The 54,280-nt window shown below is 65.5% G+C and carries 57 protein-coding genes and 2 pseudogenes (1 of these 59 cut by a window edge); 32 read left to right on the forward strand and 27 right to left on the reverse strand.

Going from position 1 to position 54,280, the window contains the following annotated elements; translation table 11 throughout:
• Window positions 1-205: hypothetical protein (locus K2Y56_RS15235; RefSeq protein ID WP_292509318.1), on the reverse strand; the 205-nt coding region annotated here is incomplete at its 3' end.
• Window positions 130-305 (reverse strand): annotated as a pseudogene (locus K2Y56_RS15240) (transposase); the annotation flags it as partial. The gene K2Y56_RS15235 and the pseudogene K2Y56_RS15240, both read right to left, overlap by 76 nt.
• A gap of 664 nt (window positions 306-969) precedes the next feature.
• On the opposite strand from K2Y56_RS15240, the gene K2Y56_RS15245 reads away from it, so the two are divergent.
• Genes K2Y56_RS15245 through K2Y56_RS15255 form a run of 3 tightly spaced genes read left to right on the forward strand, consistent with a single transcriptional unit; the run spans window position 970 to window position 1,680 of the window.
• The gene (locus K2Y56_RS15245; protein WP_292509093.1) at window positions 970-1,212 is read left to right on the forward strand and encodes a hypothetical protein; all 243 of its coding nucleotides are present in this window, start codon (window positions 970-972) and stop codon (window positions 1,210-1,212) included.
• 31 nt (window positions 1,213-1,243) lie between these two features.
• The gene (locus tag K2Y56_RS15250) at window positions 1,244-1,459 is read left to right on the forward strand and encodes a hypothetical protein (RefSeq protein ID WP_292509096.1); all 216 of its coding nucleotides are present in this window, start codon (window positions 1,244-1,246) and stop codon (window positions 1,457-1,459) included.
• Window positions 1,456-1,680 carry an alkylphosphonate utilization protein gene (locus K2Y56_RS15255; RefSeq protein WP_292509100.1) on the forward strand — a complete coding sequence of 75 codons (225 nt, stop codon included), beginning with the start codon at window positions 1,456-1,458 and terminating at the stop codon, window positions 1,678-1,680. Before K2Y56_RS15250 ends, K2Y56_RS15255 begins: the two co-directional genes overlap by 4 nt.
• A 27-nt stretch (window positions 1,681-1,707) precedes the next feature.
• Here K2Y56_RS15255 and K2Y56_RS15260 read toward each other — a convergent pair whose 3' ends face one another.
• On the reverse strand, window positions 1,708-1,962 hold the full coding sequence (locus K2Y56_RS15260; RefSeq protein ID WP_292509103.1) for a hypothetical protein: 255 nt from the start codon (window positions 1,960-1,962) through the stop codon (window positions 1,708-1,710).
• Between the two features lie 274 nt (window positions 1,963-2,236).
• Here K2Y56_RS15260 and K2Y56_RS15265 point away from each other — a divergent pair, with 274 nt between their 5' ends.
• From K2Y56_RS15265 to K2Y56_RS15275, 3 genes are all read left to right on the forward strand, one after another.
• Window positions 2,237-4,045 carry an adenine deaminase C-terminal domain-containing protein gene (locus K2Y56_RS15265; protein WP_292509105.1) on the forward strand — a complete coding sequence of 603 codons (1,809 nt, stop codon included), beginning with the start codon at window positions 2,237-2,239 and terminating at the stop codon, window positions 4,043-4,045.
• 160 nt (window positions 4,046-4,205) lie between these two features.
• Window positions 4,206-4,391, forward strand: coding sequence for a hypothetical protein (locus tag K2Y56_RS15270; RefSeq protein ID WP_292509109.1), 186 nt, complete (start codon window positions 4,206-4,208; stop codon window positions 4,389-4,391).
• 30 nt (window positions 4,392-4,421) lie between these two features.
• A complete protein-coding gene (locus K2Y56_RS15275) occupies window positions 4,422-4,697 on the forward strand; it encodes a hypothetical protein (protein ID WP_292509112.1) in 276 nt (91 codons plus the stop codon).
• A 7-nt stretch (window positions 4,698-4,704) separates the two neighbouring features.
• Here K2Y56_RS15275 and K2Y56_RS15280 read toward each other — a convergent pair whose 3' ends face one another.
• The 3 genes from K2Y56_RS15280 to K2Y56_RS15290 are packed head-to-tail and all read right to left on the reverse strand — an operon-like array spanning window position 4,705 to window position 7,215.
• Window positions 4,705-5,463 carry an ABC transporter ATP-binding protein gene (locus tag K2Y56_RS15280; RefSeq protein WP_292509115.1) on the reverse strand — a complete coding sequence of 253 codons (759 nt, stop codon included), beginning with the start codon at window positions 5,461-5,463 and terminating at the stop codon, window positions 4,705-4,707.
• Complete coding sequence (locus tag K2Y56_RS15285) at window positions 5,463-6,215, reverse strand: ABC transporter permease subunit (RefSeq protein ID WP_292509118.1); 753 nt, start codon at window positions 6,213-6,215, stop codon at window positions 5,463-5,465. Before K2Y56_RS15285 ends, K2Y56_RS15280 begins: the two co-directional genes overlap by 1 nt.
• Window positions 6,216-6,234: 19 nt before the next feature.
• On the reverse strand, window positions 6,235-7,215 hold the full coding sequence (locus tag K2Y56_RS15290; RefSeq protein ID WP_292509295.1) for an ABC transporter substrate-binding protein: 981 nt from the start codon (window positions 7,213-7,215) through the stop codon (window positions 6,235-6,237).
• 232 nt (window positions 7,216-7,447) lie between these two features.
• Between K2Y56_RS15290 and K2Y56_RS15295 the strand changes: the two genes are divergently transcribed.
• Window positions 7,448-7,849 (forward strand): DUF3597 domain-containing protein, encoded by a 402-nt coding sequence (locus tag K2Y56_RS15295; protein ID WP_292509121.1) that lies wholly within the window; start codon window positions 7,448-7,450, stop codon window positions 7,847-7,849.
• A 378-nt stretch (window positions 7,850-8,227) separates the two neighbouring features.
• Window positions 8,228-10,441 carry an ATP-binding protein gene (locus K2Y56_RS15300; RefSeq protein WP_292509125.1) on the forward strand — a complete coding sequence of 738 codons (2,214 nt, stop codon included), beginning with the start codon at window positions 8,228-8,230 and terminating at the stop codon, window positions 10,439-10,441.
• Between the two features lie 8 nt (window positions 10,442-10,449).
• Here the strand turns inward: K2Y56_RS15300 and K2Y56_RS15305 are convergent, their stop codons facing one another.
• The gene (locus tag K2Y56_RS15305) at window positions 10,450-11,541 is read right to left on the reverse strand and encodes a polyamine ABC transporter substrate-binding protein (protein WP_292509128.1); all 1,092 of its coding nucleotides are present in this window, start codon (window positions 11,539-11,541) and stop codon (window positions 10,450-10,452) included.
• Window positions 11,542-11,544: 3 nt separating this feature from the next.
• On the reverse strand, window positions 11,545-11,898 hold the full coding sequence (locus tag K2Y56_RS15310; RefSeq protein ID WP_292509131.1) for a RidA family protein: 354 nt from the start codon (window positions 11,896-11,898) through the stop codon (window positions 11,545-11,547).
• Window positions 11,899-12,089: 191 nt separating this feature from the next.
• Here K2Y56_RS15310 and K2Y56_RS15315 point away from each other — a divergent pair, with 191 nt between their 5' ends.
• The gene (locus tag K2Y56_RS15315; protein WP_292509297.1) at window positions 12,090-12,353 is read left to right on the forward strand and encodes a GlsB/YeaQ/YmgE family stress response membrane protein; all 264 of its coding nucleotides are present in this window, start codon (window positions 12,090-12,092) and stop codon (window positions 12,351-12,353) included.
• A gap of 73 nt (window positions 12,354-12,426) precedes the next feature.
• Here K2Y56_RS15315 and K2Y56_RS15320 read toward each other — a convergent pair whose 3' ends face one another.
• The gene (locus K2Y56_RS15320) at window positions 12,427-12,648 is read right to left on the reverse strand and encodes a DUF2892 domain-containing protein (protein WP_292509134.1); all 222 of its coding nucleotides are present in this window, start codon (window positions 12,646-12,648) and stop codon (window positions 12,427-12,429) included.
• Between the two features lie 167 nt (window positions 12,649-12,815).
• Between K2Y56_RS15320 and K2Y56_RS15325 the strand changes: the two are divergent.
• Window positions 12,816-13,638 (forward strand): annotated as a pseudogene (locus K2Y56_RS15325) (protocatechuate 3,4-dioxygenase).
• Between the two features lie 16 nt (window positions 13,639-13,654).
• On the opposite strand, the gene K2Y56_RS15330 reads toward K2Y56_RS15325, so the two are convergent.
• The 5 genes from K2Y56_RS15330 to rpsO form a co-directional block, all read right to left on the reverse strand.
• Window positions 13,655-14,302: a glutathione S-transferase family protein gene (locus tag K2Y56_RS15330; RefSeq protein WP_292509137.1), complete on the reverse strand. Its 648-nt coding sequence runs from the start codon at window positions 14,300-14,302 to the stop codon at window positions 13,655-13,657.
• A 150-nt stretch (window positions 14,303-14,452) separates the two neighbouring features.
• Window positions 14,453-14,755, reverse strand: a complete 303-nt coding sequence (locus K2Y56_RS15335; RefSeq protein WP_292509140.1) for a helix-turn-helix domain-containing protein — start codon at window positions 14,753-14,755, stop codon at window positions 14,453-14,455.
• 12 nt (window positions 14,756-14,767) lie between these two features.
• Window positions 14,768-15,094 (reverse strand): type II toxin-antitoxin system RelE/ParE family toxin, encoded by a 327-nt coding sequence (locus K2Y56_RS15340; protein WP_292509143.1) that lies wholly within the window; start codon window positions 15,092-15,094, stop codon window positions 14,768-14,770.
• Between the two features lie 202 nt (window positions 15,095-15,296).
• Window positions 15,297-17,504, reverse strand: a complete 2,208-nt coding sequence (pnp, locus tag K2Y56_RS15345; protein WP_292509146.1) for a polyribonucleotide nucleotidyltransferase — start codon at window positions 17,502-17,504, stop codon at window positions 15,297-15,299.
• A gap of 219 nt (window positions 17,505-17,723) precedes the next feature.
• On the reverse strand, window positions 17,724-17,993 hold the full coding sequence (gene rpsO / locus K2Y56_RS15350; RefSeq protein ID WP_292509149.1) for a 30S ribosomal protein S15: 270 nt from the start codon (window positions 17,991-17,993) through the stop codon (window positions 17,724-17,726).
• A 276-nt stretch (window positions 17,994-18,269) separates the two neighbouring features.
• Between rpsO and K2Y56_RS15355 the strand changes: the two genes are divergently transcribed.
• The 4 genes from K2Y56_RS15355 to K2Y56_RS15370 all read left to right on the forward strand — a co-directional run bounded on the left by K2Y56_RS15355 (window position 18,270) and on the right by K2Y56_RS15370 (window position 24,923).
• Complete coding sequence (locus tag K2Y56_RS15355) at window positions 18,270-19,481, forward strand: glycerophosphodiester phosphodiesterase family protein (protein ID WP_292509300.1); 1,212 nt, start codon at window positions 18,270-18,272, stop codon at window positions 19,479-19,481.
• 122 nt (window positions 19,482-19,603) lie between these two features.
• On the forward strand, window positions 19,604-20,980 hold the full coding sequence (locus K2Y56_RS15360) for an amino acid permease (RefSeq protein WP_292509152.1): 1,377 nt from the start codon (window positions 19,604-19,606) through the stop codon (window positions 20,978-20,980).
• Window positions 20,981-21,138: 158 nt separating this feature from the next.
• Window positions 21,139-22,338: an N-acetylmuramoyl-L-alanine amidase gene (locus tag K2Y56_RS15365; protein ID WP_292509303.1), complete on the forward strand. Its 1,200-nt coding sequence runs from the start codon at window positions 21,139-21,141 to the stop codon at window positions 22,336-22,338.
• Window positions 22,339-22,502: 164 nt separating this feature from the next.
• On the forward strand, window positions 22,503-24,923 hold the full coding sequence (locus K2Y56_RS15370) for a penicillin-binding protein 1A (RefSeq protein ID WP_292509154.1): 2,421 nt from the start codon (window positions 22,503-22,505) through the stop codon (window positions 24,921-24,923).
• A gap of 55 nt (window positions 24,924-24,978) precedes the next feature.
• Here K2Y56_RS15370 and K2Y56_RS15375 read toward each other — a convergent pair whose 3' ends face one another.
• The 3 genes from K2Y56_RS15375 to K2Y56_RS15385 all read right to left on the reverse strand — a co-directional run bounded on the left by K2Y56_RS15375 (window position 24,979) and on the right by K2Y56_RS15385 (window position 27,523).
• Window positions 24,979-26,037 carry a putative zinc-binding peptidase gene (locus K2Y56_RS15375; protein WP_292509157.1) on the reverse strand — a complete coding sequence of 353 codons (1,059 nt, stop codon included), beginning with the start codon at window positions 26,035-26,037 and terminating at the stop codon, window positions 24,979-24,981.
• 207 nt (window positions 26,038-26,244) lie between these two features.
• On the reverse strand, window positions 26,245-27,162 hold the full coding sequence (locus K2Y56_RS15380; protein ID WP_292509160.1) for a metallophosphoesterase: 918 nt from the start codon (window positions 27,160-27,162) through the stop codon (window positions 26,245-26,247).
• A gap of 148 nt (window positions 27,163-27,310) precedes the next feature.
• Window positions 27,311-27,523, reverse strand: a complete 213-nt coding sequence (locus K2Y56_RS15385) for a hypothetical protein (RefSeq protein ID WP_292509163.1) — start codon at window positions 27,521-27,523, stop codon at window positions 27,311-27,313.
• A 417-nt stretch (window positions 27,524-27,940) separates the two neighbouring features.
• Between K2Y56_RS15385 and K2Y56_RS15390 the strand changes: the two genes are divergently transcribed.
• On the forward strand, window positions 27,941-29,005 hold the full coding sequence (locus K2Y56_RS15390) for an SDR family oxidoreductase (protein WP_292509165.1): 1,065 nt from the start codon (window positions 27,941-27,943) through the stop codon (window positions 29,003-29,005).
• Window positions 29,006-29,014: 9 nt separating this feature from the next.
• Here the strand turns inward: K2Y56_RS15390 and K2Y56_RS15395 are convergent, their stop codons facing one another.
• Window positions 29,015-30,403 carry an aminotransferase gene (locus K2Y56_RS15395; protein ID WP_292509169.1) on the reverse strand — a complete coding sequence of 463 codons (1,389 nt, stop codon included), beginning with the start codon at window positions 30,401-30,403 and terminating at the stop codon, window positions 29,015-29,017.
• 116 nt (window positions 30,404-30,519) lie between these two features.
• On the opposite strand from K2Y56_RS15395, the gene K2Y56_RS15400 reads away from it, so the two are divergent.
• Together K2Y56_RS15400 and K2Y56_RS15405 are read left to right on the forward strand one after the other, a co-directional pair.
• The gene (locus K2Y56_RS15400; RefSeq protein ID WP_292509172.1) at window positions 30,520-31,065 is read left to right on the forward strand and encodes a hypothetical protein; all 546 of its coding nucleotides are present in this window, start codon (window positions 30,520-30,522) and stop codon (window positions 31,063-31,065) included.
• On the forward strand, window positions 31,062-31,793 hold the full coding sequence (locus tag K2Y56_RS15405) for an HAD family hydrolase (RefSeq protein WP_292509175.1): 732 nt from the start codon (window positions 31,062-31,064) through the stop codon (window positions 31,791-31,793). The genes K2Y56_RS15400 and K2Y56_RS15405 overlap by 4 nt, the downstream gene beginning before the upstream one ends.
• 2 nt (window positions 31,794-31,795) lie before the next feature.
• Here K2Y56_RS15405 and K2Y56_RS15410 read toward each other — a convergent pair whose 3' ends face one another.
• Window positions 31,796-32,287, reverse strand: a complete 492-nt coding sequence (locus tag K2Y56_RS15410) for a MarR family transcriptional regulator (RefSeq protein WP_292509178.1) — start codon at window positions 32,285-32,287, stop codon at window positions 31,796-31,798.
• A gap of 172 nt (window positions 32,288-32,459) precedes the next feature.
• On the opposite strand from K2Y56_RS15410, the gene K2Y56_RS15415 reads away from it, so the two are divergent.
• Complete coding sequence (locus tag K2Y56_RS15415; RefSeq protein WP_292509181.1) at window positions 32,460-33,239, forward strand: DUF1499 domain-containing protein; 780 nt, start codon at window positions 32,460-32,462, stop codon at window positions 33,237-33,239.
• 7 nt (window positions 33,240-33,246) lie between these two features.
• On the opposite strand, the gene K2Y56_RS15420 is transcribed toward K2Y56_RS15415, so the two are convergent.
• The gene (locus tag K2Y56_RS15420; protein WP_292509183.1) at window positions 33,247-34,191 is read right to left on the reverse strand and encodes an MBL fold metallo-hydrolase; all 945 of its coding nucleotides are present in this window, start codon (window positions 34,189-34,191) and stop codon (window positions 33,247-33,249) included.
• A gap of 77 nt (window positions 34,192-34,268) precedes the next feature.
• Window positions 34,269-35,201 carry a DUF2865 domain-containing protein gene (locus K2Y56_RS15425; protein ID WP_292509186.1) on the reverse strand — a complete coding sequence of 311 codons (933 nt, stop codon included), beginning with the start codon at window positions 35,199-35,201 and terminating at the stop codon, window positions 34,269-34,271.
• Between the two features lie 1,102 nt (window positions 35,202-36,303).
• On the opposite strand from K2Y56_RS15425, the gene K2Y56_RS15430 reads away from it, so the two are divergent.
• The 4 genes from K2Y56_RS15430 to K2Y56_RS15445 all read left to right on the forward strand — a co-directional run bounded on the left by K2Y56_RS15430 (window position 36,304) and on the right by K2Y56_RS15445 (window position 40,374).
• On the forward strand, window positions 36,304-36,651 hold the full coding sequence (locus K2Y56_RS15430) for a methyl-accepting chemotaxis protein (RefSeq protein ID WP_292509189.1): 348 nt from the start codon (window positions 36,304-36,306) through the stop codon (window positions 36,649-36,651).
• A 143-nt stretch (window positions 36,652-36,794) separates the two neighbouring features.
• The gene (locus tag K2Y56_RS15435; protein ID WP_292509192.1) at window positions 36,795-38,144 is read left to right on the forward strand and encodes an Nramp family divalent metal transporter; all 1,350 of its coding nucleotides are present in this window, start codon (window positions 36,795-36,797) and stop codon (window positions 38,142-38,144) included.
• A 171-nt stretch (window positions 38,145-38,315) separates the two neighbouring features.
• Window positions 38,316-39,716 (forward strand): carbohydrate porin, encoded by a 1,401-nt coding sequence (locus K2Y56_RS15440; protein WP_292509195.1) that lies wholly within the window; start codon window positions 38,316-38,318, stop codon window positions 39,714-39,716.
• A gap of 481 nt (window positions 39,717-40,197) precedes the next feature.
• Window positions 40,198-40,374: a DUF1328 domain-containing protein gene (locus K2Y56_RS15445; protein WP_082494335.1), complete on the forward strand. Its 177-nt coding sequence runs from the start codon at window positions 40,198-40,200 to the stop codon at window positions 40,372-40,374.
• A gap of 125 nt (window positions 40,375-40,499) precedes the next feature.
• Here K2Y56_RS15445 and K2Y56_RS15450 read toward each other — a convergent pair whose 3' ends face one another.
• On the reverse strand, window positions 40,500-40,709 hold the full coding sequence (locus K2Y56_RS15450) for a NepR family anti-sigma factor (RefSeq protein WP_292509200.1): 210 nt from the start codon (window positions 40,707-40,709) through the stop codon (window positions 40,500-40,502).
• Window positions 40,710-41,074: 365 nt separating this feature from the next.
• On the opposite strand from K2Y56_RS15450, the gene K2Y56_RS15455 reads away from it, so the two are divergent.
• The gene (locus tag K2Y56_RS15455) at window positions 41,075-41,878 is read left to right on the forward strand and encodes a response regulator (protein ID WP_292509306.1); all 804 of its coding nucleotides are present in this window, start codon (window positions 41,075-41,077) and stop codon (window positions 41,876-41,878) included.
• A gap of 870 nt (window positions 41,879-42,748) precedes the next feature.
• Here K2Y56_RS15455 and K2Y56_RS15460 read toward each other — a convergent pair.
• A complete protein-coding gene (locus K2Y56_RS15460; RefSeq protein ID WP_292509203.1) occupies window positions 42,749-42,943 on the reverse strand; it encodes a KGG domain-containing protein in 195 nt (64 codons plus the stop codon).
• Window positions 42,944-43,209: 266 nt separating this feature from the next.
• On the opposite strand from K2Y56_RS15460, the gene K2Y56_RS15465 reads away from it, so the two are divergent.
• Complete coding sequence (locus K2Y56_RS15465) at window positions 43,210-43,653, forward strand: Crp/Fnr family transcriptional regulator (RefSeq protein WP_292509206.1); 444 nt, start codon at window positions 43,210-43,212, stop codon at window positions 43,651-43,653.
• Window positions 43,654-43,669: 16 nt separating this feature from the next.
• Here the strand turns inward: K2Y56_RS15465 and K2Y56_RS15470 are convergent, their stop codons facing one another.
• Window positions 43,670-44,116, reverse strand: coding sequence for a VOC family protein (locus K2Y56_RS15470; protein ID WP_292509209.1), 447 nt, complete (start codon window positions 44,114-44,116; stop codon window positions 43,670-43,672).
• Window positions 44,117-44,322: 206 nt separating this feature from the next.
• Between K2Y56_RS15470 and K2Y56_RS15475 the strand changes: the two genes are divergently transcribed.
• Entirely contained in the window at window positions 44,323-44,976 is a 654-nt protein-coding gene (locus tag K2Y56_RS15475) for a L,D-transpeptidase (RefSeq protein ID WP_292509309.1), read from the forward strand.
• Between the two features lie 78 nt (window positions 44,977-45,054).
• Here K2Y56_RS15475 and K2Y56_RS15480 read toward each other — a convergent pair whose 3' ends face one another.
• A complete protein-coding gene (locus tag K2Y56_RS15480) occupies window positions 45,055-45,564 on the reverse strand; it encodes a DUF892 family protein (RefSeq protein ID WP_292509212.1) in 510 nt (169 codons plus the stop codon).
• Window positions 45,565-45,786: 222 nt separating this feature from the next.
• On the opposite strand from K2Y56_RS15480, the gene K2Y56_RS15485 reads away from it, so the two are divergent.
• Both K2Y56_RS15485 and ppdK read left to right on the forward strand, forming a co-directional pair.
• Window positions 45,787-45,939, forward strand: coding sequence for a DUF3096 domain-containing protein (locus K2Y56_RS15485; RefSeq protein WP_292509215.1), 153 nt, complete (start codon window positions 45,787-45,789; stop codon window positions 45,937-45,939).
• A gap of 202 nt (window positions 45,940-46,141) precedes the next feature.
• The gene (gene ppdK, locus K2Y56_RS15490; protein ID WP_292509218.1) at window positions 46,142-48,808 is read left to right on the forward strand and encodes a pyruvate, phosphate dikinase; all 2,667 of its coding nucleotides are present in this window, start codon (window positions 46,142-46,144) and stop codon (window positions 48,806-48,808) included.
• Window positions 48,809-48,825: 17 nt separating this feature from the next.
• Here ppdK and K2Y56_RS15495 read toward each other — a convergent pair whose 3' ends face one another.
• Together K2Y56_RS15495 and K2Y56_RS15500 are read right to left on the reverse strand one after the other, a co-directional pair.
• The gene (locus K2Y56_RS15495) at window positions 48,826-49,194 is read right to left on the reverse strand and encodes an EAL domain-containing protein (RefSeq protein ID WP_292509222.1); all 369 of its coding nucleotides are present in this window, start codon (window positions 49,192-49,194) and stop codon (window positions 48,826-48,828) included.
• Window positions 49,191-49,631: an EAL domain-containing protein gene (locus tag K2Y56_RS15500; RefSeq protein WP_292509312.1), complete on the reverse strand. Its 441-nt coding sequence runs from the start codon at window positions 49,629-49,631 to the stop codon at window positions 49,191-49,193. The genes K2Y56_RS15495 and K2Y56_RS15500 overlap by 4 nt, the downstream gene beginning before the upstream one ends.
• Window positions 49,632-50,222: 591 nt before the next feature.
• Here K2Y56_RS15500 and K2Y56_RS15505 point away from each other — a divergent pair.
• The 5 genes from K2Y56_RS15505 to greA all read left to right on the forward strand — a co-directional run.
• On the forward strand, window positions 50,223-50,474 hold the full coding sequence (locus K2Y56_RS15505; RefSeq protein ID WP_292509225.1) for a hypothetical protein: 252 nt from the start codon (window positions 50,223-50,225) through the stop codon (window positions 50,472-50,474).
• Between the two features lie 226 nt (window positions 50,475-50,700).
• The gene (locus K2Y56_RS15510; protein ID WP_292509229.1) at window positions 50,701-51,792 is read left to right on the forward strand and encodes a cell wall hydrolase; all 1,092 of its coding nucleotides are present in this window, start codon (window positions 50,701-50,703) and stop codon (window positions 51,790-51,792) included.
• Window positions 51,793-52,271: 479 nt separating this feature from the next.
• Window positions 52,272-53,006, forward strand: coding sequence for a hypothetical protein (locus K2Y56_RS15515; protein WP_292509315.1), 735 nt, complete (start codon window positions 52,272-52,274; stop codon window positions 53,004-53,006).
• A gap of 101 nt (window positions 53,007-53,107) precedes the next feature.
• Window positions 53,108-54,097, forward strand: coding sequence for an MDR family oxidoreductase (locus K2Y56_RS15520; RefSeq protein ID WP_292509231.1), 990 nt, complete (start codon window positions 53,108-53,110; stop codon window positions 54,095-54,097).
• Between the two features lie 40 nt (window positions 54,098-54,137).
• A protein-coding gene (gene greA, locus K2Y56_RS15525; RefSeq protein ID WP_292509234.1) for a transcription elongation factor GreA crosses the window boundary here: on the forward strand, window positions 54,138-54,280 show its 5' portion. Its footprint extends 319 nt past the window's final position; the window shows 143 of its 462 coding nt (coding positions 1-143); the start codon lies at window positions 54,138-54,140; its stop codon lies beyond the right edge, outside the window.

Here is a 54,280-nt window from a genome sequence, read left to right on the forward strand (position 1 = left end):
CCTTGCAGAGCTCCGTGTCGTCGCTGCGGGGCGCCTTGCGGTTGCGCCGTGGCGGGATGACGACCTGGCTTGCCTGGGCGACGAGCTTTTCCTCGAGGGGGCCGGCGATCGACCGGATCGGATTGCCGAGCGCCGCGTGACCGCCTGATCGTTCCCCAGCCCCTCCGGAAGATCCCGCCAGCGCCCTCCCGGGCGCGCCATTCACAACAGCGCGTCCAGGAACCGCCGATTGGCGCACGCGGCTCGCGCTTGCCCTTCGTCCAGCCCGGAACGACGCCCTTCACACGTTCCCTCTGGTCGCCCAAAGCGCGTCGATGCCGCTGGTCATCGCTGATCTCCTCAATCGGCCTGCCTTCCCACCTCAATCTTCGAGCCACGCTGACGTCGCCGAAGCGTCACCACACCCTAGTATTCGGCTAAGGAAGATCAGTTTCAACGGACGTCGATCGAGCACGAGACTTAAGAATTGGGGAACCGGCAAACGACGACGTCGACGCTCAACCTCGCGAAGCGCGGCGGCCCGGGGCGGAGACGATGGCACCAGGACCTCAACCTCGCCGGTCACCTTGCGGCCAAATGTTCGAAGACATGAGCGTCGCCGGACCCGCTGGTCGCCGTGGGGAGCAAAATGCTCTCCATCATCCCGATGTGTTCAGCCGCCCCCGGAACGTCGTCCACGCTCGCTCTCCCGCTTCGAACAGGGGTCCGATTGAGGTCGGCAATTCCTTGAACGGACCCAAGTGGGGGCGCTGGTTTAAACGGCGCTGAAGGGCAAAACACGCTTTCAAGAGCGCGGCGGGTTGGCTAAGGGGAAGGAATGGGTTGGAGACGTGCGTTGCTAAAGTTGGGATCGAGAGTTCGAATCCCTTCGCCCGCTCCAGTTAAGAATCCAACGCCGATCGATCTAGGGGCTGCCGCGACGGCGGCCCTTGTCGTTTCCGCGGTGGTCTGGCGATCCGGAGGAACGCGATGGCGATCAAGGCGCTCAACGACCGCAAGAAGCTGTCGAGCGACTTCAACGAAGCCAATGACGCCTTCATCGACGAGGTGCTCGGTGCCCTGCAATCCGGCCGCATACCCCTGGATCTCGCAAGGGCCTATCTGGCGCATCCGGTCGCGATGATGCATGCCGACGGTGCGCAGGCGGTCGCGAACTACCTCGATCGCATCCTCTCGCAGCGGCCGAACATCGATTGGATGCCGGGCGAGTAGCCCGCAGCGTCCGGGACGGAGACGAAGCAGCATGACAGCCGACGAGATTACCGATCTGAACAAGGCTCGCGCGAGCCTTGCCCGTCAGCGCAGCGCGCTGGCCAAGCGGATCGGTTCGAGCGAGCTGGCCGCGGCCTCCGCGGCGGAAGACTTCATGCGCATTCTTCTCGCCATCGAGGCGGTGGACCGCGCCCTGGCGGAGGCCGGGCGTCCCTACATGTCGCCGCAGACCGAAGCCGAAAGGTGAGCGTTTCCGACGCGGCACGCGACGCCAATGGCACCATCCTCGCAAACGGGGATTCGGTCACGCTCATCAAGGATCTCAAGGTGAAGGGTACCTCGACGATCCTGAAGCGGGGCACCCTGATCAAGAACGTTCGCCTCACCGACGATCCGTCGGAGATCGAATGCAACGCGGACAAGGTCAAAGGCCTCGTCCTGCGCACGGAATTCCTGAAGAAGGCCTGACTAAGCAGCTCGGCCTTCGCTCGATGCTCAATCCTCGGCAGTGCTCGGCGCTCGCGCAGGCGAGCGATTGAGGCTCCGGATCGTCCGGGCCGGTCGGCCGGACCGTTCCGCGATGACCCGATCCTGCTCGGCGATCAACTCGCGGGCTGGCTCGTCGCCATCGAGGCCGCCAAGAATCTCCATCGGCACGCGCCGGTTCGAGGCGCGGGAATCATCTTCATAGACGACGTCGAACAGGACGGAACCGCGTTCCTGCGGCTTCGATTTCGTGCGTTTGGCCATGACCGATACTCGACGAACGGTTGAGGGAGGTTGGAAATGCGGACGGCCACGGATGGCGGGCGGGGGTGCGCGTACATCCGGCGTCACCCAAGGCCCGGCCTCGTGGCCGTCGCCGATCGAGCGACTGTCGTCGCGATCGGCATAGCAGGTAGATGGTGGGCTGGGCACGACATTTCAATCCTGCGACGTTTGCGTGCGTTGGCGTAGCCATCGGGCGACGCCGGCATGGCATGATGCGTGCGCACCGAACCGGCTGCCCGAGCCAGGAGCCACGATGACCGAGACGCGACCGCTCACCCGCTTTTCCGTCGAACCCCTCAGCACGATGACGCGCCGGCTCGCCGACGTCGCCGCCGGGCGTGCCGACCCGGACCTCGTCATCACCGGCGCACGCCTGCTCTCGACCTATTCGGAGCGCATCCTGCCCGACCGCGAGGTATGGATCTCCGGCGGGCGGATCGCGGCGGTCCACCCCGCCGGCAGCCACCGCGGCAGCGCGCCGCGCAAGGACGTCGCTGGCGGGCTCCTGGCGCCGGGCCTCGTCGACCCGCATCTCCACATCGAGAGCAGCATGGTCACGGCCTGCGCCTATGCCGAAGCCGCCCTCCTGAACGGCACCACCACGATCATCTGCGACAGCCACGAGATCGGCAACGTCCTCGATTCGGACGGCATCGCCTGGATGCTGGAGGATGCGCGGGAGGCGCCGCTCAACATCTACCTGACGGTGCCGAGCACGGTCCCGGCGACCTCGCCGGACCTCGAGACCGCGGGCGGCGATCTCACGGCAGCCAAGATCGCCGCCCTCTTCGAGACTTGGCCGGAGGCGATCGGGCTCGGCGAGAAGATGGATTTCGTGGCGGTGGCGGAGGGCGATGCGCGGGCGCACGCGATCATCGCCGCCTCGCTGGAGCGCGGCCGCCCGGTCTCCGGCCACATCTACGGGCGCAGCTTCGTCGCGCCCTACGCGGCGAGCGGCGTCACCGACACGCATGAAGCGATCGACCAGGACATCGCCGACGACCTTCTGGAGGCCGGACTCTGGATCTTCCTGCGCGGCGGGCCACCGACGACGCCATGGCACAGCCTGCCGAAAGCGATCGGCACGATCACGGCGCTCGGCGCTGCGGCCAAGCGCGTCTGCGTCTGCACCGACGACCGCGACGCGCAAGACCTTCTCGCCTTCGGCCTCGACTGGGTGGTGCGGGAGGCGGTGCGGATGGGCATCCCTCCGGTCCAGGCCTGGGCCATGGGTTCGCTCCATCCCGCGACCCGGTACGGCCTCGACGGCGAGATCGGCGGCTTCGGGGGCGGGCGCCGCGCCGACCTCGTGCTCCTCGATGATGGTCTCGTCCCGCAATCGACCTGGTATGGCGGGGAATGCGTGGTCGAGGATCGCCGGGTCACGCCGATCCTCGATGCGGCCCTGTCGCGGCCCTACCGCTATCCGAAACCCGCCTACGAGACGATCCACCTGCCCCAGCCGCTGCCGGGCCTCATTCCGGAGCTTCCGTCCGCGCCCTGCCTCGTCAACGCGATCCGGACGACGCTGCCGGGGATTGAGCTCGTCCATGAGCGCTTCACGCTCCAGCCCGGCACCGACTGGGCGGCGACGCTGGCTGCCAACGACTGCACCTTCGTCACCGTGATCGAGCGGCATGGCCGCGCCGGGAACGTCGCCCACGGGCTGCTGCGCGCCTTCGGGCTCAAGCGCGGCGCGGTGGCGAGCAGCGTCGGGCACGATTCCCACAACCTCATCGTCGCCGGCCTGAACGAAGCCGATATGCGCCTCGCCCTCGATACGGTGAGCGCGACGCAGGGCGGCGTCTGCGTCGTCGCGGATGGCCGGGTCGTCGCATCGGTGCCGCTGCCCGTCGCCGGCCTCCTCTCCGACAAGCGCGTCCTCGTGGTCGCCGAGGAGGTCCGCGTGCTCAAGGCGGCCTGGGAGGAGGCGGGCTGCACCATCCCCTATATGGGCTTCAACCTGATCCCTCTCTCGGTCATCCCGGAGATCCGCATCACCGACAAGGGCTTAGTGCTGGTGCCGGGCATGACCATCGTGCCGCTTTTCGAGGCGGCGTGAATGGTCGACCAAGAACCAACCCGGGGATTGAGCGATTTGCGGTCTGGCGCGTTGCTTCGCCGGTGCCGGCCCTCTAGGGGCTCACTAATGATCGAGGGCGTCCGTGCCACGGTGCAAGGCGCCGCGGGCGGGCGGCTCGTCACAACTCCGGAGCCGACCCATGCGTAACCTCCTCCTCCTCGTCATCCTCGTCGTCGCAGGCTTCGTCCTCGTGGGAATGTATGTGGCACCGACGCAGCCCTCGCTCAGGACCTGGTATCTCCAGAACGCCTGCGTCCACCTCGACAAGGTCTCACCGCAGATCTGCGCACCGATGCGCGAGGCCGAAGGCACTCAGCGTACCTGAGCCAGCGAAATCCGGAGCGGGAGAGCCGGAATGCCGTTCGCATTGGACTGGTTCTTCCGCAATCGGCGAACCGGCGAGATCACGATCGGCCAGTGGCCGAACCTGCCGCTCATCGTGTTTCTCGCCTGCATCGCCCTTGAGCTGACCCTAGCACCGGCAGGGCAATTCGGTGCGGCTCTGAAAATCGCCGGCCGAATTGCTCTTGCAGCCTGGGCGCTCGACGAGATCGCGAGGGGCGTCAACCCATGGCGGCGCTGCCTCGGCGGGGCCGTGCTCCTGGCTCTCGCCTATTGGGCGCTGGCCTGATCCGGGCTTAAAGTTCGGCCGAGCGCCCTGACAATTCCGCTCGCAGCTGACGCGCCGCGTCGAGCAGGGCGCCGTCGCGGCGACGGCGTGGGCGTGTCACATCGATCGCCATGTCGGCGGCGACGCGGCCCGGCGAGCCGGCGAGCACCACGACCCGGTCGGCGAGCGTCACCGCCTCGTCGATGTCGTGGGTGACGAACAGGATAGTCTTGCCGGTCTCGCCCTGGATGCGCTGCAGCTCGTCCTGCAGGCCCTCGCGGGTCAGGCTGTCGAGCGCCGAGAACGGCTCGTCCATGAGAAGCACATCGGGATCGACGGCCAATGCCCTGGCGATGGCGACGCGCTGGCGCTGGCCGCCGGAAAGCTGGTGCGGCCAACGGTCGGCGTAGTCGGAAAGGCCGACGAGGGCGAGCATCTCGCGAGCCTTGGCGATGCGCTGCGTCCGCGACAGGCCGGAGCCTTCGAGACCGAATGCGACGTTGGCGACGACCCGGCGCCATGGCAGCAGGCGCGCGTCCTGGAAGACGAGCGCCATCGGGGTGCGACAGCCAGGGCGGGTATCGAGCCGGACGGTACCGGAGCTCGGCCGGGCCAGCCCGATGAGCACACGCAGCACGGTGGATTTGCCGACGCCGGACTCACCGACGATGACGACGAACTCACCGCGCCCGACAGCGAGGTCGAGCCCCTCCAGGATGACGTTGCGATGGCCGTCGCGCTCGTAGGCGAGGCTTAGGCCCCGGATGTCGATAACCGGTTCCGCCATCACGGCCGCCACCGCAGCAGCCAGCCCTGGAGGGCGACGAATCCGGTATCGAACAGTCCGTAGAGGCCCGCCATGGTCAGCATGTAGACGACCACGATGTCGGTGGAGAGGAGGCTGGAGGCCTGCATCATCCGGGCGCCGACGCCGTGGACGCCGAAGATCTCGGCCGCGACCACCGCCATCCAGGCCTGGCCGAGCGCCGTGCGCACGCCGACGAGGATGCCGGGCGTCGCGGCGGGCAGCACGATCTTGGTCAGCCGAGACCAGCCCGATCGGAAGCCGAAGGCTTGCGCCACCTCGATCAGGTCGCGGTCGACGCTGCGGACCGCGCCTTGCGTTGCGAAGAACACGATCCAGAATACGCCGATGGCGATGATGAACACCGCCGCCTCGGGCTGGACCCCGAACCAGATGATGGCGAAGGGCACCCAGGCGAGGCCGGGGATCGGGCGCAGCAGACGGACGATCCAGGCCGTGGCGGCCTCGGCGATATGCGACATGCCGACGAGAAGCCCGAGCGCGATACCCGCGCCTGCGCCAGCCGCGAGGCCGGCGATGTAGTGGCTGAGGCTCGCCGCAACCGCCTCCCACCAGACCCCGATGCGGATCTCCTTGAGGAAGGCCGGCGGGATCGTGCTCGGCGGCGGCAGGAAGGCCGGGTTGATCAGGCCGAGGCGCGGCATCGCCTCCCAGAAGATCAGGAAGGCGAGGAGGCCGGCGGCGGCAAGACTGGTGGAGGCAAAGCGCGTCATGGGATCGGGCGCAAGGCGGTCAGCGCGCGGTCGCCTTCTCGTAGTAGCGGGAATCGAACAGGCCGTCGGTGGGGATGTCCTTGTCGAGTGTCCCGATCGAGACCTGATAGGCTTGCATCGCCTTCGTCGCTTCGATGATGGAACGGGGATCTGCGGTGAATTTCGCCGCCGGTGAGGTGATCGCCTTCTGGATCGTGGCGATATCCGTGATGCCCTTGCCGAGGGCTGCCTCAACGGGTCCTGCTGCGCGAGCGGGGTCGGATTTCAGAAGGTCGGAGGCGCGCACGAGCGCCTTGACGAGCCCCTCGACGGCCGCCGGGTTCTTGTCGGCGAAGGCGCCGTAGACGCCCACCACGGTGCCGGGCTGGTCGGGGAACATCTCGCCACCCGTAGCGATCAGCTTGATCGCCGGATTGCGCTGCTGGACGATGGTCAGGGCAGGCTCGCGGATCGAGGCGCCGTCAACGGCGCCTGCGAGCACCGCCTGCTGGGTCGCATCGATCCCCATGGCGATGACCTCGGCATTGGCCTTGTCGGCCTTGGTGACCTGCCAGAGCCAGTATTGCAGGGTCGTGTTGGGGACCGAGCCCGGCGGCTGCGTCGCCAGCCGTGCGGCGCGGCCTTCCTTGGCCTTGAACTGCGCGAAGGCCTGGGCCTTGTCGGCGCCGTCCGCGAAATAGGGGGCGAGCTTCGGGCCGGCGACGAACACCATTTCCTCGATCGCCGTGGCGGCGACCACGCGCACGTCGATGCCCTTGGTCCTGGCCACCGCGAGGGGAGCCACGCCGGCGACGTAGACGTCGATGGTGCCCGAGGCGAGCGCCTGGATCATATTGGGGCCGGATTCGAAAGTCGTGAAAGTCGGGTTCAGGCCCGCTTCCTTCAGCCAGCCCTCGCCGTTTGCGACGAAAATCGGCGCGGCGCCGATCACCGGGATGACGCCGATGCGCACGGGCACCGCCTGTGCGATCGCACCCGAGGCCCAGAGGAGTCCGACCATGAGGGGTGCAACGAGGGAGACGAGGCTGCGCATCGGGCGATGTCCGTAAACAGAAGCGTTCGGGCGTGGCCGGCTCCATGCCACAGGCAGGGGATTCCGCAAAACGTGCTGTCACTGCAGCCAGGAAATGCTCAAGCTTTCGCGTGAGAGAGGGAACGCCCGCGTGCGGTCCCGGTTTGTTAACGCACCGCAAAGGCTCCATGCCGGCGGCCAACCATCAAGGAACTACGCCATGAGCTTCCTCGGCAGCATCGTCAGCAAGATTCTCAATCCGTTCGGCGGCCCGGCCGAAGCGAAGACCGCAGATGCCGGCGGTGGCACCGCCAGCGCTCCGGCGAGCACCGGCACCACCGCTGCGCCTGCCGCCGGCGGCGAGCCCGTCGACGTCGAGGCCGTCCTGAACGGCATGGCCGAGAAGAACCCGCAGAAGCTCAACTGGCGGACGTCCATCGTCGACCTGATGAAGCTCCTGGACATCGATTCGAGCCTCCAGGCCCGGAAGTCGCTGGCCGATGAGCTGCACTACACTGGCGACAAAGAGGACTCGGCCACGATGAACGTCTGGCTGCACAAGCAGGTCATCAAGAAGCTCGAGGAGAATGGTGGCAAGGTCCCGGCCGACCTCAAGGATTGAGGTCGGCGTCCGCGAATCTCCGATAGGAGAACGTGGGGCGGTCCGGCTGCTAGCCAGCCAAGGGCCGCCCTTCGCGGCCGGGACGTTCATACCAGATGTTCACGCCCGGACCCATGGCTTCCATTCGACCACTTGCGCCTCGTTCACATGTGAAACAGTCTCCGCACACAATGGCCAAGCTAATGCCCGCCAGCGGCAGCACGTCCATCCGCCGATGGTCCAGTCTAACGTAAGTTAGTTCTCTGGGTGCCTTTCGGAACACTTCTTCAGACTGCAATCCAATCGCTGCTATCAAGGGCCTCGACGCCAACAACGAACACGTGATTTGCTGCAGGCGATAGATGAAGAGGGCTTCCGCCTTCGAGGGGGCAAGCGCGAATGACGGATTGGCTGCAGGGCGGCGGTGAGATGGCTGCCCGCATTCGCGCGCGGGACTGGGCCGCCACGCCACTCGGCCCGATTGAGGCCTGGTCCGATGTCCTGAAGACCAGCGTCTCCCTCATGCTCGGCTCGCACTTCCCGCAGGTGGTGATGTGGGGTCGGGAGCTGATCACTCTTCACAACGACGCCTTCGTTCCGATCCTCGGCAACAAACCTTCCGCGCTCGGGCAGCCGTTCAGCGAAGTCTGGCGAGAAGCGTGGCACGAGCTCGGTTCGATCGCAGAATCGGCGTTGGCAGGGCAGGCAACCTTCATCCAGGACTTTCCCCTCGTCGTCGAGCGCAGCGGCAGACCGGAACAGGCCTTTTTCACCTTCTGCTACAGCCCGATCCGCGACCATTGCGGCAAGGTCGTCGGCATCCTCGACACGGTGACGGAAACCACCGCGACGGCGGTCGCGAACCAGCGCCTCGCCTTCCTCGACAGCCTCGGCCGAGCCGTCGCAAACGCGAACGATCCCGACGTGATCATGGCCACGACGACGCGACTGGTCGCGGCGCATCTTGGCCTCGCCAATTGCGCCTATGCTGACATGGACGCCGACGAAGACGGCTTTACCATTCGAGGCGACTGGGCCGCCAAAGGCTCACCGAGCATCGTCGGGCATTACAGTCTCGCAGCCTTCGGGAAGCTCGCCGTCCGCAACCTCAGCGCCGGCGAGCCCCTCATCATCAGTGACAACCTGTCGGAATTGGAGCCGGATGAAGCAGCGACCTTCCAGGCCATCGGAATCACCGCGACGATCTGCATGCCGCTGGTCAAGGACGGGCGCCTGACGGCCCTGATGGCCATCCACGACCGCGTTCCGCGAATTTGGACGGATTACGATCTCGCCCTCATCCGAGAAGTCACCGAACGCTCCTGGGCGCATATCGAGCGTGTCCGCGCAGAGGCTTCGGTTCGAGAGGCGGTCGAGGCGCTCGCGCGTCTAAACGCGACGCTGGAGGAGCGGGTCGAGGAGAGAACTGCCCGCCTCGTCGAAGCCGAGGCCGCCCTGCGGCAATCGCAGAAGCTCGAGGCGGTGGGCCAGCTCACAGGCGGCGTCGCGCACGACTTCAACAACCTTCTGACCATCATTCGATCCTCGGTGGATTTCCTGCGCAGGCCGAATCTGCCCGAGGAGCGCCGTACCCGCTACATGGAAGCCGTTTCTGAGACGGTCGATCGCGCCGCCAAGCTCACCGGTCAGTTGCTCGCCTTCGCCCGCCGTCAGTCGCTGAAGCCGGAGGTGTTCGAGATCGGCGACCGGCTCAAACGAGTCGCCGATATGGTCGACACGGTGACCGGCACACGGGTACGGGTGGTCACCGAGGTGCCCGACACCGCCTGCTACATCAGAGCGGATGTCAGCCAGTTCGAGACAGCGCTCGTCAACATGGCGGTGAATGCGCGAGACGCCATGGACGGGGAGGGCGTCCTGACGCTGCGGCTTACCTGCCAGGTGACGCTTCCGCCGATCCGCGGCCATGCCGGCAATGACGGGACCTTCGCGGCGATCTCGCTCACCGATACCGGAACCGGCATCGATCCCGAACAGCTCGGGCGTATCTTCGAGCCGTTCTTCACCACGAAGGAAGTCGGGAAGGGTACCGGTCTCGGCCTCAGCCAGGTGTTCGGCTTCGCCAAGCAGTCTGGCGGCGATATCGATGTGGCGAGCATCGCGGGCGCGGGCACCACCTTCACGCTCTATCTCCCCGAGGTCGAACCCGAGACTCGTGAGGGGCGCGCGGTTGAGGAGGCCATCTCCGCTCCCGATGATGGCATCAAGCGGCATGTGCTGGTCGTGGAGGACAATCTCGATGTCGGACGCTTCGCCACGCAGATTCTCCAGGACCTCGGCTACGAGACGACATGGGCGACGAGCGGCGAGGCGGCTCTCGACGAACTCGGCCCCATGGCAGATCGCGTCGACGCCGTCTTTTCGGATGTGGTGATGCCGGGAATGGGCGGCATCGCCCTCGCGCACGAGCTCCGCCGCCGCCGCCGCCGGCCCGAGTTGCCCGTGGTGCTGACGTCCGGCTACAGCCACGTGCTCACCCAGGAAGGCGACCACGGCTTTCAGGTCCTGCAGAAGCCCTACTCGGCCGACCAGGTCTCTCGGACCCTCCGCCGCGTCATGCGGGCAGAGGCCGCCGGATCTCGCCGAGAATAAGGGCCTCGTCAGCGTCCGGTCCGGACCCGAGTCCAGGCGCGGGTCACGAAACGCTGGGTTCTGTCGTCCCAGGCGGTATTGGTGAAGAGCCGCGCCATCGTCGTTTCGTCCGGGTATATCCCGGGATTTGCGAGGATTTCGGGCTTTACCTGAGCCTTCGCGGCGAGGTTTCCGCTCGCATAAGACACGAAGTTGGTATTTGCCGCCCCCACCTCGGGCCGCAGCATGTAGTCAATGAAGATGTGGGCTTCCGCCGGATGCGGCGCATCCTTCGGGATCGCGAAGGCATCGAACCACATCAATGCGCCTTCCTTAGGAATGAAATACGCGATCTCGACGCCGTTCTTGGCCTCTTCGGCGCGCTTTTTTGACTGCATCACGTCGCCGGAATAGCCGACCGCGAGGCAAAGGTCCCCGGCCGCAAGCCCGTTGATGTATTCCGACGAGTGGAACTTGCGCACCGAGCCGCGCACCTTGAACAGCGCGTCGGTGACCTGGGTGATGTCGTCCCAGCGCTTGGTATCGGGCTTCAGGCCGTAGGCAGGCAGCATGCTCGGGATCAGGTCCTCGGGGCTGTCGAGCATCATCACCCCGCAATCCTTGAGCTTGGCCAGGAGCGCGGGCGTGAGCACGAGGCTCCAGCTGTTGAGGGCCTGGTTCGCGCCGAGGCGCTGGCGCACGGCCGGCAGGTTCACGCCGATACCGGTCGTGCCCCACATGTAGTCGACGGCGTAGAGGTTGCCCGGATCGTAGACCGCGAGCCGCGTCGCGATCTCCGGCCAGGCGTTCTTGAGGTTCGGCAGTTTCGCCTTGTCGAGGGGCAGGAACACGCCCGCCTTGATCAGCCGCTGCAGGAACGGGCCGGAGGGCACCACGATGTCGTAGCCGGACTTGCCGGCCAGGAGCTTCGTCTCGACGATCTCGTTGTTGTCGTAGGTGTCGTAGACGACCTTGATGCCGGTCTCCCTGGTGAAGGCTTCCAGCACCTTCGGGTCGATATAATCCGACCAGTTGTAGATGTTGACGACCCGCTCCTGCCCCGCGGCCTGTCCGGCAAGGAGCGCTAAGGCGACGGCGAGGAGGGAGACGAGGCGCGCCATCTCTCAGCCCCGCGCGGCCACGACGACGATCTCGACGAGGTATTCCGGGGCGGCGAGGCGCGCCTCGACGGTGGCGCGGGCAGGGGGGTTGGCGCGGTCGACCCAGGCCTCCCAGGCCTGGTTCATCTGAGAGAAGGTCGCGATGTCGGAGAGGTAGACCGTGGCCGAGAGGATTCGGCTCTTGTCGCTGCCGCCCAGGGCCAGCAGCCGGTCGATCTGGCCGAGGATCTCGCGGGTCTGCGCGGTGACGCCGACGCCCTCCGTGTTGGAGGCGGTCTGGCCCGCCAGGAAGACGAGGTCGCCATGCGTGACCGCCTGGCTCATGCGGGGGCCGGATTCGAAACGGGTGATCGTCATGGGCTGGCTCGGTCCTCAAGGCTCTCAGTTCGGGAGCCGGGAGGCTCGTTGTGCCGCCGCGAGGGCATGGCCGTAAAGAGGGCCCTGATCGCACGACCGCACTGCGACAAAGACCGCGGCGGCAGCGCAACTCAATGCGGGATCGAACGTTTCATCGACACGAACGGTGACGCTAGGAGCACACCACCATGATGTCGATTATCGGTACCATCATCATCGGCTTCATCGCCGGCCTCATCGCCAAGTTCATCATGCCCGGCCCGAACGAGCCCTCGGGCTTCATCCTCACCACCATCCTGGGCATTGTCGGCGCCTTTGTGGCGACCTTCATCGGCCAGGCTGTCGGCTGGTACGGGCCGAACCAGGGTGCAGGCTTCATCGGTGCCATCGTGGGTGCCGTCGTTGTGCTCGCGATCTATGGGTTCATCGCCAGCCGCCGCACCTCCACGCTCTGAACGAGACGATAAGACTGAACGAGAAAAGGGGTGCCGCGAGGCACCCCTTTTTTGTATCTGCCGGCAATGCCGCTCAGGCGTTGTGCGTCACCGCCTTGATCGCGCAATGTCCGGTGGCGCCGCGGATGGCGAGGCCGGCGCCGACCACGAGGGCGGCAAGGCTGAGCCACTTGTTCGGCCGGGGCTGCGCCGCCGCCGCCGCGATGCCGAGGCCGAGCACCACCGAGACCGCGCGTTCCGTCGTCGTCAGGTTCTGCGTTCCGCCGAAAATATCGCTGATCATGTCGTTGGCCATCTGGGTCTCCCGCTGGTCTCAAACTTCGCATGGCGAACGCAGGCGCGTCCGCTGGCGTTCCCCGTCCCGGTGCCGCAGCGCACAGCGTCCGGCCCGCCGAAACATCGGGACATCATCGAGAGACTTTCCGCCGCTATCATCGCTCTCGACGGAACGGAATGAGCACGATGAGACGACGGACCTTCCTCCTCGGCGGAGCGGTGGCGGCCACCGGCGCGGCGGCGATCGGCTATAAGCTGCTGCCGGATTCGGCCAAGATGCTGCTCGGCAACTACCGGATTCTGCCCGGACGGGTCCCGCTCCTCGTCGAGCGCGATTTCGGCTGGAGGGGCGCCGATTTCGCGGCCGGCGGCACCAAGACGGTCGATCTCAAAGCCCTCGCCCCGCCGATCTTTCGCGACCGGCCCAATAGCGTCGCCACCCTGGCGAACATCCTCGGGCCCTGCGATGCGGAGCGTGTTCCTCGCCGCATCGACATTTCGGAAGGCCGCCCCGGCCTGCCCATGCGGCTCTCGCTGCGGGTCCGTCGGAGCGGCGACCGGCAAGGCTTACGAGAACGCCGAGGTCCAGATCTGGCACGTCAACGCGAAGGGCATCTATTCCGGGCAGGACGTCAGCCGGGAATGCACCTTCGACGATCCCGATGCCATGAGCGGACTCGCCTTCCGTGGCCGGCAATTCACCGATCGCGATGGTGTCGTGACGTTCTTGACGGTCTATCCCGGCTGGTACAGCGGACGCAGCATCCACGTCCATGTTCGGGTGGTCGTCGACGGCCGTGAGCTCCTGGTCACGCAGCTCTTCTTCGACGATCTCCTCAGCGACGCGGTCTACGGCAGCCACCCCGATTACGAGAGCCGACCGCCGCGCAACACCCGTAACGACCGCGACTTCTTCTCGCCGCGCGCCTACCTCAACGCCCATATCTTCGACTTCGAGAAGCTCGACGGCGGCGTATTGCAGGCGACCTACACTGTCGGAGTGGCCTGAACTCGCAGCGGCCAAGTCACATCCCCGCGCCGCCCGCCGGATTGGCCGCCGCCAGCAATCCATCGTCGATCTCGCGGGCCTTGACCGCCGCCGGGCGGGCGGCGAGCGGCTCGACGTATTGCTGGAAGGCGGCACGCTTCTCGATCGTGCCGAACTGCATGCCCCACATCAGGTGCGAGCCGAGATAGAGGTCGGCCGCCGTGAACCGGTCGCCGACGAGGTACGGGCGGTCCGAGACCGCGCCTTCCAGGGTGTCGAGCACCGCCGCGAGGCTGCCGTAGCCCGCCATGCCACGCTTCCTCGGATCGTCCGGTACCTCGAAGCCGAGCGCCTTGTTGGTCGCCGCCGCCTCGACCGGGCCGGCGGCGAAGAACAGCCATCGATAATAGCTCCCCCGCGCGGGATCGCCGACGGGCGGGGCGAGCCCGGTCTCGGGGAAGGCGTCGGCAAGGTAGGCGCAGATCGCGGCGCATTCGGTGACCACGGTCTCGCCATGGGTCAGGGCCGGCACCTTCCCCATCGGGTTGACCGCGAGATAGGCCGGGCTGCGCGTCGCCCCAAATTCGAGGATCTCGGTCCGATAGGGCTGGCCGACCTCTTCGAGCATCCACCGCACGATCCGTCCGCGCGACATCGGATGGGTGTAGAGGACGAGGTCGGTCATGGAAGGATCGCTCCTGTCAGCGTCATCGGCATCGTAGCCTCGAATCGACCTCTACCGGCCTGCGGAGTCGGGCGGAGCGTCGTCACACGGATGGACCTCGACACGTCGTCCGTGAATGCTGCCCCATCGCAGAAGAGGGTGCACGATCCGCTATCGAGGGGAGCGCCCAAGCGTCTCCTCGACCAGGCGGGGGTTCTTGGCGAGGAGTGCCAGAAGCACGCGGGCGGGCCCCTCGGGCTGGCGGCGACGCTGCTCCCAGTTCCTCAAGGTACCGACCGCGACGCCGATCGTCTGCGCGAACGCATCCTGCGAGAGATCGACCGCCTTGCGGATAGCGGCCACGTCGATCTCGGCGGGGACGTGAATGCGAAGACCGGGCACGGCCTCGCCACGGGCATGAGCCGACGCCTGTTCCAGGCTCAGCTTCAGTTCGTCGAACATGGCGTCGTCCATCGCTCGTTCTCCTCAGAACAGAGTTTCGACCAGGCGGGCGAGCGCGCGGGACTGGTCGGGAGTCAAATTGCCCTGGTCGTTCTTCGCATAGGCCAGGAGCAGGTACACGCCGCGTGCGGCGACGAAGTACGAGATCACCCTCGCACCGCCCCGCTTGCCGCGTCCGGCCATGGGAACACGGACCTTCCGAAGGCCTCCCGCTCCGGGAATGACATCGCCCGCCTGAGGGTGATTGGCAAAGAAGTCCACCACCGCGACACGCTCGGCGTCCGTCATCACCCGCTCGGCGGAGCGAAGGTAGATCTCCGTTTCGATGACGGTATGAAGAGGACGCGGCATGACCTCGTCTGCGTTGCCGCAATTTATAAGTCAATGGCGTACTGTCAGCTCGTCCGTGGGCAGGGATTGTTCTATCGGGGACGCCCAGAGCGAAGCGACATGTGACCCGAGAAAGGATGGAGCCTTCCGGTAAGCTAGTGCCAACGAAAAAAGCGCGACCCCGGAGGGCCGCGCTTCTCACTTCATAGCGATGCAGAGGGGATTACTCCCCGGCGTTGCGGCGCTCGCCGCGCTCGCGGCGAGGTTCCTGGTCGCCGCCGCGGGTGCGGTCCTGGTCGGCGTTGCGCTCGGCCTTGAGCTTCTCGGTGATGTCCTCGCCGGTGGTCTGGTCGACGACCTTCATCGAGAGGCGGATCTTGCCGCGGTCGTCCTGGCCCAGGAACTTCACCTTCACCTTGTCGCCTTCCTTGACGACGTCAGTGACCTTGGCGACGCGCGCCGCGGCGAGTTCCGAGATGTGGACGAGGCCGTCCTTGGCGCCGAAGAAGTTGACGAAGGCGCCGAACTCCATCGTCTTCACCACCGTGCCGTCATAGATCATGCCCGGCTCGGCCTCGGCCACGATCGAACGGATCCAGTTATAGGCAGCCTTGATGGCCTTGCCGTCGCTGGAGGCGATCTTCACGGTGCCGGTGTCGTCGATGTTGATCTTGGCGCCGGTCTTCTCGACGATCTCGCGGATCACCTTGCCGCCGGTGCCGATCACTTCCCGGATCTTGTCGGTGGGGATCTGCATCGTCTCGATGCGCGGCGCATACTCGCCGAGCTCGGGACGGGCATCGGTGAGGGCCTTTGCCATCTCGCCGAGGATGTGGACGCGGCCTTCCTGCGCCTGGTGCAGGGCGACCTTCATGATCTCCTCGGTGATACCGGCGATCTTGATGTCCATCTGCAGCGAGGTGATGCCGGCTTCCGTGCCCGCCACCTTGAAATCCATGTCGCCGAGGTGGTCCTCGTCGCCGAGGATGTCGGAGAGCACGGCGTAGCGCTCACCCTCGAGGATGAGGCCCATGGCGATGCCGGCCACCGGACGGCGGAGCGGAACGCCCGCATCCATCAGGGCTAGCGAGCCGCCGCAAACCGAGGCCATCGAGGAGGAGCCATTGGACTCGGTGATCTCGGACACGACGCGGATCGTGTACGGGAACTCGTGGGCCGGCGGCAGGACCGGGTGGATCGCCCGCCAGGCGAGCTTGCCGTGGCCGATCTCGCGGCGGCCCGGGGAGCCCATGCGGCCGGTCTCGCCCACCGAGTAGGGAGGGAAGTTGTAGTGCAGCAGGAAGGTCTCCTTGTAGGTGCCTTCCAGCGCGTCGATGAACTGCTCGTCCTCGCCGGTGCCGAGCGTCGCCACCACGAGCGCCTGGGTCTCGCCGCGGGTGAACAGGGCCGAGCCGTGGGCGCGCGGCAGCACGCCGGCCTCGGACACGATCGGGCGCACGGTGCGCACGTCGCGGCCGTCGATGCGGCTGCCGGTGTCGAGGATGTTCCAGCGAACGACCTTGGACTGGGCTTCCTTGAAGGCCGCCTTGACCTTCTCGGCCGGGAACTTGGCCTCGCCATCGGCGGGGCAGAGGGCGGCCATGACCGTCGCCTTCACGGCGTCGACGGCGGCGTAGCGCTCCTGCTTGATCGTGTTCTTGTAGGCGGCGCGAAGCTCGGTCTCGCAGATCGCGAGCACGGCCTTCTCGACCTCCTCGTTCTCGGGAGCGGAGAAGTTGCGCGGCTCCTTGGCGGCTTTCTCGGCGAGGCGGATGATCGCGTCGATGACAGGCTGGAAGTGCTTGTGGCCAAACATCACGGCGCCGAGCATGACCTCCTCGTCGAGCTCCTTGGCCTCGGACTCCACCATCAGCACGGCGTCCTGCGTGCCGGCGACGACGAGGTCGAGGGTCGAGTTCTCGAGCTCGGGAACCGGCGGGTTGAGGACATACTGGCCGTTGACGTAGCCGACGCGGGCCGCGCCGATCGGGCCGGTGAACGGCACGCCCGACAGAGTCAGCGCGGCCGAGGCCGCCACCATGGCGAGGATGTCGGGATCGTTCTCGAGGTCGTGGGTCAGGACGGTGATCACGACCTGGGTATCGTTGCGCCAGCCGTCGACGAAGAGGGGGCGGATCGGCCGGTCGATGAGGCGGGAGACCAGAGTCTCCTTCTCCGAGGGGCGGCCTTCGCGCTTGAAGTAGCCGCCGGGAATGCGGCCGGCGGCGTAGGCGCGCTCCTGGTAGTTCACGGTGAGCGGCAGGAAGTCGATCCCCGCCTTGGGCTCTTTCGCCGAGACCACGGTGGCCAGCACCGAGGTGTCGCCATAGGTCGCCATCACGGCGGCGTCGGCCTGGCGGGCGACCTTGCCGGTCTCGAGGACGAGCTTGCGGTCGCCCCAGATCAGCTCTTCACATTGTACGTCGAACATTCTTTGTTTCCTTGCCATCATGCGGTCGGGCGGGTCGGCGCCGCCAGGGGCAAGACGGCAGGAGGTTTCTCGCATGGTCGCGAAAAGCCTCCGGCGATCCTGTCCCTGACGTCTCGCGTATTGATCCGGCCCGATCTTCGCGCGGCCGGACCCATTCCGGCGACGCGGCTTACGAAAACGCGGCCCGGAGCAAGCTCGGGGCCGCGTGGAAGAGTCGCCTTAGCGGCGGATGCCGAGACGCTCGATGAGGCTGCGGTAGCGGGCCTCGTCCTTGCGCTTGACGTAGTCGAGCAGCGAGCGGCGCTGCGAAACCATCTTCAGGAGGCCGCGGCGGGAATGGTTGTCCTTGCCGTGGGTCTTGAAGTGGCCGGTGAGGTTGGTGATCCGCTCGGTGAGGATCGCCACCTGGACCTCGGGAGACCCGGTGTCCTTGCCGCCCTGTGCGTATTCCTTGATGAGCGCGGTCTTGCGCTCTGCCGAGATCGACATCGCTATCCCTTTCAGATCGGCTTGGTGCGGGTTCGGCGACCTTCGCGGACGGTCGCGCGAGGGCTCGGGTCAGGCCGCTGCCGGGATGTCGTCCAGCAGGGTCGGTTCCCAAGCGGGTTCGGCCCCGAGCCCGTGACCGGGTCGAGGCTGCGCAGTTCATACACGAATCGACGCGAGACGCCAGCCCCGGGCCGGTCCTTCACGCCCCTGTCATCGACACCCGGTAGCCGCTGGGCTCATCAGCGGAGACGAACCATGCGTGCAGTTGCGGCGATCATGGCGTTCCTCCTCTCCGGGCTCGTGGCTTCTGCGCAGGAGCAGCAATACGCCCAGATCGGACCTCGCCCCTTCCACCTCGTCGACACGATGAAGCCGGGGCCGCTCAAGGATAGTCTCGCCGCCTGCGGCACAGATCGATCCTACGTCGCCAAGAACTTCTCGATCGCGCATCGTGGGGCGCCGCTGCAGTTTCCCGAGCATACCCGCGAGGGCGTGCTGGCAGCAGCGCGGATGGGGGCCGGCATCATCGAATGCGACGTCGCCTTCACCAAGGATCGTCAGCTCGTCTGCCGGCATGCCCAATGCGACCTTCACACGACGACCGACATCCTGGCTCGGCCGGACCTCGCCGCCCTTTGCACGATGCCCTTCAAGCCCGCCGATGCGGCCTCGGGCCGCAAGGCCTCTGCCAAGTGCTGCACCAGCGATTTCACGCTGGCCGAGTTCAAGGCGCTCAAGCCGAAGATGGATGCGGCCGACCCGGGGGCGACGACGCTCGCCGCCTACATGAATGCGACGCCGCGATGGCGCACCGACCTCTATGCCGGCGGCGCCACCCTGATGTCGCACAAGGACTACATCGCGCTCGTCAGATCCCTCGGGCGCCGGTTCACGCCGGAACTGAAGGCGCCCGAGGTGCCGATGCCTTTCGAGGGAAGTTACAGCCAGGAGGACTACGCACAGGCGCTCATCGACGATTATAAGCAGGCCGGCATCCCTGCCGACCACGTCCATCCCCAGAGCTTCCAGCTCCGCGACATCCTCTACTGGCTCAAGGCGGAGCCGAGTTTCGGCAGGCAAGCGCTCTATCTCGACGGACGCGACGAAGTCGACAAGGGGTTCGATCCGGCCCGCCCCGAGACATGGAAGCCCAACATGACGGAGCTCGCGGGCCAAGGCGTGAGGATCTTGGCGCCGCCGCTCTGGATGCTGGTAACCCTCGCCCCCGACGGGAGGATCGTGCCCTCGGCCTATGCAACGGAAGCCCGCAGGGCCGGGCTCGACGTGATCACCTGGTCGCTCGAACGCTCGGGGCCGCTTTCTCAGGGCGGCGGCTATTACTACCAATCGATCCGGGCCGCGATCGACCGGGACGGCGACATGCTCACCCTTCTCGACGTCCTCTACCGGGAGGTCGGGGTGCGCGGTGTCTTCTCGGATTGGCCTGCCACCACGACGTTCTACGCCAATTGCGCAGGGGCCGATTAGGTCGACGCCCATGGGCAGAACTGCCTTCCGCGCGATCACCCGCAGACGCGGCGCAGGGGCCGGGTCTGGCTTAGGACTTGCCCCATCGATACGGTTCGGGCGTTCGAAGGCGAGGCCGCGGTATGACGGGGCATACGACATCCACAGCATTGACCGCGGATTTCGCCCTTCCGAAAACCGTTGGCGCTTTCCACCTCGTCTGTCTCGGAATAGGGGCGACGATCGGGGCGGGCATCTTCGTCCTGACCGGAACCGCTGCGGCCCAGCATGCAGGACCCGGCCTGACCCTGTCCTTCGTGCTCGGTGGCATCGCCTGCGGGTTGGTCGCCCTGTGCTACGCCGAACTCGCGGCGGCGATCCCGGCTTCGGGCTCGACCTATTCCTACGCGCGAGCGACGCTCGGTCCCCTTTGCGCCTGGATCGTCGGCTGGGACCTCGTGCTCGAATTCGCCATGGCCGCCGCCACGGTGGCTGTCGGCTGGTCGGGTTACGTTCAGAGCCTCCTGGGGGATTTCGGCCTGCGCCTGCCGCCGGCGCTCGCCTCGGCCGAAGGGAAGGGCGGGCTCCTCAACCTGCCCGCCGCCCTGATGATCCTCGCCCTCACGATCCTGCTGATCCGCGGCACGAAGGAATCGACCGGCGTCAACGCGGTCCTCGTCGTCCTCAAGGTCGCGATCATCCTCGCCTTCGTCGGCATCGGCGCCTGGCACGTGAACGTCGCTCTCTGGTCGCCCTACGTTCCAGCAAATACGGGGACTTTCGGCGAGTTCGGCTGGAGCGGTGTACTGCGCGGCGCGGGTGTGGTGTTCTTCGCCTTCGTCGGGTTCGAGACCGTCTCGACCGCTGCGGCCGAGACACGGGACCCGCAGCGCGACGCACCGATCGGCCTGATCGGCTCGGTGGCGATCAGTACGCTCCTCTACGTCGCGGTGGCGGCGGTGCTCACCGGGCTCGTGTCCTATTCGAGCCTCAACGTCGCCGACCCTATGGCGAAGGCCACCGACGCGATCGGCATCGGCGGGTTCTCGCTTCTCATCAAGGTCGGGGCGATCCTCGGACTGACGACATCGGTGCTCACGGCCCTCTACGGCCAGGGCCGGATCCTCTACGCCATGGCGCGGGACCGGATGCTGCCGCCCGTCTTCGGCCAAGTACATTCGAGGTTCCGCACGCCGGCCAAGGGTCAGGCGCTCGTCGGCGGGCTAACGGCCGTGGTGGCGGCCTTTACGCCGATCGACGTGCTCGGCGAGCTCGTCAGCATCGGCACACTGCTGGCCTTCGTCGTGGTCTGCATCGCCGTGATGGTCCTGCGGCGGGCCGGCGGGCCCCGCCCCTTCCGTGCGCCCGGCGGCGCGGCGACGCCAATGCTCGGCATCATCGCCTGCCTTGCGCTGATGGCCGGTCTGCCCTTGGAGACCTGGGCGAGGCTCGGCCTCTGGCTCGGGCTCGGCCTCGCAATCTACGCCGTCTACGGCCGGCGCCGGCCCGCCGTCGCGTGAGAGCTGTCGCCCCCGGGCTACAACGGCCGGCAATGCGGTGAGCAGGCTTGAGGAACAGTTAACCATCCGAGCCGTATCCCTTAACCGGAGTCATTCAAGACACTCCCGCCGGACCGATGCTCGCACTCGCTCGCCTTGCCCTGGTGCTCGTCTTCCTGATGGCGTTGGCCTCGCCGGTAGCGCTCGCACAGGGCCCTGCGGCCGTGGCTATCGCTGCCGAGATCGGCGGCGGACTCAACGGCACCACCAAGCTCACGCTGACCCTGTCGAAATCCGTCGAGGCCCGCGCCTTCGTTATGGAGCGGCCCGACCGCGTCGTGATCGATCTCGCCGAGGTCAATTTCCAGCTCGGACCCGAGACCGGCCGCAAGCGCGAGGGACTTGTCGCCTCGTTCCGCTACGGCTTGTTCGCACCGGGCCGTTCGCGGATCGTGGTCGACCTCGCCCATCCGGCGACGGTGGCCAAGATCGAGACGGTAACGCGGGCCAAAGACGGGGCGGTCCTGCTCTCCATCGAGTTCCAGCGCGCCGAACGCGACGCCTTCCGCCGAGCCGCGGTGGCAAGCGACCCCGCGCCCGCCGCCCGCAAGGACGCCTCCGTGCCGGAAGCCGCGGACAAGCGCCCGCTCATCATGATCGATGCCGGCCACGGCGGCACCGATCCGGGCGCCATCGCCAGCACAGGTATCTTCGAGAAGGACATCGTGTTCGGTTTCGCCCGGGCGCTGGCCAGCCGGCTCGAATCGTCCGGCCGCTATCGGGTGCGGATGACGCGGGACCGCGACGTGTTCGTTCCGCTCTCCGAGCGCGTCCGCCTCGCCCGTGAGGCCAATGCCGACCTGTTCGTCTCGATCCACGCCGACTCGATCTCGTCGGCACCGCAGGTGCGGGGAGCCACGATCTATACCGGCTCCGAACGCGCCACCGACAGCGAATCCGCCAAGCTCGCAGATCGCGAGAACAAGGCCGACGCCGCAGCCGGGACCGAAACCAAAGCCGCCCCGCCCGAGGTCGCGGACATCCTGCAGGAACTCACCCTGCGAGAGACCCGCGGCTTCTCCTCGGGCTTCGCCAAGGGGCTGATGGCGCATTTGAGCCCCGTCATCGAGATGAGCCCCAAGCCCCACCGCGAGGCCGGTTTCGTGGTTCTGCGCTCGCCGGACGTGCCCTCGGTGCTGGTCGAACTCGGCTATCTGTCGAGCAAGCGCGACCTCGACCTCCTTCAATCCGAGACCTGGCGCGCCGAGGTGACCGGCGGCATGGCCAAGGCGGTGGATGCCTTCTTCGGCAACCGTACCAGCCTGACCCGACCGGAGCCGCCTAAGCGTTCGGCGGCCGTCGCCCCAGTTTCACCATAGAGACCGTGTGAAACCGCGGCACCCCGGCACCCGATTCATCGGAAGGGGTGGCCGTCGACCGGAGATTGTCCCGATCGGCCCGTTTGCTGAAGGCATGAGGCGGCAAGCCTCTTGCTCGCGCTAAGCCTGCTTTGGCGGCAGATTATCGACGGACAGGAACCCGGATGCGCTTCGTCCTTCGTTTCTTCGGCTTCCTGTTCAGCATCGGCGCGATGCTGTTCGTGCTCTTTGCCGCGGCCGGCGCAGTCTTCTACTGGACGTACAGCCAGGACCTTCCGGACCACGCCGCGCTCGCCAATTACGAGCCGCCGGTCATGAGCCGTGTCCATGCGGCCGACGGGTCGCTGCTGGCCGAGTACGCCAACGAGCGCCGCCTCTACCTCCCGATCCAGGCGATGCCCAAGATCGTGGTCGCCGCCTTCCTCTCGGCCGAGGACAAGAACTTCTACAAGCACGGCGGCATCGATCCCGAGGGCGTGGTCCGCGCCGTCCTGACCAATGCCAAGAGCGGCAAGAAGCAGGGCGCATCGACGATCACCCAGCAGGTCGCCAAGAACTTCCTTCTCACCAACGAGCAGACCTTCGATCGTAAGATCAAGGAGGCGCTCATCGCGCTGCGGATCGAGGCGGCTTATTCCAAGGACAAGATCCTCGAACTCTACCTCAATGAGATCTTCCTCGGCACGATCGTGCCCGGGCGAAACCTGCACGGGGTCGCGGCTGCGGCGCTCGACTATTTCGGCAAGTCGGTCCACGAGCTGACGATCAACGAGGCGGCCTATCTCGCCGCCCTGCCAAAGGGGCCGAACAACTATCACCCCTACCGCAAGACGCAGGAAGCTTTGAGCCGCCGCAACGAGATCATCGGACTGATGGCCCAGAACGGCTACATCACCCGAGAAGAGGCCGACACCGCACGGAAGCTCTCCCTCGGCGTCAACCCGCGCGTCGCCTTCGCCAATGCCGCCAATGCCAACTACTTCACCGAGGAAGTGCGCCGCGAGATCACCGAGCGCTACGGGGAGAAGAAGCTCTACGAGGGCGGCCTTTCGGTGCGCGCGACCCTGGACCCCAAGATGCAGGCATGGGCGCGACGCGCGCTGCTCGACGGCCTCATCACCTACGATCAGCGCCAGGGCTGGCGCGGAGCGCAGGCCAAGGTCGACCTCGTCGGCCGCGACTGGGGCACGGCCGTCGCCGAGGTGCCAGCTCTCGGCGACGTCGCGCCCTGGCGCCTTGCCGTGGTGCTGAGCACCAGTGGCGGCACCGCCCAGATCGGTCTGCAGCCGCGGCGCGAGGCCTCCGGAGCCGTCTCCAAGGACCGGGACACCGGGACCATCGGCGCCGACGGGACTCGCTGGACCGGGCGTTCTCCCTCGGCCGTTCTCAGCGCAGGCGACGTCGTCTATGTCGAAGCGATCGACGGCGGCCGGGGATCGTACCGGCTTCGCCAGCGCCCGGAGGTCTCCGGCGCCATCGTGGCGATGGATCCCTATACCGGCCGTGTCCACGCCATGGTCGGCGGCTTCTCCTACGACGAGAGCCAGTTCAACCGCGCGACTCAGGCGCAGCGACAGCCCGGTTCGTCGTTCAAGCCGCTGGTCTACTCGGCGGCCCTCGACAATGGATACACGCCGTCGTCTATCGTCCAGGACTCGCCGATCACCATCGAAGCCGGACCCGGACAGGAGTCATGGACGCCGTCGAACTACGACGGCAAGGCGAGCGGGCCGCACACCCTGCGTTACGGCATCGAGCATTCCAAGAACCTGATGACGGTGAGGCTCGCCAAGGATGTCGGCATGCCGCTCATCGCCGAGTACTCCCGCCGTTTCGGCGTGTACGACGACATGCTTCCAGTTCTGCCGATGTCGCTCGGCGCCGGCGAGACGACGGTCATGCGCATGGTCACCGCCTATTCGATGCTCGCCAACGGCGGTCGCCGCATCCGCCCTACCTTGATCGACCGGATCCAGGACAGGGTCGGGGAGACCATCTACAAGCACGACGCGCGCAAGTGCCTCGGCTGCGACGCAGAGAAGTGGAACGGCCAGGACGAGCCCAAGCTCGTGGACGAATCCGAGCAGGTCCTCGATCCGCTCACCGCCTATCAGATGGTCTCGATCATGGAAGGCGTGGTCCAGCGCGGCACAGCGACGATCCTGAAGCAGATCGGGAAGCCGCTCGCCGGGAAAACGGGCACGACCAACGATGCCAAGGACGCATGGTTCGTCGGCTTCTCTCCCGATCTCGCCGTCGGCGTCTATGTCGGCTTCGACAAGCCGCGCTCGCTCGGCGACCGCGCCACGGGCGGCGGCCTCGCTGCGCCGATCGTGCTCAGCTTCCTGAAAGATGCCCTCAAGGACAAGCCGCCGACGCCGTTCCGCGTCCCGCCGGGAATCAAGCTGATCCGGGTCAGCGCCTCATCCGGCATGCGCGCCGGCTCCGGCGAAGGCGCCGGAACGATCCTAGAAGCCTTCAAGCCCGGTACCGCGCCGCCCGACGCCTACATCGCTGCGCCGACAGCACCGGCGACGGTGCCGCCGGATGCGGATCGAGCCGCACAGGCGGGCGGCCTGTACTAGATCCTACGGTCACGTCGATCGATGGGCGTGCTTCCGGCGGTGGCATGAACCGCCCTCACAGCCGGCGATGGACGAGGTCGTGGATGAAGCCGAGCTTGGCGATCACCGGCGGGGCGAGGACGAAGGGATAAAGGTCGGCCTGGCCCATGGCGCGGTTGACGCTGTTGATGGCGAAGACGAAGGGCAACCAGGCATCGACCACCTGCTGGATGCTGTCGGCCTCGTAGGGATCGAAACCGACCCGCGCGGCAAGCGCCCCGCTCGAATCAAGGAGGGGGCGGACCTGCATGCCGAAGGCGCTCGCCATCTCAAGCGTGTCGACGATATGGAGGTAATGCGCCCAGGTTTCGGCGAAATCCTCCCACGGATGTGTCGTCGCGTAGGCGCTGACGTAGTGATCCTGCCAGTCGGGTGGCGTGCCCCCGGCGTAGTGGCGCTTCAGCGCATCTTCGTAATCCTGCGAATCGTCGCCGAACATCGCCCGGCAGGCGTCGAGGACGCCGCCGTCGCGCACCAGCAAATCCCAGTAATGATGCCCGATCTCATGGCGGAAATGGCCCATTAACGTCCGGTAGGGCTCGCCCATGGCGCGGCGGCGCTTCTCCCGCTCGGCATCGTCCGCCTCGACGAGGGCGATGGTGATGACACCGTCATCGTGCCCGGTCATGACCTTCGGCCCTGCCGCGGGCGGATCGGACAGGAAATGGAAGACGAGACCATGGGTAGGATCCTCGCTGCGCGTGCGCAGGGGGAGGTTCCATCGCAGCAGGGTGTAGAACAGCCTGTGCTTGGCATTCTCGATCTGACGCCATCCCTGAAGTTGGGACGGATCAGAGACGTTTGGGATCGTGCCGTTATGGCGGCAGGCGAGGCAGAATTCCTCGCTCGAGCCCGGTGGCACCAGCCAGTTGCAGGCGTCGTATGCTGCATTGACGCAGAAGCGGCTCGGCCGCTCCGGCAGGGTTAAAGGCCGCCAATCATGACCGCCGAGAGGTTCGAGCGCCGAGAGGGTGCCGGTTTCTGGCAGGTATGCAAGGCGATGGCCGCAGCGCTGGCAGGTGCGGTTCTCGAAATACAGGATGTTGCCGCAGGCCTGGCACTGGAACAGCTTCATCGCGTCGTCATCCCCGCCTCAGACGTGCGTCGCTTCTGCGATGCATCAACCGTGCAGTCGAGGCTGGAGTTTCGCCCTCATGAACTCACGCTGACGGTATTTGCCGCCTGCCTCGATGCCAGGCACGCAGGTAGCTTGGGCGCGGAAAAAGTCTAAGCGGACATGGAGATGGTAGCAGCCGTCGTGGTCGAAACCACGACGATGAGCTTACGCCATGTGAGGCGTCGACGAGCCGAGATCGAGGAGGACAATCTCCGGCGGGACGCCGATGCGGATCGGCACGCGGCTGAGGCCGAGGCCGCCGGATATGATGAGATGGCGGTCCTTTTCGACAATATGGCCGTAGGCGTAGCGCCTGCCATATCGCGAGGGAATGACCGGCGAATAGCCGAGCACCCGGATCTGCCCGCCATGTGTGTGGCCGGCCAGGGTCACCGCGACCCGTGCCGGGACCTTCGGGAAGGCGTCGGGCTCATGGACCATCAGGATCACCGGCGCGTCGTCCGTGACCTTGGCGAGCGTTCCGGGCACGTCGCCGGGATTGCTCCAGTCGCCGACGAGGTGGAAGGGCTGCTGGTCGGCGATCCCAGTGACCCAGAACGGCCGCCCGTCCTTGACGAGGCGAATCGCATCGTTCTCCAAGACTGGGATACCGCGGGCTTCGAGGGCACGGCGCGCCTCCACGGGCCCGCGCCGGTTAGCCTGTGCCACCGGGTCTTCCCACCAATCGTGATTGCCGAGAATGCTGTAGGTTCCGAGCGGCGCCTTGAGGCCTTCGACCACCTTCGCGAAGTCAGGCAGCGGCACCTCGCGCCAGGCGATTCCTGGGCCGGCTGGGTAGTCACCGAGCATCAGGACGAGGTCGGGCTTGAGCGCGTTCGTCACCTCGACGATCTCTGAGACCCGCTCAAGCGGCATGTACGGTTCGCCGACATGGAAGTCGGCCAGCACCGCGACTCGCAGGGCAAGTCCCGGCGTCCAGTTCGGCAGGACAGGCGAGTAGGGGGTGACGACGAGCCGGAATCGAGGCTCCACGCCGAAGGCATAAGCCCCGGTCCCGGCGCCGAGCGCCATGGCTCCGCCTAGGCCGCCGAGGAACTGGCGCCGGCTGGGCATGATCAGCATCGGCTCACGAATCCTTAGCGAAATGCAGGCCTTCTTCGCCGCCGATCTTGACCGAACGACGGCGATGAAGGCCGAAGCTAGCGGTCAAACCGTTAAGCGGTCGTCAACGATTTACGGACTTGTGCTGGCCAAAGCCATGACATCGGGTTCAGACCAGCGGCGCATCCTCGTGCAGGAACCGCTCGGAAATCGCGGGTGAGGCCGGCTTAAGCGCGATCGGCTTCACCAGAGCCGCCGCCTGTACGGCTGCTGCCAACGCAGGCAGGGCAACGGGTCGGAAGCCGTCGCGGTCGAGGTCCGCAGCGGTCGATCGGCGCTCCGGAAGGGCGGCATCGCTCTGGTTCTGGCGAGAGGGGACCATGGAGGGGATGTCCTGTCGATCTGATCTGGACCGCCGCCGGAACCTCGCAGCCGCCGGACGGTCATTGGGTCGTGTCGGCCGACGGACTCATTCCCACCGGCCACGGCTTCATTAGCCACCTTGCAAGCTGAACACCGGATTAAGGCTACGTTTTTTCGACAGAACAGGACTGGTTCGATCGGAAGTGGACGCCGCGATACGATTGACGTGCGGCGGCGCTGCACTGCGAATACCAGGCGCTGCACTGCATCATCACGCAGTTTGGCAGGCGATGTATAGCGGCGCGGTAAAGATAACCTGTCGCTGCGTTCCACTGAGTCCTTTGAGGCCCAGGACCGTCTCAATGCGTTGGAAGCAGGTGTAGGTCGGTGGCGGGCAAGCCGCCGCGTCGGACCTTGATTCAGTCAGGAGATCACCATGGACAAGACGGCGCTGATCGCCGGTGTGAGCGGTATCGTCGGAAACAATCTCGCGCGGCATCTGACGGCCGAGGGATGGACGGTCCTGGGACTCGCCAGGCGCCCGCCCGGCGACAACGCCGATGTCCGGCCGGTCGCCGCCGATCTCCTCGAACCTGAGGGCTTGCGCACCGCCCTCGGCGGCCTTCGCCCTACCCACGTCTTCATCACCACGTGGCTGCGGCAGCCGACCGAGGCCGAGAATATTCGCGTCAATGGCGCGATGGTGCGAAACCTCCTCGACGCCCTGAGGCCTTCGGCAAGCGTCAGTCACGTGGCCTTGGTGACGGGCCTGAAGCATTATCTCGGCCCGTTCGAGGCCTACGGGAAGGGCGAGCTTCCGGCCACGCCGTTCCGTGAGGAGCAGCCACGCCTTGCCGTCGAGAACTTCTACTACGCGCAGGAGGACGAGGTCTTCGCCGCCGCCGAGCGGGACGGGTTCGGCTGGAGTGTCCACCGGCCCCACACCATCATCGGCTACGCGCTCGGCAATGCCATGAACATGGGCGTGACACTCGCCGCCTATGCCACGATCTGCCGGGAGACCAACCGGCCGTTCCGCTTCCCAGGCTCGGTGGCACAATGGAACGGCCTCACCGACATGACGGATGCCCGGCTCCTCGCCCGGCATCTCGCCTGGGCCGCCACCAACGCAGCCGCGCGCAACGAGGCCTTCAACGTCGTGAATGGCGACGTCTTCCGCTGGAGCTGGATGTGGGGGCGCCTCGCAAACTGGTTCGGCCTGGAGCCTGCGCCCTTCGACGGCACGCTCAGGCCGCTCGAGGAGCAGATGGCGAATGACGGACCTGTCTGGGCCGAGATCGCCGCCCGTTACGGCCTCGTCGAGCCGGGTCTCTCACGCCTCACCTCGGCCTGGCACACCGATGCCGACCTCGGACGGCCGATCGAAGTGGTGACCGACATGAGCAAGAGCCGCCGCCTCGGCTTCTTCGATTACCAACCTACGGACGACGCCTTCTTCGACCTGTTCGCGCGTCTGCGCTCGGCCCGCGTCATCCCCTGAGAGACGGGGTCAGACGGGGGCCGCCTGCAGCCCCTCCGCGGCGATCCAGGCCGCGGTGCGATCGAGCGCCCGTGTCAGGCGGTCGAACAGGGTGTCGATCTCCTCGCGCCCGATGACGAGGGGAGGGCAGACGGCGACGCGGTCGCCGGCGAGGAAGCGTACGATCAGCCCCTCTGCTTGAGCGAAGGCGACGCAGCGGGCAGCAACGCCGGCCTTGGGCTCGTATTGGCGCTTGGAGCGCTTGTCGGCGACGATCTCGATGCCGCCGATGAGCCCGAGGCCGCGCGCCTCGCCGACGATCGGATGATCGGCAAGGCCTGAGAGCCGGGCCTGGAAATGCGGCGCCTTCTGCGCCACGCCCTCGATGATGCGGTCGCGCTTGTAGATCTCGATCGTCTTGAGCGCGACGGCACAGGCGACCGGATGCCCGGAATAGGTGGTGCCGTGGCCGAAAGTGCCGAGCTTTGCGCTCTGCGACACCATCAGCTTGTAGAGCGGCTCGTCGATGCTGATCCCTCCGAGCGGCATGTAGCCCGAGGTCACAGCCTTGGCGAAGGATAGGGTGTCGGGCCGCATGCCGAGCGCCTCCGAGCCGAACCATGTGCCGAGCCGCCCGAAGCCGCAGATGACCTCGTCGGCGATGAAGCGGACATCGTAGCGGTCGAGCACCGACTGGATCGCCGCGAAATAGCCCTCCGGCGGCGTGATGGCGCCTCCAGCCCCCATCACCGGCTCGGCGACGAAGGCCGCCACCGTTTCCGGGTCCTCAGCGAGGATCAGGGCTTCGAGCTCGTCGGCGAGCCGCTGCGAGAACGCCAATTCGGTCTCGCCGACTTGCGAAAAGCGGTAATGGTGCGGGCAGCCGGTATGGAGGAAGCCCGGCAGCGGCAGGTCCCAATCGGCATGGTTCGCCGGCAGGCCCGTCATCGAGGCGGTGGCGACGGTGACGCCGTGATAGCCCCGGATGCGAGAGATGATCTTCTTCTTACGCGGCCGGCCGAGCGCGTTGTTCATGTACCAGGTCAGCTTCACCTGCGTGTCGTTGGCCTCCGACCCCGAGGAGGTGAAGAACACCTTCGAGGTCGGGATCGGCATCAGCTCCTTCAGGGTCTCGGCAAGCTCGATAGCCGGATCGTGGCTGCGGCCGGAAAACAGGTGCGTGAAGGGGAGGCGCGACATCTGCTCACTGGCGGCCTCGACCAATTCCTCGTTCGAGTAGCCGAGCGCCGTGCACCACAGGCCCGCCATCCCTTCGAGATAGGGCCGGCCGTCGCCATCATAGACCCAGACGCCATGACCTCGCTCCAGCACCAGCGGGCCGGTCTCGCGGAAGGTGGCGAGGTTGGTGTAGGGGTGGATCAGGGTTTCGACGTCGCGGGCCGCCAGGTTCGAGAGCATTTTCTTGACCCGTGCTGGGTGAGGCGGACCGGCTCGGTCCCGTCGTCGCCACACTAACGACCCCGTGCCCTGGCACCAACCTGTCCGTTCATCGCAGCGATCGATCCAAAACAGCCATGCTCGACCCAGCGACCATCGTCGCCCACCCCGCGCCGGGCCGCGCCTGCGGCAGCTGCACCCTGTGCTGCAAGGTCTACGACGTTCCCGCCGTCGAGAGCCTGGCCGGGCAATGGTGCCGGCACACCAAGCAGGGGAGGGGCTGCGCCATCCACGAGACCCGGCCCGACCATTGCCGCGCCTTCCACTGTCTCTGGATGACGGAGGCCTGGCTCGGGCCGGAATGGAAGCCCGACAAGGCCAAGATGGTGCTCAGCCTCGATCCCGTGACCCGCAACATGAATGTCCAGGTCGATCCGGGGCAGCCCGCTGCATGGAAGCGCGAGCCCTATCACGGCCAGCTCCGGCGCTGGGCCGCGGCCTCCCTGCCGATGAAGCGCCACGTCCTCGTCCATCTCGACAGGACCACCACGGTGGTTCTGCCCGACCGGGATGTGGCGCTCGGCGTCATGGCGCCCGGTGACCGCGTGGTGACGCGCGAGCGGATGACCGCAGGCGGGCCGCTGGTGGAGGTCGAGAAGGTGGCGGCGGGCGCCGCCGCGTGAGCGTCTTGCGCGGCCTGCTCTTCGACAAGGACGGCACTCTCATCGATTTCGACCGGACATGGGGACCGGCAGCCTATGCGGTGATGCAGGTCCTCGCCGAAGGTGACCGTCCGAAACTCGAACGACTGATGGCGGTGAGCCATTACATCGAGGAAGAGCGGCGCTTCCTGCCAAGCTCACCCCTGATCGCCGGTTCGTCGGCAGCCTACGGCCCGCTTTGGGCGGCGGCGCTCGGTCGCCTGCCAGGGAGAGCTTTCTTTTCCGAGATGGACACCCTTTTTCGCCTGGAGGGCCTGCGCGCGCTTCGCCCGATCGGTGATCCTGCCCGAATTGCGGAAGAACTCGCCGGCATGGGCTATGACCTCGGCATCGCCACGAACGACGCGGAAGCCTCTGCGAAGGCTCAGGCCGAAGCGCTCGGGATCGGGCGGTTCTTTCGCTTCGTCGCGGGTTATGATTCCGGCTTCGGCGCGAAGCCGAATCCCGGCATGATCACGGCCTTCGCCCGAAGCCTCGGCGTCGAGGCCGCACGCGTCGCGATGATCGGCGATTCCGCCTACGACCTTATCGCGGCTCGCAGCGCCGGAGCGGTTGCCATTGCGGTCCTGAGCGGGCCGCTCGGAGATGCCGCAAGGTCCGAGCTGGCGCCGCTGGCCGACCACGTGGCGGACTCGATCGCCGAGCTGCCCTCACTGCTCCGAACGATTGCCGCCGGCAAACGAGCGTGAAGTCAGCGGACTTCGCCAGGTTCTGCGTCCCGCGCCAGATCCCGCCACCGCATGACCAGGCGCTCGAACTCGGCGATGTCCTCGGGAGCGAGACGCCCGAGAGTTCGCGCCACATAGGCCTCCTGCGCAGCAATCCCGCGCGCAGCGAGATCGATGCCCGCGGCCGTGAGATGGAGTGCGTACGAACGCCGGTCCCCCGGGATCGCGCGCCGCTCGACGAGCCCCGCCTCGACGAGGCGGTCCACGAGACCGGATACGTTACCCTTCGTGACGTATAGGCGTGCGGCCAGATCCTGCTGCGTCAGACCCTCTCGCTCGGTGAGGGTTGAGAGAACGTCGAATTGCGGGATCGAGAGGCCGATCACACGCAGTTCGGCTGCCACCGCTGCCGTAATTCGCCGGCTGAGCCGGACGAATCGGAAGTAGACCCGGAGCGGATCGACCGCAGCGGTTCCAGACGTCGTCGGCGAGCTTGTGACGAGCGGTGCATTCATGATGAGGGCCGCTATAGCAGAATGGATGCAGGTCGATAGCGTGACAGAGCCGGTCCCTGCCGAATGATCCTTTCCCCACAGGAAACTGGCGTCAGCGCGTTGCGCCGGGTAGACCTTGCGATGGCGAGGCGGAGAGGCCGCCACTGTCTCCAAGAGCGATCGTCACGGATCAATGCGTCGCCTCCATATCGAAGTTCCCGTCACCCGCGCCGGCCCGCTTGCCCGGCAGATTGCCTGGCTCGCGCTGCTCGTAAGCCTGATCGCGCTCGTCGTCGTGCGCGATCCGCGTGCGGCACCGGGGCCGGCACTGGTCGCTCTGGCGACGGGCCCGATGCTGGCCCTCGTGGCGCTGCTGATGGCGGCCTTCGCCTTGGTGCGGGTTTGGCGCGAGGGCGCGCGCGGACTGCGCGGCGCGATCGGCGGCCTCGTCGTGGCAAGCCTCGTTCTCGCCTACCCGGCCTTCGCGGCCATCCGGGGCCTGCGCTTGCCGGCGCTCACCGACGTGAGCACCGATGTGGAGAACCCCCCTGCTTTCTCTCGCTCCAGCGCCGCCTTCGCCGCTCGCGACGGCCGCTACCCAATGGAGCCGGGCCCCGTGGTGCGGGCTGCGCAGCGCAAGGCCTACCCCCAGGTGGCTCCCCTCACGCTCGATATCGGCGCCGACGAGGCCTTCGAACTGGCCCGCAAGGCAGCCGTGAATCGCAAGTGGCAGATCGTCGAGGCGATCCGTCCCGGCGGCAAGATCGGCAACGGCCGCATCGAGGCGGTGGCGCGCGGGCAGATTCTGAACCTCGCCGACGACGTGACCGTAAGGGTGCGGCCACGGGCGGATGGTGCCCGCATCGACGTACGCTCGGCCTCGCGAATTGGTGCGCGCGATCTCGGCGCCAATGCCGACCGCATCCGGGCCTATCTCGACGAGGTCACCGCCCTCGCCATCGCGCTGAAGTGAGCGCACTTCAGGTCAGCGGCTCGTAGGTCCCGTCGAGGCGCGGCGCGCCATCGGTGGCGACGAGGCCGCGTTCGACGAGATCCTCGAGATGGGCGAAGACCGACAGGGCCGCTGCCCCGATGAGGGTTGGGCTCAGACCTTGATAGATCGTTCCGACGATCGCCAGGATGTTGCGGTCGCCGGCCTCGAGGCGCGCGCGGATGGAGGTTTCACGCTGGCGGCGATGGGCGGCGAGCCCGCGCACGAATCGTTTCGGATCGCGCACCGGGCCTCCATGGCCGGGCCAGTATACGGTCTCGTCTCGCTCGCGCAGCTTGTCGAGGGAGGCCATGTAGGCCCGCATCGAACCGTCCGGGGGCGCCACGATGGTTGTCGACCACCCCATCACGTGATCGCCCGAGAAGAGGGCCGCCTCCTCGAAAAGCGCGAAGGCGAGGTGGTTCATGGTGTGACCTGGCGTCTCGACCGCTACCAGGGTCCAGCCCGGCCCGGTGAGGCTCTCCCCATCGCTCAGGATACGATCAGGACGATGGTCGCGGTCGGCACCGGCATCGAGACGGGCCTCGCCCTCGCCGAGCGCGCGGGCGGCGACATGGGGGCCGCAACCGACCACCGGCGCGCCGGTGCGCGCCTGAAGCAGGCGGGCGCCTGGGGAATGGTCGCGATGGGTATGAGTGACGACGATGGCACAGAGGCGCTCGCCCGCAATCGCGTCGACGAGGGCCGCGACATGGCTCTCGTCGGCAGGACCCGGATCGATGATCGCCACCTCGCCGCGTCCGACGACATAGCTACAGGTACCGCTCGCAGTGTAGGGGCTGCCGTTCGGACAGATCCGCCGGCGGATCAAAGGCGAGACCTGTTCGGTCCTCCCGTTCTCCGGGAGCGCGGCCTCGAAGCTTGGCGCCTCCGACGTCCCGCCGCGGTCATTCGTATCGCTGATCTCGTCCATTCGCTGACCCCGTTCCCGGCGCCGCTTTGCCGTCGGACGTCGTACGAGACAAGGGCTGAATGCCGTTCGTCCGCCGATCAGGGCTTGAAGGGTGAGGGCACCACCACGCGCACGACGCTGAAGGACGGCTCGACCTCGATCGGAGTCGCCAGCGGCTGGAAACCGCCGATCTGTGCGAGATGAACACGTTGTGCCCGTTCAGCTGTGCGCAAATTCCTGCGGAATGCCTTCGCATCGGCTTCGCGACGGATCACGTCGACCTTGGCGTCGATGTCTCGGCGCGCCCGGCGCGACAAACCCTTCACGTGGCGGAAATCCACCATTTGGAAGCCATCCTTGCGGGCCGGGACCACGACCCGGGCCGTAGCGTTCGTCGCCACGACGTCGCCGGCTCTGAGCGTCAGGTCGCGGTCGAGTGGGAGAGGAGCAGCCGCCACGCCTTCCGGTTGGCAGGAGCAATGCTCGACTCGCTTCGTCCTGAACAGGTTGGCGGAAGCGAGTTTCGCATAAGGCTGACCGGACAGGCTTACCGCGCGATCGAATTCCGTCTCGCCGCGGGCCAGGGTGTAGAGCGCGGTCGGCGTGTTGGGGCACGCGGCAGCGCAGGCAGCCTGATGCACCGGCAGGTCGCGCTTGGAAGCGAGATTTCCCACCGGGAAAATGTAGCCGTCGCACGCCCGCACGCAGACGGTACGCGCTCCGAGAGCCGAGGCCGTGATCTGCGCCGAGGCGCGCTGCTTGCGCGACCGCACACGCACGGGCTGCTCAGCAGCCTGTGGACGTGGCGTCCAGCGGGATGCGGCCGCCGCGGTGACGCGGCGCGGATCGGGCAGGGAAGAGTAGCGGGTCGTGCGAGGCAGAGGACGCGCGACGGGTGGCGGGGGTGGAGCGCCGAACAGCTCCTCGAAAAAGGCACCGATGCCGCCGCGCTCCGAGGCCTGCACGAAGCCCGTCGCCACCGTCATGCCGCCAAGGCCGAGGATGAGCCCCGCGCCGGCGGTTCCGAGCATCTGCCGACGCGTTCCAGACGGCGCGAAACGCTGCCAATCCATGCCCTACCTCTCGAGACCGACGGGCCACCTGACATCACGCCAGGCGCGCCCTCCAATGTCGGGGGCACACGCGGCGCTGCATCTGCGGCATGTCATCTTCGATTACGTCGGCAAAGGGCAGTCGTGCAATGCGGCAGACAACCTAGGCAAACCATAGGGAACACCGTTGCGGCCACGTTACGGGGATCGTTTTCGTCTGCTCGTTTCTCTAATCTTTGACTTGCACACAATGTTTTCGCTGCAGAACCAAGTCTGGACGGTTACATCCACCGCTGCTTCGACGAAATCGGTGACTTGTGTTTTTTCTTGAGTGGCTAACTGATGGACAAAAGCAGAGTTTCTTTAACTTAACAGCACCATTTCTTTCAATATATTATATATTATTCATTAAATGGCACATGATGTAATAATTTTAAAACGATCCCTACCTGATGGCAGTTGAATTAATCAATTTAGATTTTCACGGAAACACGATTGAGCTTCTTAAGTTGAATTTTCGATGCCGGTCTTCGGGACGAGCGATAGAGCCTCCTAGATCGCCGCGCTCGACAGAAGGAACGCACGGGCCCTGCCGATCAGGCATTCTGAGATGCGCTGCGGGCGAGTAGCTACCGATCGGCAGAATTTCGTCGCATCGCCAAGAACCGCCGCGACGTCCGGATCGAGGTCACCTACAACCCGATCTTCGATGCGACGGGGGAGATCAGCCGTTTCATATCGATCCAAGCCAATGTCAGCGTCATGAAGCAAGACTCGGTCAGGCGCGGCATCCAATTTGACGCCATCGAGACTTCTAACGCGATCTGCGAATGGGATCTCGACGGCAAGCTCGTGAGCGCCAACGACCACCTGCGCGGCCTTGGGGTCCTGCTCGAGCCGAGCAGCTCCCTTGGAGCTTCCTTGTTCGGCGCAGCGGAATTACGAGCGCTGGCCTCCGGGACGCAGGCGCGCATCAGCAAGGAGATCCGTTGGCCGTCACAGGACGGCCATCGAGTCTGGCTCGATGCCATCCTCTCGGTGATGCCGGACCTTGAGGGCCGTAAGCAGAGGATCCTGATGTATGCGGTCGACGCGACGCAGCGGAAGCGCCACCCCCGATCAGACCAACAAGGCCCTCGACGACGTCCTGGCCTCGTCGAGAAAGATCAGCGAGATCGCCGGGTCCATCGACGCCATCGCGCGGCAGACCAACCTCCTCGCCCTCAACGCGACCATCGAATCGGCACGCGCCGGGGATGCCGGCAAGGGCTTCGCGGTGGCGGCCTCGGAGGTAAGGGCGCTGGCTGGCCGTTCCACGTCCTCGTCCTCGTCAGCCGACATCGCCTCCCTCGCCGGCGAGAGCCGGTGGACAATTGCCGTCCTTGCCCAAACGCCCGAAGCTTTTACCAACGGTGACATGGCCGCCTGAACCACCCGACGGCGGAGGCTCGTCCGGTCGCCGCGCTGTGCACCGAAGCCGAACATAGCCGCTTGCCTCGATTATAGCTCGTGCTATGAAACGGCGCGGCTCGCTCGTTGTGCGCTGCCGAAGCTCGCACGGATAGACCACCCATGGCAGATTCGGTTCAGGCGAAGTCGGCGTGGCGCTTCAGCCGCGACACGGAGGCGTCTCCGAGTCTCGGATCGCTGAATGGCAGCGTGCCGGTGATGGCGACCGGCACCTGGCTAAGGCGGCTCTTCGGCTTCCTCGGGCCGGGCTACATGATCTCGGTCGGCTACATGGACCCCGGCAACTGGGCCACCGACATCGCCGGAGGCTCGCAGTTCGGCTACACCCTGCTCTTCGTCATCCTGCTCTCGAACTTGATGGCGATCGTATTGCAGGCGCTCGCGGCCCGCCTCGGGATCGCCACCGGCCGAGATCTGGCCCAGGCCTGCCGCGATCATTATCCGCGCCCTGTCGGCTTTGCGCTCTGGCTGATCTGCGAGGCCGCGATCATCGCCTGCGACCTCGCCGAGGTGATCGGCACCGCCATCGCACTCAAATTGTTGTTCGGGATTCCTCTGCTTCTGGGCGCCTGCATCACGGCTCTGGACGTCTTTCTGATCCTGCTCCTGATGCGCAGGGGCTTCCGGGCACTCGAAGCCTTCGTGATCGCGCTCCTCCTCATCATCTTCGTCTGCTTCGGCATCCAGATCGCCCTGGCCGCGCCGGTGATGAAGGACGTTCTTGGCGGCTTCCTGCCCTCATCGGAGATCGTCACCAACCCGGCCGCCCTCTACATCGCCATCGGAATCGTCGGCGCGACGGTGATGCCCCACAACCTCTATCTCCACTCCTCGATCGTACAGACCCGCGCCTATCCGCGGACCGAAGAGGGACGGCGCGGTGCCCTGCGCTTTGCAGTGACTGATTCCACCATCGCCCTGATGCTGGCGCTCTTCGTGAATGCCTCGATCCTGATCATGGCGGCTTCTGTCTTCCATGCCGGCGGGCGCACCGACGTTGCCGAGATCGAACAGGCTTACGAGCTGCTGTCGCCGCTCCTCGGCGTCGGCATCGCATCGACCCTGTTCGCGGTGGCGCTCCTTGCGTCGGGCCTCAACTCGACCGTCACGGCGACCCTGGCCGGCCAGATCGTGATGGAGGGCTTCCTTCGCCTGCGCATCCCGGATTGGGCGAGGCGCCTCATCACACGCGGCGTCGCGATCGTACCGGTCGTCGTCGTGACGGCCATCTATGGCGAGCAGGGAACGGCGCGCCTCTTGGTACTCAGCCAGGTCATTCTCTCGATGCAGCTGCCTTTCGCCGTCGTCCCCCTCATCCGCTTCGTCTCGGATCGAGGAATGATGGGGAACCTTGTCATACCGGCATGGCTCAAGCTGACGTCCTGGGGGATCGCAGGCATCATCATCGCGCTCAACGTAAAGCTGCTCTTCGATACCTTCACCGGCGCCTGAGATCCGCGTCGCCACGCGAATAGACGGGCACCAGAGGACCCAGTTTCGATAAGCGTGCGCCGGCCAAGGTGGAATCTCGGCCCATAAGTATAGCAAAAGCTATGACGATGACATGAGGATGAGATGGGGTACCTCGCAGCAATCAGGCGACCGCCCGCCTTGATGCCGATATTGGGCATCGTCCTGATGGCAGCCGCGAGCGTGGGTTCGTTCCCGTCCTCCGCACAGCCAGGCGCCACGTCGCCCCTGATCGAGCGTCCAGCGGAATCGGCAGCCCTTGAACCTGAACCCGGCGAGAAAGCACCGGCATCGATCCAATCCTCGCTCGGTACCTTCGGCGATCCTGGTGGCTATCGCGAGCTGCTCAAGGGGCGCGGCATCTCCTACAATGCCCTCTATACCAACGAGGTGCTGGGCAATGTGTCGGGCGGGATCAGGCGTGGGCCGATCTACGCCGGGAAGCTCGAAATGGCTCTGACGGCCGACCTTGGCGTCCTAGCTGGCTGGACCGGGTGGAGCCTCTTCGCCAACGCCTTCCAGCTCCACGACACCGGCGGTTTGCGCGACCGCAGCTTTCAGCGGCTGATCACGGTGAGCAACATCGAGGCGTATCCCGCGACACGCCTCTCCGAATTGTGGCTGGAGAAGAGGTGGGGCGACAACCGCTTCGGCCTACGCGTCGGCCAATTGGCCGCGGACGGCGAGTTCTTCTCATCCGACACCGGCAAGCTGTTCTTGAGCAACGATTGGCCGACCATCGCCGGCGCGAACCTGCCAGGCGGTGGCCCCGCTTATCCGCTGGCAACCCCGGGAATCCGGTTCCGCTACGACCCGGACGCCTCGTTTGCCGCCCTGGTCGCGGTCTTCAATGGCGACCCTGGCGAACAGCGTTTCGCCAATCGCACCGGAACGAACTTTCGTCTGAACGATCCGCCCCTCGTCATGGGCGAAGTCCAGTTTCGCCATCATCAATCTACGGATACCAGCCGACTCAGCGGCAGCGTCAAGCTCGGCTTCTTCCGTCATTTCGGCCGATTCGATGATTTTCGCTTCGACATCGCTGGCACGCCACTCGCAAGTCGCGAGAGTTCGGGCATATCCCGGCGCCTCCGGGGTAGCGGTGGAATTTACGGTGTCGTCGACCAGCAGATCTATCGCCCTGAAGGTGGGTCACACGAACGAGGTGTTTCCCTGTACGCGCGTGTCTCCGGGAGTCCTTCAGATCGTTCTGCCATCGAAGCGTGGGCCGATGGCGGCGTGGTCGCTTCAGGGATGGTGCCGGGTCGCCCAGAAGACGCCTTCGGTCTGAGTTTCATCTACGCCCGCATCGGAGCCGGTGCTCGCGGTTTCGATCGCGATACGGCTTTGAATAGTCCCGGATTTCAACCTGTGCGCAGTTCGGAAGCGAGCATAGAATTATCGTATCAGGCCCAGATCCTACCGGGGTGGCTGATACAGCCAGACTTCCAGTATGTGTTCAATCCGTCGGGTGGCATCGCAAACCCCTTTGCCCCGGACAGGCCGATCCGCGGGGGGGCAGTCTTCGGGCTGCGATCACTGATCACCTACTGATCGCCGTCACGTCTTAGCAATTAGTTGCGGCTGCGGCGCCCACGTGTGATGCGAACCGGCACTGGCTGCGGTGCGGGCAAGGCACCTTCGATGACATCGCTCAAACCCTTGACTACGGCGCGCGAGGCCGCGTCGAGCACCTTGAGAAGGCGGCGTCCAAGGTTTGTATCGGATCGGCGGGGTGATGTGTCTGTCATGGCATCATCCAAAGTATGGTGCTTGGTGACGAACGCAATGCCGTTGTGGCGGTTCCGGTCTAGAACATGGAGCGCAACGTAGTCGCGCCTCTCGGGTCGGGCCCGGGCTGGGGCAGCTTGAGGAAGAGTGTGGAGGCGATTTGACGATGCGGCAATCCCTTCGCCTCGAAAGCGTGACGATTGCGTGTCTGGTTTTCGGAACCGCGTTAGAGACTTGGCGTTATTGACGTCATGAGGTCGCAGCCGATGCTCGACCAGTCTCTACGATGTGAAGGATTACTCCGATGCTGGGTTGGGCCGTAACGTTCCTCGTCGTCGCTCTCGTGGCCGCGCTGCTCGGCTTCGGCGGCATCGCTGGCACCGCAATGGAAGCTGCAAAGCTCGTCTTCTTCGTCGCGATCGTGCTGTTTGCCATCTCGGCCGTCATGGGCCTGCTGCGCGGCCGTTCGTCGAGTTTGTAAGAATAGCATCGACGGCATGAGGCCGCTGTACCCCGAGTGCAGCGGCCTCCTTCGACAACAAACGATATCAAGGGCTGCGGAACAGCATCAGGGGCACGCTCGGAGGCTATAGACGGGCAGCCCAATCAGTCCGACGGCTCTGGATCGGCCGTATCGAGCCGCGCGATGAGGTCGCGAAATCGATCAGGGATAGGCTGCTGGACCACGGCATCGTACATTGTGCGAAGATGCAGCCCGATGCGCTTCTGCGTGAGGTCGTTCAGCACCGCGTCGTCACCACTAGGCCGTGCCCCGCTCTTGCGGCGAAGACCGCCAGCCGTCCCGTCCTGATCCATCCAGTCAACCCCTTGAGAGCCGAGGACACGAGCCCGCGCGATTTGTATGCGACGTGGCTCGAGAGACGAGAGGCCGAAGCCTCATGTCACGGCTGCAGTCGCAACGCCGTCGCGAACGATCGGTTCCGGAGATTAGGAACAAAACCGTACGCACAACGTTAAGGCCTTGGCGCTGATGCGAAGCTTTGCGACTTGCGGACCTGCAGGCGGACTTGCGGTCCCGCGCGTCGCGGGGCATCTGTCGACGGGCGTCAAAACCTTACCGCTCCGCACGAAAAGATGCGGTATTGAAACGGACGATCCGGTATGAGGCTGCGTTTAAAGCGCAGGCCCAACCGGAAAAACGAATCATCCAAGGGGACCGTATGTCGACAGCCCAACTCGTGGTGCAGCATCTGCCTTACCTGCGCCGCTATGCCAGGGCGCTCACGGGTAGTCAGGTCGCCGGCGACGCCTACGTGGCGGCGACGCTGGAGACGCTGGTCAACGAACCCGAAACGCTGGGCCGCAGTTCCAACGTTAAGGCCGACCTGTTTCGCGTCTTCACGCGGATCTGGAACTCCCTGTCCGTAAATGGACAGAGCGATCAGGTGCAGCACGATCTGCCGGCCGAGGTCCGCCTCGGGCAGATCACGCCTTTGCCGCGCCAAGCCTTTTTGCTTTCATGTCTCGAAGGCTTCTCCGAGGAGGATGCGGCGATCATCCTCGATGTCGACGTAGCACAGGTCCGTGACCTCGTTGACGAGGCGGGTCGGGAGCTCGCGGCGGACATGGCCACCGACATATTGATCATCGAAGATGAGCCTCTCATTGCGATGGATCTCGAAGCCCTGGTCGAAGGTCTGGGTCACAACGTCATTGGCGTTGCCCGAACTCGCACCGAAGCGATCAAGATTGCTTCCGAAGGCACCCGTCCGGGCCTGATCCTTGCCGACATCCAGCTCGCCGATGGCAGTTCGGGTCTCGATGCCGTCAACGACCTGCTCAAGACTTTCGAAGTCCCAGTGATCTTCATCACCGCCTATCCCGAGCGGTTCTTGACCGGCGAGCGGCCGGAGCCCGCCTTCCTCATCGCGAAGCCGTTCCAGCCCGCCAACGTCTCGGCGGTGATCAGCCAGGCCCTGTTCTTCCAGCAGAGCGCGCGGCGGCGGGAAGCGAAATCCGCCTGACGGATCTCTGGCCGAGGACGATGCACGGTAATCCCGCCACCGTCTCTTGAGACAGCGATAACGGCTTTGGCCTCGGCATCATCAGCCGGGGCCTTTTTTTGTTTGTAATGGGCAGAAAAAAACGGGCCGGATCGGATCCGGCCCGTCGAAAAGTGTCCGGCCATTGCACAAGGGGAATGCGGTTGAGGACCAGGTGGCCGGGTGTTCGAACAACCGCGCTCGATGCGAGCGGGTTCCATGCCGTCGTATTTTCGAGCGAAGATACATTTTCGCAACAGTCAGCCCGCCTGACGCCGGCGCTTCCTAACGGAAAGTCACTAAGCTGATCGGCTTGATTTACTGGTTTCGCATCATCCTGGCACAATGAAGGAACCAATGGCTCTCGCTTGAGTTCACACGAAACCCTGTCAAGCTCCCAATCGGAGGCCGAGGCGATGAGACGGTTTGGTTCGATCCTCGGCTTGACTGGACCGGCCCTTCTCCTGGCGATACTGGCTCAGCCGATCGTGCGAACAGGTGCCGATGCGGCTGGCGCTTCGACAGCTTCCAGGATGCCTATCGAGCGCCTACAGGTCACGTCCGTGGAACGGCCGTCCAAGGTCAGGGAGATCCCGTCCGCAGAATCGTCAACGCCGACATCTCCCCGCGCATCCACGAAGCCCCGGCGGCTGATGAAGGAAGGCTGCGAGGGAGCTATCAGTTCGCTTGCCGGCCCCGAGGCGCGGCGCATGGTTCCCGGGCGCTGCATCGCCTGAGATACGTCTTCCTACCTAGGATCCGAAACCATAAGAAAAGCCTCCATCCCGCTAGGAATGGAGGCTTTTCTCTGAATGCGGTGGCCCCGCCAGATCGGCGGGGCTCTTTACGCGATCAGTCTTCGCCGGGACGACCAGTGCCGGTGGATTGCCCGCCTTTACGACCGGCAGCCGACGCAAGTTCGCGATCTTGGGAGAAGGAACGTTTCTCTGCAGGGACACTACGACCGCCCTTGCTTGCGATCTCGCGCTGCCGTTCCAGATCCATCGACGCGAAACCCCGCTTCGAGGTCGAATTGCCTGATGCCATCAATGCCTCCTCAGCATGTCGCTCACAGTCTGATCAACCTTCGCAGCTATCGATAGTTCCTCTCGTCGGCACCCCGACGTCTTATGAGAAGCGATCAAAAAGCGTCCTGCGGCAGCGGAACCTCGCTCGATCACTTCGCCGAGATCGCCCGGTAATGATGAGCAGCAATCCACCAAGCACTGGACAAGGCCGCAGCGACTCGCATGGATAACGCGTGATCATGAGGGCCTACGTGATAGGCCCATTCCGGCCGGAGCGTCGCGTCAATGACCCTCGACACAGAGGTTCTGTCCCTTAGGCAGGTTCCGCTCTTCCGGGAGGTCGAGCCATCGCGCCTCAAGCTCCTCGCCTTTACAAGCGAGCGCGTTCATTTCGATGCTGGTCAGCAGCTCTTCGCGCAGGGCGACCAGGCCGACGCCGCTTACCTCGTTCTCGACGGTACGGCAGCGGTGACGATCGAGGGGCCACTGGGGCCGTTTCGCCTCGCCCTCCTCGGCGCCAACGCCCTCGTCGGCGAGATGGGAATTCTCGCCGACCAGCCGCGGTCAGCAACTGTGACGGCGGAGACGACGACCATGGCCCTGCGCATCAGCCGCACAGTGTTCCTCGAACTGCTCGCGCAGTTTCCCGCGATCAGCATTGCGGTCATGCGCGAACTCGCTTTGCGCCTCGAACAGACGAACCAGCAGCTCGCCCAAGCGAGGGCATGACCCGCGTAGGCGAGGGCTATACAGGGGTTGGATAAGTGATGAACTCCATCAAGGAGCCGTCCGGATCGCGAAAGTAGACGCTGATCCCGAGTCCGGCAGCACCCTGCCGCTCCACCGGACCAAGCTCGACCGGCACCCCGTGATGCGTGAGATGTGCAATCGCCCCTTCGATCGAGCCAGACCAACGGAAGCACAAATCGCTGTTGCCGGGCATGACCGGCTTCGAGGCCAACAACGTTCCGATCTGTCCGGGACCATGAACGTTGAGCTGCACGCCGCCGAAGCGAAAGGCCACGGCCTTCCTGGCTGGGACAACCTCGGCTCCGAGAACGTCCCTATAGAAAGCGGTGGCTCGCTCCCAATCCGAGACGTGAATGACGCAGTGATCGAGGTGGATTGCCGGGCCGAGTTCGGTGATAGCCTCGCCGGCCTCGGGCACCGTCAGCGTCTGCGTATCGGCCATCGCATCTCCTCCAGGGCGGTTCATCGCATGCCCTGGAATGCACGATACGCCCGTGACAATCCTGCCGCGAGCCCATCCCGCTTGTCCTCCAGATGCGAATGCCGAACCGCCTGAGGCGCAAAAGTCACATCTGTCAGCCGGGGGAGGGGATAGTCAGTGGCATGATGCAGTCCTTTCCGATGCCGGGCAAGCCAATGACCACCCGCATGAATACCCGACGGACTCTCCTCGCGATCGCTGCCGCGGTGGTGATCGCACCTCTTGCCGCCTGCAATACGCGAGGCCCTGTCGCCACCACGGCGCAGGACGACGAGTCGGCCTGGTACATCGGGACAATGGCGGACAAGCCGCACGACGTTCCCCTGGTGGACACCAACAGGCTCGATCCGAAATATCGACGCCAGATCGTGCGCTATACCGGACCGGAGCGGCCGGGTACCATCGTGGTCGACATCGACAACCGCCAGCTTGCGCTGGTTCAGGAGGACGGCAGCGCAATCCAGTATGGCATCGGAGTAGGAAAGCTCGGCTTCTCCTGGAAGGGGCAGGCGACGGTCGGACGAAAAGGCACCTGGCCTGATTGGAGACCGACCACGACGATGGTGTCCCTCAACCCGGATCTGCCGCGCACCCTCAAAGGCGGTGTCGACAACCCGCTTGGAGCTCGTGCCCTCTATCTTCACCAGGGTGGCCGCGACATCCTATTCCGCATTCACGGAACCAACGAGCCTTGGAGCATCGGCGAACAGATGTCGTCCGGCTGCGTCCGCATGCTCAACGAGGACGTCGTCGATCTCTACGAGCGCGTCCCGGTAGGTACGACAGTGCTGGTAAAGCGCAACGGCCGCTATCGAGTCTGACGCCACGTGATGACGGCGAACAGAAGGGCGAGCCACCCACCGGTGGCTCGCCCACATCTTCCCTAAAGCGCTAGCGGATCAGGCTGCCTTACCGGCCGCCCCACCCTGGACGTTGATGCTGAGGGCGATCTTCGTGAGGAGCTCGTCGGTTCGCTTCTCCTCCTGAAGCGTCTCATCGAGGAGCTTGGCAGCATCCTTGTGGCCCAGTTGGGTAGCCCAGGTCTTGAGGGTGCCGTATCGGGCGATTTCGTAATGCTCGACCGCCTGCGCGCAGCCGACGAGGACTGCATCGGCAGCGGGACTTCCCTGGAAATCCTCCAAGTCCTCCTCCATCTCGGCAGAGAGGCCCTGCATCGCCTCGCAGGTCTTGCCTCGGGCGGTTTTTCCGATGATCTCGAAGACCTGCTGAAGGCGCTCGACCTGATGCGCGCTCTCCTCGGCATGCGTCTCGAAGGCTTGGCGAAGCTGGTCGGATTCCGCCGCTTTAGCCGACTTCTTGAGAGCCTTCACCGACTGGCGCTCAGCGTAATAGACGTCCTTCAGGGTCTCGTAGAAGGCGTCGCTCAGGGTCTTGTCCTTGGCGGCCATTGTCGTCTCCTCCAGGTGGAACGGGTCAGGCGGGTAATCTGCCGATGCCGAAGCGATCCAATCGCCACGCATCCCCTCGACCCGAGAACCGGACCCGGCGACGGGTGTTCCCCGGGGTTTACGAAGGCAGACCGGAATCTGTGGATAGCCGCGTTCGACGGTCGTTGCCTTTCGCCGAAGACCCGCCGACAGACGATCCACGACAACCAGGAGATACGTTTCATGACCATCACGATCGCCAATCTGCAGCCGATCATCGCCCTCGCCGCCGGCATCCTGATCCTGATCGTGCCGCGTCTCCTGAATTTCATCGTCGCGATCTACCTGATCCTCGTCGGCCTGATCGGCCTCGGGGTGTTTCGCGCGCTGTCATGACCACAGCCGCACGGGGCGCACAGTACGATGACAGAAAACCTGGATCGTCACGGCTCTAGACGGCGTGACGGCCGTTCATCTTGCGTTGCAGCGGGACATGGTCGAACACGACTCTGGATCTTCTCCGGTGCTCGACTGAAACGCGTATCGCGCGAGCCCCGGATTTCCTGCAACGGACCTCGTACGAGCGGATGGGCGAACGATGGCGAAGTGGGTCTACTCCTTCGGCGACGGCAAGGCCGAGGGCCAGTCGTCGATGCGCAACCTATTGGGCGGCAAGGGAGCGAACCTCGCCGAGATGTCGAATCTGGGCCTTCCGGTGCCCCCCGGCTTCACCATCACGACCGAGGTCTGCACCTGGTACTACGACCATGGCCGCGAGTATCCGCCGGAGCTGAAGGCCGAGGTCGAGGCAGCCCTCGAAGCCATCGGCAAGCTGACCGGGCGCGGCTTCGGCGACCCTGAGAATCCTCTCCTGGTCTCCGTTCGCTCCGGTGCTCGTGCCTCTATGCCGGGCATGATGGACACTGTACTCAACCTTGGGCTGAACGACGTCACCGTCGAGGCGTTGGCCAAGGGTGCCGGAGACCCGCGCTTCGCCTACGATTCCTACCGCCGCTTCATCACGATGTACTCGAACGTCGTGCTCGGCGTGGAGCACCACGCCTTCGAGGAGGCGCTGGAGCACTATAAGGAAGGAAAGGGCGTCAGCCTCGACACCGAACTCGGAGCCGAGGACTGGAAGCATCTCGTCGGGGTCTACAAGAAGATCGTCCGAGACGAGCACGGCTCGGACTTCCCGCAGGGCGCCCAGGATCAGCTCTGGGGCGCCATCGGCGCCGTGTTCAACTCCTGGATGATCCCGCGGGCCAAGAAGTACCGCGAGCTCAATGCCATCCCCGAGAGCTGGGGCACGGCGGTGAACGTTCAGGCCATGGTGTTCGGCAATATGGGCGACACCTCGGCAACCGGCGTCGCCTTCACGCGCAATCCCTCCACCGGCGAGAAGGCGCTCTACGGCGAGTTCCTGATCAACGCGCAGGGCGAGGACGTCGTCGCCGGCATCCGCACGCCGCAGGACATCACCGAGAAGGCCAGGATCGAGGCCAAATCCGATAAGCCCTCGATGGAGCGGGCGATGCCCGACTCCTATGCCGAGCTCGTGCGGATCTATGGGCTCCTCGAGACCCATTACCGCGACATGCAGGACATGGAGTTCACCATCGAGAGCGGAAAGCTCTGGATGCTCCAGACCCGCAACGGCAAGCGCACGGCAAAGGCAGCCCTGCGCATCGCAGTGGACCTCGCCGCCGAAGGCTTGATCACCCAGGAAGAGGCGATCGGCCGGATCGAGCCCGCGGCCCTCGACCAGCTTCTGCACCCGACCATCGACCCCAAAGCCGAGCGCAAGATCATCGCTTCCGGGCTTCCGGCCTCCCCGGGAGCAGCGACTGGCGAGATCGTCTTCAACTCCGAGGACGCGGAGGCTGCGCGGAAGGCCGAGCGCAAGTGCATCCTGGTGCGGGTCGAGACGAGCCCAGAGGACATCCACGGGATGCACGCCTCGGAGGGAATCCTCACCACCCGCGGCGGCATGACGAGCCACGCGGCGGTCGTCGCCCGCGGCATGGGCAAACCCTGCGTCTCGGGCGTGGGCTCGATCCGCGTCGACTACAAGGCGGGAACGCTCTCGGTTGGCGGGACCACCCTGAAGGCCGGCGACAAGATCACCATCGATGGCTCGACCGGCCAGGTCCTGCTCGGCGAGGTGGCGATGCTGGAGCCCTCGCTGTCAGGCGAGTTCGCGACGCTGATGGGCTGGGCCGACAAGGTCCGCACCATGAAGATCCGCGCCAACGCGGACACCCCCACCGATGCCCGCGCCGCACGCAACTTCGGTGCGGAGGGGATCGGTTTGTGTCGTACCGAGCACATGTTCTTCGAGGGGGATCGCATCGTTGCAGTGCGCGAGATGATCCTCGCTGACGATGCGGAAGGCCGTCGGGCAGCGCTCGCGAAGATCCTGCCCTACCAGCGCCAGGACTTCGTCGAGCTCTTCACGATCATGTCGGGCCTTCCCGTGACGATCCGGCTGCTCGACCCGCCGCTGCACGAGTTCCTGCCGCATACCGACGAGGAGGTTCGGGACGTCTCCGCGAGCACCGGCGTCTCGGAGGACAAGCTGCGCCGGCGCATGACCGAGCTGCACGAGTTCAACCCGATGCTCGGCTTCCGAGGCTGCCGCCTCGCCATCGCATTTCCCGAGATCGCCGAGATGCAGGCGCGCGCGATCTTCGAGGCTGCCGTACAGGCTGCCAAGGAGACCGGGCAGCCGGTGACTCCGGAGGTGATGGTGCCGCTCGTCTTCACCCAGATGGAGTTCGATCTCGTCAAGGCGAGTATCGACGCCATGGCAAAGGCGGTCACAGCCGAGACGGGCAGTACCCTCGATTACCAGGTCGGCACGATGATCGAGTTGCCGCGTGCGGCTCTGCGAGCCGGTGACATCGCCAAGACCGCCGAGTTCTTCTCGTTCGGAACCAACGACTTGACCCAGACGGCCCTCGGCATCTCGCGTGACGACGCCTCGACTTTCCTGGGCGCCTACACGCAGCGCGGCATCCTCTCGGCAGACCCCTTCATCTCCATAGACCGTGAGGGCGTCGGCGAACTCGTCCGGATCGGCGTCGAGCGCGGCCGAGCGGTGCGGCCGGACATCAAGCTCGGCATCTGCGGTGAGCACGGCGGCGATCCGTCATCGATCGCGTTCTGCCAGTCGGTTGGGCTCGATTACGTGTCGTGCTCGCCCTATCGGGTGCCGATCGCGAGGCTTGCCGCTGCTCAGGCAGCTCTCGCCGGCGAAAACTGAGGCGCTCGCAGGGTCATTCAGGTGGTCCCGATGTCCGCGCGGGTTTCGTGGGGCCGAACGCTTGTCTCAAAAGACGACGTCCTGGCATCAGCCGCTCGGATCCAGGCATCGAGATCGGGCTGCGGCATCGGGCGGGCGAAGTAGTAACCCTGCACCACGCGGCAACCGCAGCGCGCGAGGAGGAGTGCCTCCTCGGCGCCTTCGACGCCCTCTGTCACCAACTCGATGCCCAGCGGGCCGATCCCCAGGATGGCCTGGACCAGGCTGCGGTCGCCCTCGCGTCGTTCACTATCGGTGACGAAGCCCCGGTCGATCTTGATCCGTTCGACCCGCAACGTTCTTAGGGAGGCAAGGGAGGAATAGCTGGCGGCGGGATCATCAATCACGATGCGGAATCCGAGGGCAAAGAGAGCTGGACCTCGCCGATAGCGGCGTTGCCCGCGATGGCGGGATCCTCGGTGATCTCGATCTCCAGACACGCGGGCGACACATCGAAGGCGGCCAAAGTCTCAGCGACGCAGCCCGCGAGGGGATGGAGCCCCAATTCCTGAGGCGAGACGTTGACGGCGACGATCACGTCCCCGTTACCGCGGTTGCGGAGATCGCGGATCAGGCGGCAGGCTTCGGCGGCGATGTGAAGGGTGAAGGCTTCGGATTGGTGGGTCGAGCGCGCGGCCGCGACGATGTCCGGCGGGCTGATCCAACCATGACGCTCATGCTTCCAGCGGATCAGGAGTTCGTCGCCCACGATCGAACGGTCGGCAAGGATGACCCGGGGTTGGCACCAGACCAGGATTGCAAAGCCGGCAAGGGCTTTGGACAGGTCGAGCTAGACGTCCCGGCGCACGGCGACGACATCCTGAAGTGACGAGTCGAAGCAGCACAGGCGCTGGCGGCCCGCACTCTTTCCTGCATATGAAGGACGTTTTCAGATCGATGCTCGTACGCAACCGTCCTGTTGGCGTGACGAACAGGAGATAGCGCCCTGCGGTCACGAGCAAGATGATGCCTAGGCAAGAGAAAAGGACGGCTGCGGGGATCTTCGACCACAAGATCAGAATGACCCAGCACGCGACGACGCCGTTCGACCACAGAGCCGAGACCATGAATCGAATGGTCGATTTGGCCTGATCGCAGCGGATCTGCCGGTCGACGTCTATACCAGGCAAAGAAATCTGAAATTAGCTCGTCATGCCTGCGCGTCTGCGAGATTGATCTATGCTCATCCGAAAGGACGTAAGGATCGATGAGTCGCGGCAAGACGAACAAGGCGCTTGGGGAAAAAGCGATGATAAAAATCGCGACCGACAGAGAACCGATGTCGGTCCGGCACGTTGAGTGCTAGTGCCGATCCAACGCAGCAAGGTCGCCGGCGACCGGTGCGAGGCGGCAGCAACGCGCGGGAACGATGGCCATGAACGATCCCAGCCAGCCACCGCTCTTCCTCGACGACGCCATCTCCGTTCCCCTTGCGCGATCTTTCCAAAAGGTCTCTCTGTGGCTCGTCGGCGGGGTGGGCGCAGCGACAGCCGGCATGTTGCTCGTCTTCGCGGTTGCAACCCAAAGCGGGGCGGATGCCGAGCGCATCGCCGGAAGTCAGGGCGATGGGCTCAAGGGGTTGATTTCGGCAATCGCTGCCACCCATGGACGCCCAGGAGCGCTGTAGAGCTTTCCGCCGTCGCCGAACCAGCTGTCCCGAGGTATGCGCCTGCACCGAAACGGCACGGTCGTGCTTGTTCGATCTGAAGCGCGCTTAACTGCCCCGCAACCATAACCGGCAACCATCATGGTCTGGGCGCCTCACGTAGGGGCGGACAGGCAATCCAATGGTCAGGGCGGGTCGGTTCAGCGTGGGTGATCGGCGGTCAAAACGGTACGGTCCGGGCGGTTGGTTGGCTGCCTCCGTCACGCCATGGGCGGCGGGGCTCGGCCTGCTCGTCTCAATCACCGCGACGGCCGGAACCGACACCTCCCTCGGCGCGAGCGCGGTGCCGCAGCTTTCAACACGGATTGCGCCATCGCTTCCCCCGGGCGCCGCCCTCATCGGTGCCAGCGACATGCCATGGGACCGTACGGGCCATACCTCCCCACGCGGCGACCTCAAGTCGAGATTCACGGTCGCGACGGTCTTTCCCGAGCCGAATCGGAGTGGAAAAGGAGATGCGGCGGTGCCACCGGGCCCGAGTTTCGCACGAGCGGCGCGCGTCTTGAGCGACGGAGGCGCATCGCTCTTTGGAGACGCAGCATCGGGCCGGGTCACCGGCATCATGGCTCCGGGCTCGGCGATGTGGAACCAGGACGACTCGCGGGAACTCGGCTTCGTCCCGACGGCTGAACTCGGGCTCGGTTCATCGGCGGGCACAGTTGAGGCCGACATGGCGCATGATGGTTCGACACCAACGATTCCTCGCGCGGTCGCCCTCTCGTCGACGACTCCCGCTCCTGCAGACGCGACACCGGTGGAGGTCGCCGACGCGAACCTGCCCGCTCCGCAAGCGACCGTTTCTCCGGAGCCCGAAAGGACGGTGCCGGACAATGCGCGCCATCGCTATGCCGACCTGATCGAACCCGAGGCGCTCGACAAGGAGCAGCGTTGCCTCGCTGAGGCGGTCTATTTCGAGGCGCGCAGCGAGCCCGAGGAGGGCCAAGCCGCCGTGGCGCAGGTCGTGCTCAACCGGGTGAAGAGCGGCCTCTATCCCACCAATGTCTGCGGCGTCGTCTACCAGAACCGGCACCGCTACATGGGCTGCCAATTCTCCTTCGCCTGCGAAGGCAAGTCGCTGAGAATCAGCGATGGACCGTCCTGGCAAAGCGCCAGCCGAATCGCCAAGGCGGTGATCGAAGGACGGACATATCTGAGCGAGGTCGGCGGCGCGACCCACTACCACGCGGATTATGTTCGTCCCGGCTGGTCGCGGCGCCTCAAGAAGATGGACGTCATCGGCCGGCACATCTTCTACTCGCTCAAGCGCGGTCAAACCTGATCCTCGTCGAATGCCCCGAGGCGAAGGATGGCCTGACGTTCCGTCAACGTCAGGCCATGTCGGAGCCCGACGCGTTCGTCGTCACGTTGCTTGCGTGCCGACTCGACCTTCACAAACCGGGGATCAGTGAACGTCACGAACGGTCGACCCTCAAACAGGGTCTCGACCCGTTCCAAGGCTCACCAGCTGGCGGCAGGGCGTTCGTCGCCCAGGACAACCGAGCGCGAACGCTCGCAGCCATCAGAAAGGGCAATCACGTTCGCGCGCGCTTCCGAGCAAAAGAGACCCGTACCGCGCTAAAGCATAACCATTTACCTAAGTAATTTCGAACATACGTAGTTTTCATACCTGGTTAATTTTACCTTAGTTTTCGATTAAACTTGCGCCCGGCGCAACTTGGCTGCTTTTGATCGATTGAGATGTTCGCTGATCAGCGACGCAATCTTGTCGTCAAGAAATTCAAGTTCGGGGAATCCATGATGGCCGCGCCGGTCGCTCAAATCTCTTCAGCACTTGCCGCCGCATTCGTCGCGATGATGCTCACGACAGCGGCTCAGGCCGGCTGCGCGGGAGCCGAATGCTACCGCCACGTCTCGACGCCGCCGGTCTACGGTTCGGTTTCCGAACGAGTCCTCGTGCGACCGGCCGAGACGGTCTACCGCACGACGCCCCCGATCTACGACACGGTGGCCGAGCAAGTTCTGGTCGAGCCGGGACGCCGTGTCTGGCAGACCCGCCATGATCCCCACGGCGGCCTCGTCGGCTGCTGGGTCGATATCCCACCGCGTTACGCCACCCGCCATCGCAGGGTTCTGGTCCAGCCCGGCGCATCGATCCCGGAGACGATTCCGGCCGAATATGCCAGCGTTCACCGCCGCGTCCTCGTCGAGCCGGCCAGGTCCGGCTGGGTGCCGGCCCCCGAAGCCGGCGGCGTCGGCCTCCATGGCTTCGATGGACCGGGCAATGGCGGCGTGGGTCTTCACGGGAGGCCCAGCTATCGCCGGGCGGGCTATGGCCATCCTCACCGCGGATACGGCAGCGGCTATCGCAGCGCAGGTTACGGCGGCTATGGCCACAGGAACTACGGTCATGGGCACCGAGCCGGTCTCGGCATCGGTTCGATCCCTGACGCCGTCGGCATGACGGGCGCGAGCTCCGCCGATGTCGGCGTCGCCCTCGGCTTCTCGACCGGAAGCATCTACGACGGCTACTGACATCGAACGATCGATGATGGGCGCCCCCGCGACTTCGGTCCGGGGCCGTCTTGATTCCGGACGACGCCGCCACACCTCCCCTCGACCGGGAGGAGGACCGCATGGCTCAGTTCAAGGCATGGATCGTCGACAAGGGCGAGGCCGGTCAAAACCTGAGCTACGGCGAGTTCGACGAGGCCGACCTCATGGACGGCGATGTCACGGTCCGGGTCACGCACTCGACCGTGAATTACAAGGACGGGCTCGCGATGACGGGCAAGTCCCCGGTGGTGCGGCGCTTTCCGATGATCCCCGGCATCGACTTCTCCGGCATCGTCGAAGCATCGGACCACCCCGAATACAAGCCGGGTGACATGGTCGTGCTGACCGGCTGGGGTGTCGGCGAGACCCATCTCGGCGCCTATGCCGAGAAGGCGCGGGTGAAGGGCGACTGGCTCGTGCCGCTGCCCGAGGGCTTGAGCGCAGCGCAGGCGATGGCGATCGGGACCGCCGGCTACACCGCGATGCTCTGCCTGATGGCGCTCGAGAAGCACGGCGTGAATTCGGCGCAGGGGCCTGCCTTGGTCACCGGCGCATCCGGCGGTGTCGGCTCGGTGGCGGTGGCATTGCTGGCCGGCGCCGGCTGGAACGTCGTTGCCTCCACCGGACGGGCCGGCGAGGAGGCAGAGTACCTGCGCGACCTCGGCGCCTCCGAGATCATCGACCGGGCCGAACTCGGCCAGCCGGGCAAGCCCCTCGTCAAGGAGCGCTGGGCGGCCGCCATCGACGCGGTCGGCTCGACGACGCTGGCCAATGTCCTCGCCTCGACCAAAGCTGACGGAGCCGTGGCGGCCTGCGGCCTGGCCCAGGGAATGGACCTGCCGACCTCGGTGGCGCCCTTCATCCTGCGCGGCGTCTCGCTCCTCGGCATCAACAGCGTGACCACACCGCAGCCCAAGCGCCGCGAAGCCTGGGCGCGACTGGCACGGGAGCTCGATCTTCGGAAACTGAGCAGCATGACCACCGAGGTGCCGCTGTCGGAGGTGAAGCGAACGGCCGAGGAGATCCTGGCCGGCCGCGTCCGGGGCCGCACCGTGGTGACGGTGGCCTGAGGCGTCAGGAACCTCAGCCGGCGCCGCGACTTGACGCGACATGAGCCAGGCTTTTGTTCGCGAGAAGGAGGGGGGAGAAGCCTTCGAGGATCTCCCCGACCGCCCGATCTCTCCCCACACCAATTTCGTCACGCCGGAGAGCCTCGCTCAGATCGAGGCCGAGGTCGCGCGGCTGCAACGGGA

Origin of the sequence: Methylobacterium sp. (assembly GCF_019745455.1) — a bacterium.
In the GTDB taxonomy this organism is placed as follows: Bacteria; Pseudomonadota; Alphaproteobacteria; order Rhizobiales; family Beijerinckiaceae; genus Methylobacterium.

Bases quoted from the DNA above. Each gene is read 5' to 3' on its own strand.
- K2Y56_RS15335 (WP_292509140.1), bottom strand. From the start codon at position 14,755: ATGGACGACGCCATGTTCGACGAACTGAAGCTGAGCCTGGAACAGGCG.
- K2Y56_RS15475 (WP_292509309.1), top strand. From the start codon at position 44,323: ATGAATACCCGACGGACTCTCCTCGCGATCGCTGCCGCGGTGGTGATC.
- K2Y56_RS15355 (WP_292509300.1), top strand. From the start codon at position 18,270: ATGGCGTTCCTCCTCTCCGGGCTCGTGGCTTCTGCGCAGGAGCAGCAA.
- K2Y56_RS15420 (WP_292509183.1), bottom strand. From the start codon at position 34,191: ATGGACGAGATCAGCGATACGAATGACCGCGGCGGGACGTCGGAGGCG.
- pnp (WP_292509146.1), bottom strand. From the start codon at position 17,504: ATGTTCGACGTACAATGTGAAGAGCTGATCTGGGGCGACCGCAAGCTC.
- K2Y56_RS15320 (WP_292509134.1), bottom strand. From the start codon at position 12,648: ATGGCCAACGACATGATCAGCGATATTTTCGGCGGAACGCAGAACCTG.
- K2Y56_RS15285 (WP_292509118.1), bottom strand. From the start codon at position 6,215: ATGACGCGCTTTGCCTCCACCAGTCTTGCCGCCGCCGGCCTCCTCGCC.
- K2Y56_RS15485 (WP_292509215.1), top strand. From the start codon at position 45,787: ATGACCATCACGATCGCCAATCTGCAGCCGATCATCGCCCTCGCCGCC.
- K2Y56_RS15300 (WP_292509125.1), top strand. From the start codon at position 8,228: ATGACGGATTGGCTGCAGGGCGGCGGTGAGATGGCTGCCCGCATTCGC.
- K2Y56_RS15380 (WP_292509160.1), bottom strand. From the start codon at position 27,162: ATGCTGATCATGCCCAGCCGGCGCCAGTTCCTCGGCGGCCTAGGCGGA.
- K2Y56_RS15370 (WP_292509154.1), top strand. From the start codon at position 22,503: ATGCGCTTCGTCCTTCGTTTCTTCGGCTTCCTGTTCAGCATCGGCGCG.
- K2Y56_RS15430 (WP_292509189.1), top strand. From the start codon at position 36,304: ATGCGGTCGACGCGACGCAGCGGAAGCGCCACCCCCGATCAGACCAAC.
- ppdK (WP_292509218.1), top strand. From the start codon at position 46,142: ATGGCGAAGTGGGTCTACTCCTTCGGCGACGGCAAGGCCGAGGGCCAG.
- K2Y56_RS15410 (WP_292509178.1), bottom strand. From the start codon at position 32,287: ATGAATGCACCGCTCGTCACAAGCTCGCCGACGACGTCTGGAACCGCT.
- K2Y56_RS15360 (WP_292509152.1), top strand. From the start codon at position 19,604: ATGACGGGGCATACGACATCCACAGCATTGACCGCGGATTTCGCCCTT.
- K2Y56_RS15265 (WP_292509105.1), top strand. From the start codon at position 2,237: ATGACCGAGACGCGACCGCTCACCCGCTTTTCCGTCGAACCCCTCAGC.
- K2Y56_RS15460 (WP_292509203.1), bottom strand. From the start codon at position 42,943: ATGGCATCAGGCAATTCGACCTCGAAGCGGGGTTTCGCGTCGATGGAT.
- K2Y56_RS15245 (WP_292509093.1), top strand. From the start codon at position 970: ATGGCGATCAAGGCGCTCAACGACCGCAAGAAGCTGTCGAGCGACTTC.
- K2Y56_RS15425 (WP_292509186.1), bottom strand. From the start codon at position 35,201: ATGCTCGGAACCGCCGGCGCGGGGCTCATCCTCGGCCTTGGCGGCATG.
- K2Y56_RS15465 (WP_292509206.1), top strand. From the start codon at position 43,210: ATGACCCTCGACACAGAGGTTCTGTCCCTTAGGCAGGTTCCGCTCTTC.
- K2Y56_RS15270 (WP_292509109.1), top strand. From the start codon at position 4,206: ATGCGTAACCTCCTCCTCCTCGTCATCCTCGTCGTCGCAGGCTTCGTC.
- rpsO (WP_292509149.1), bottom strand. From the start codon at position 17,993: ATGTCGATCTCGGCAGAGCGCAAGACCGCGCTCATCAAGGAATACGCA.
- K2Y56_RS15505 (WP_292509225.1), top strand. From the start codon at position 50,223: ATGAACGATCCCAGCCAGCCACCGCTCTTCCTCGACGACGCCATCTCC.
- K2Y56_RS15260 (WP_292509103.1), bottom strand. From the start codon at position 1,962: ATGGCCAAACGCACGAAATCGAAGCCGCAGGAACGCGGTTCCGTCCTG.
- K2Y56_RS15310 (WP_292509131.1), bottom strand. From the start codon at position 11,898: ATGACGATCACCCGTTTCGAATCCGGCCCCCGCATGAGCCAGGCGGTC.
- K2Y56_RS15295 (WP_292509121.1), top strand. From the start codon at position 7,448: ATGAGCTTCCTCGGCAGCATCGTCAGCAAGATTCTCAATCCGTTCGGC.
- K2Y56_RS15315 (WP_292509297.1), top strand. From the start codon at position 12,090: ATGTCGATTATCGGTACCATCATCATCGGCTTCATCGCCGGCCTCATC.
- K2Y56_RS15470 (WP_292509209.1), bottom strand. From the start codon at position 44,116: ATGGCCGATACGCAGACGCTGACGGTGCCCGAGGCCGGCGAGGCTATC.
- K2Y56_RS15280 (WP_292509115.1), bottom strand. From the start codon at position 5,463: ATGGCGGAACCGGTTATCGACATCCGGGGCCTAAGCCTCGCCTACGAG.
- K2Y56_RS15435 (WP_292509192.1), top strand. From the start codon at position 36,795: ATGGCAGATTCGGTTCAGGCGAAGTCGGCGTGGCGCTTCAGCCGCGAC.
- K2Y56_RS15385 (WP_292509163.1), bottom strand. From the start codon at position 27,523: ATGGTCCCCTCTCGCCAGAACCAGAGCGATGCCGCCCTTCCGGAGCGC.
- K2Y56_RS15390 (WP_292509165.1), top strand. From the start codon at position 27,941: ATGGACAAGACGGCGCTGATCGCCGGTGTGAGCGGTATCGTCGGAAAC.
- K2Y56_RS15250 (WP_292509096.1), top strand. From the start codon at position 1,244: ATGACAGCCGACGAGATTACCGATCTGAACAAGGCTCGCGCGAGCCTT.
- K2Y56_RS15305 (WP_292509128.1), bottom strand. From the start codon at position 11,541: ATGGCGCGCCTCGTCTCCCTCCTCGCCGTCGCCTTAGCGCTCCTTGCC.
- K2Y56_RS15455 (WP_292509306.1), top strand. From the start codon at position 41,075: ATGTCGACAGCCCAACTCGTGGTGCAGCATCTGCCTTACCTGCGCCGC.
- K2Y56_RS15375 (WP_292509157.1), bottom strand. From the start codon at position 26,037: ATGAAGCTGTTCCAGTGCCAGGCCTGCGGCAACATCCTGTATTTCGAG.
- K2Y56_RS15395 (WP_292509169.1), bottom strand. From the start codon at position 30,403: ATGCTCTCGAACCTGGCGGCCCGCGACGTCGAAACCCTGATCCACCCC.
- K2Y56_RS15450 (WP_292509200.1), bottom strand. From the start codon at position 40,709: ATGGATCAGGACGGGACGGCTGGCGGTCTTCGCCGCAAGAGCGGGGCA.
- K2Y56_RS15445 (WP_082494335.1), top strand. From the start codon at position 40,198: ATGCTGGGTTGGGCCGTAACGTTCCTCGTCGTCGCTCTCGTGGCCGCG.
- K2Y56_RS15400 (WP_292509172.1), top strand. From the start codon at position 30,520: ATGCTCGACCCAGCGACCATCGTCGCCCACCCCGCGCCGGGCCGCGCC.
- K2Y56_RS15415 (WP_292509181.1), top strand. From the start codon at position 32,460: ATGCGTCGCCTCCATATCGAAGTTCCCGTCACCCGCGCCGGCCCGCTT.
- K2Y56_RS15290 (WP_292509295.1), bottom strand. From the start codon at position 7,215: ATGGTCGGACTCCTCTGGGCCTCGGGTGCGATCGCACAGGCGGTGCCC.
- K2Y56_RS15365 (WP_292509303.1), top strand. From the start codon at position 21,139: ATGGCGTTGGCCTCGCCGGTAGCGCTCGCACAGGGCCCTGCGGCCGTG.
- K2Y56_RS15480 (WP_292509212.1), bottom strand. From the start codon at position 45,564: ATGGCCGCCAAGGACAAGACCCTGAGCGACGCCTTCTACGAGACCCTG.
- K2Y56_RS15340 (WP_292509143.1), bottom strand. From the start codon at position 15,094: ATGCCGCGTCCTCTTCATACCGTCATCGAAACGGAGATCTACCTTCGC.
- K2Y56_RS15330 (WP_292509137.1), bottom strand. From the start codon at position 14,302: ATGACCGACCTCGTCCTCTACACCCATCCGATGTCGCGCGGACGGATC.
- K2Y56_RS15275 (WP_292509112.1), top strand. From the start codon at position 4,422: ATGCCGTTCGCATTGGACTGGTTCTTCCGCAATCGGCGAACCGGCGAG.
- K2Y56_RS15515 (WP_292509315.1), top strand. From the start codon at position 52,272: ATGGCCGCGCCGGTCGCTCAAATCTCTTCAGCACTTGCCGCCGCATTC.
- K2Y56_RS15520 (WP_292509231.1), top strand. From the start codon at position 53,108: ATGGCTCAGTTCAAGGCATGGATCGTCGACAAGGGCGAGGCCGGTCAA.